We start from the raw sequence: 56,306 nt of genomic DNA on the forward strand, positions 1-56,306 counted from the left end.
TCGACGAGCTGGGCGGGGGAGTACTCCTCGCAGGAGAGGAAGTAGCCGAACCTCACGAAGGACCTCCTGGTGGACGAGCCGGTGGGCGAGCCGTCCTTCGACCCTGTCGCCGTCCCCGGCAGGGGGCAACCCCTCTAGGGGTGTCCGTCTCCGACTGACTGTGGCTTCGGTGTCACCAGGTGGCACCGAAGCCACACCCACCCGGACCCGGGACGCGCCGGGGAATGACGAAGGCCCCGGCTCGAGGAGCCGGGGCCTTGCCTTGGTGAGCTGGTCTGCGCGCCTGTAGGGATTCGAACCCCAAACCTTCTGATCCGTAGTCAGATGCTCTATCCGTTGAGCTACAGGCGCCCGCCGTGCTGCAGAACAGCGCGACCGGATGAGGATAGCGGACCGTCACCACCAACCCGAAATCCCACCCCCCGGGGCCGTCCCGTCCCCGATCTGTCGGACCTTCGAGAAGTGGAGCGTTCCAATCCGCCGACCATCGTTATGGTGTCGGGACGTCGCGCGACGGGGGGCGGTCGAGACGCCCCCGGTCCACCTCACGAGAGGCACGGTCACATGGCAGATGTCGAGGCAGCGCTGGACGCAGCGGGGCTGCGCAACCCCAAGGTGCGCGAGTTCGTGGCGGAGTACGCCGAGCTCACCGGTGCCGAGCGGATCGAGGTCGTCAGCGCCGCTGACGACGCCCGCCTGATCCAGGAGGCCCTGGACGCGGGGGAGCTCCAGCCCGCCGGCGAGGGTCGCTACTACTCGCGCAGCTACTACAAGGACACCGCCCGCTCCGAGGAGCGCACGATCGTCGCGACGCACGACGAGAAGGACAGGGGCGTCTACAACAACTGGCGTCCCGCGTCGGAGATGAAGCCCCTGCTGCACGACCGGATGCGCGGCGCGAGCGCCGGCAGGACGATGTACGTCATCCCCTACCTCATGTCGCCCCACGGCAACGTGCTCGCCGCGTGGGCCGCCGGGGTCGAGCTCACGGACTCGCGTCCGGTCGTGCTGCACATGATCCGCATGTCGCGCGTGGCCGCGCGGTTCCTCGACGAGCTCGAGGACCCCGACCACTTCGTGCGTGCGGTGCACGTCACCGGTGACCTGGAGAACCTCGGCCAGGGCACGGACACGGACCAGCGTTACTTCGTCACCGTCGCCGACGAGCGGACCATCCTGCACTTCGGGTCGTCGTACGGCGGCAACGCGCTGCTCGGCAAGATCGCCCACGGCCTGCGCCAGGGCGCGTACGACGGCTGGGCCAGCAAGAAGTTCCTCGCCGAGCAGTACATGCTCATCGGCATCCACGACAAGGAGACCGGCAAGACCTACCACGTGTGTGGCGGCTTCCCGAGCGCGTCGGGCAAGACCAACCTCGCGATGATGCTGCCTCCCGACGTGCTCGGCGACCGCTACCGCGTGTGGTTCTACGGCGACGACATCGCGTGGCTGTGGGTCGACGAGGAGACCGGCCGGCTGATGGGGATGAACCCCGAGTACGGCGTCTTCGGCGTCGCCAAGGACACCAACGAGCGCACCAACCCGACCGCGCTGCACTCCGTCGACCCCGGGACCAAGGCGATCTTCACCAACGTCGCCTACAACCCGCGGACCGGTGAGGTCTGGTGGGAGGGTCGCACGCCGAGCCCGCCGGAGGACGTGCGCGGCTGGCTCGACTGGACCGGCTCGCCGATTGCGGACCGCAAGGACAGCGACTCCTCGCCGTGGGCGCACCCCAACAGCCGCTTCACCACGACGCTGGACAACGTCCCCAACATCGCGCCGGACTACGACGACGCGCCCGGCGTGCCGATCGACGCGATCATCTTCGGCGGCCGCACCCGCGACCGCGAGCCGCTGATCCGGGCGATCCACGACCTCGCCGAGGGTGTGTACGACGGCCTGACGCTGGGCGCCGAGGCCACGGCCGCGGCCGAGGGCAAGGAGGGCGTGCTCCGCTACGACCCGATGTCCAACCGCCCCTTCATGGCCTACGGCGAGGGCGACTACGCCCAGCACTACCTCGACGTGGTCGGTGCCGCGACGGACCAGCCGATCTTCGCGCACGTCAACTGGTTCCAGCGCGATCCCGAGGACGGGCACTTCCTGTGGCCCGGCTACCGCGACAACCTGCGCCCGCTGCTGTGGCTGCTCCAGCTGCGCAACGGCGAGGTCACCGGTCGGCGGACGCCGGTCGGGATCGTGCCGACGGAGGAGGAGCTCGACCTCAGGGACGTCGACATCGCACCTGCGGACCTCGAGCGGATCCTGACGATCGACAGGGAGCGCTGGCAGCAGGAGATGGCCCACCGCGAGGAGCACCTCGAGCAGTTCGACCGGATGCCCGAGGCGATCTGGGAGGCGCACCGCCGGGTGGCCAAGGCCCTCGAGGAGGACGGCGACTGACGCGTCGTACGACGCACGCACGCTGCGCGCCGGTCCCGGTCCACGCCCGGGGCCGGCGACGGGCCCGGGAGCCGCTCAGCCGTTAGGCTCGGGACCACCATGTCAGTTCTCGGGACCGCGCAGGGTGCGACCACGGGCCGGTTCGACCGGCGTCGCCCGTCGCTGCGTCTCATGCGCCCCTTCGCGGTCGTCTGCGGCATCGGCCTGCTCGTCGCGCTGCTGCCGCCCTACGAGTCGCCCTCGTGGGTGCTCGGCGGGGCCGCGGCCGTCTACGCGGCGATCGTGGCGATGGGCGTGGCATCCCACCGCCGGCCCGAGCGGTCGTGGCTCGACCCCGCGGCTGCCTACCTGGCGTTCCTGTTCGTGGCCCTCGTCCGGGACGCCAGCGGTGGCGCGGCCTCGGGCCTGTCCGCCCTGCTCTTCGTGCCGATCCTGTGGCTGGCGATCACCGGGTCGTCCCGCTCGCTGTACAGCGCCGGCGTCCTGGCCGGCATCACGATCATGGGCCCGGTGCTGCTGATCGGGGGCAGCGACTACCCGGTGGCCGACTGGCGGCGCGCTCTCATCCTCGTGGTCATCGCGGTGGTCCTCGGCCGCGTGGTGCAGCGCATCGTGGTGCGCCTCGAGCGCGAGACGCAGGCCGCTCGGACGGCCACCGAGCAGAGCGAGCGGCTCTTCCTCGACGCCCCGCACGGGGTCGCGGTGCTGGACACCGAAGGACGCATCCGCTTCGTCAACGCCGCGCTGTGCGGGCTCGTCGGCCTCCCGCCCGACGAGCTGGAGGGCACCGACTTCGCCGAGCTGGGACCCCCCGGTGACCTGGCCATCGCCGACCACCTGGCCCGCCTGCGCGAGGACGTCTCGCGCTCGAGCGCGTCGGACTGCGTGCTGCGCGACTACCGCGGCCAGGACATCCACGTGGCCCTGAGCAGCCGCCTGCTCCGACCGGTCCGGGAGGGCGACGAGGACACGGTGCTCGTCAACGTGGCCGACGTGTCCGAGCGGCGGCGCTACGAGGACCGCCTCGCCCACCTCGTCGACCACGACGTGCTGACCGGACTGGCCAACCGTCGCCGGTTCGACGCCGAGCTGCAGCGACACCTCGAGCGCTGCCGCCGCTACGGCCAGAGCGGCGCGGTGCTGCTGCTCGACCTCGACAACTTCAAGCAGGTCAACGACAGCCTCGGCCACAACGCCGGCGACCAGCTGCTGGTCACCATCGGCGGCATCCTGCGCCGCTCCGTGCGGGACACCGACGTGGTCGCCCGGCTCGGCGGCGACGAGTTCGCGGTGCTGCTCACCGACGGGGACGAGGCCGGCGCGGAGCGGGTGGGCCACACCGTCGTCGACCGGGTCCGCGAGCACGCGGCCACGCTGGACGGCGTACGCCGACGGGTCACCGCCAGCGTCGGCGCGGTCACCTTCCAGGCCGCCAGCGAGCACGCCACCGACATCCTCGCCCTGGCCGACATGACGATGTACGACGCCAAGGAGGCCGGCCGCAACCAGGTCGCGATCCTGCGCGAGGGTGACCTGCGGCCGCCCAAGTTCTCGGCGCGCCTCCAGTGGCAGAGCCGGATCGAGGAGGCGCTCGAGCGCGACCGGTTCGAGCTCCACCTCCAGCCGATCATGAACCTCGCCACCGGGCGGATCAGCTCGGCCGAGGTGCTGCTCCGGCTGCGCGACGAGGAGGGGCTCGTGCCTCCCTCGCGCTTCGTCTACATCGCCGAGCGCACGGGTCTGATGCCCCAGGTCGACGCCTGGGTGGTCGACAACAGCCTGGCCACGCTCGCCCGGCTGCGCGAGATCGAGCCGGAGTTCGAGCTCGAGGTCAACCTGTCCGGCCACTCGATCGGCCACCCCGACATCGAGGAGACGATCCGCTCGTCGCTGGCCCGCCACGACGTCGACCCGTCGGCGTTGATCCTGGAGATCACCGAGACGGCCGCGGTGGCCGACGTGGGCCTCGCCCGCGCCTTCGCCGAGCGGATGACCGACCTGGGCTGCGCCTTCGCCCTCGACGACTTCGGGGCCGGCTTCGGCTCGTTCTACTACCTCAAGCACCTGATCTTCGACTACGTGAAGATCGACGGCGAGTTCGTCGCCCACGTGCACGAGTCGCAGGTCGACCGCACGATCATGCGCTCGATCGTCGGCATCGCCCGCGACCTGGGCAAGCGGACGGTCGCCGAGTTCGTCTCGGACCCGGAGATCCTCGAGGTGGTCCGGGCCGAGGGCGTCGACTTCGCCCAGGGGTTCCTCATCGGCCGGCCCGTGCCGTACGACGAGTTCGTCCTCCAGTTCATGTCGCCCGCCACCCACCCCCCCGCCGACCCGGCCGCTCCGAAGGAGCCGACGGGCGTGCACCGGGGCGCGTGAAGGAGGTTCGGACTGATGCAGTGGCTGCAGCGCATGGTCGGCCTGGCCATCGTCGGCACGGCGGCCCTGGGGGCCGCGGTGCTCTGGGTGGCGGTGGCGGCGGGTGCCCCGGAGGGGCGGGAGCAGCCCGCCGAGGGCGTCCTCTTCGGGATCTGGCGGGTCTTCTACGACACCGAGATGCCCTCGCCGCGAGTGCTGCTCGCCGCGGTCGGCGTAGCGCTGCTGCTCGCCGCGGGGGTCGCCGCCCTCGAGCGCCGGCTGACGACGCACGCGCGCCGCAGCGAGGACCCCGAGCGGATGCCGCTCGCGCCCAAGCTGGTGATGGCCGAGACCCGGGGCCGGTACGCCGGACCCGTCACCATCACCGTGCTCATCCCGGCGCACAACGAGGAGGCGTGCATCTCCGACACCCTCGCGTCCCTGCAGTCCCAGTCGGTGCCGCCGGCCCGGATCGTCGTCGTCGCCGACAACTGCACCGACGGCACCGTGCGCCTGGCCCGGGAGGCCGGCGTCGACGTCTTCGAGACCGTCGACAACCGCCACAAGAAGGCCGGCGGCCTCAACCAGGCGCTCCGCGAGGTCCTGCCGGCCCTCGGCGACAACGACTGCGTCATGGTGATGGACGCCGACACCACACTGGACGCCGGGTTCCTCGAGGGCGCCACCCGGAGGCTGACCGACGACCGGGCCCTGATGGCGGTCGGCGGCCTGTTCTACGGCGAGGAGGGGTCCGGCCTCATCGGCCAGTTCCAGCGCAACGAGTACACGCGCTACCAGCGCGACCTCCGCCGGCGGCGGGGCCGCGTCTTCGTGCTGACCGGCACCGCGTCGGTCTTTCGTCCCCGCGCCCTGCGGGCGGTCGCCGAGGAGCGCGGGGCCAACCTGCCCGGCATCCCGGGCGACGTCTACGACACGGTGGCCCTCACCGAGGACAACGAGCTGACCATCGCCCTCAAGTGCCTGGGCGCGCTGATGATCTCCCCGCGCGAGTGCACGGTCGTGACCGAGGTGATGCCTTCGTGGCGTGCCCTGTGGAACCAGCGGCTGCGCTGGCAGCGCGGCGCCCTGGAGAACCTCGGCGCCTACGGCCTGCGCCCGCAGACGTTCCGCTACTGGATGCAGCAGCTCGGGATCGGCTACGGCGTCATCGCGCTCGGCTCCTACCTCGCGCTGATCCTGCTGATGGTGCTCGCGACCTCGACCTGGGTGTGGTTCCCGTTCTGGATCGGGATCGGCCTCGTCTTCACCCTGGAGCGGGTCGTGACGGTCTGGCACGGCGGCTGGACGGCCAGGTTGCTCGGGCTCTCGCTGTTCCCCGAGCTCTTCTACGCGATGTTCCTCAACGTCGTCTACGTCAAGGGCGTCTGGGACCTCTCCCTGGCGCGCCAGGCGACGTGGAAGCACGTGGTCCAGTCCGGGTCCGGCGCCAGGGTGGAGGGCTGAGGTGGCCGGCTGGACCGGGGTCGTGACCCCGATGGGACTGCTCCTCCCCGAGAGCCTGCTGCGCAACGACCTGGTCGCCGTGCTGGCGGCGTTCGTGGCGATCAACACGATCGTCTACGTGACGCTCGCGGTGGCCAAGATCCTGCCGAAGGTCTACGTGCGCGACCTGGTCGACACCCGCAACCGCCGCAGCGAGACCCGCAGCATCGACCCGGACGCGCCGATCTGAGCAGCGACGGGTGGCCGTCCTACCCGGTGGGGGTGTGCCGCATGCGGCACGTGACCTGGCTCTCACTGGTGGATCGATCCAATATGTGCCCCTCCTGAGCGGCGCTAGCCTCGCGGCACCCGCACGGGGCCGGGCAATGGAGCCGGGCTTACCACCGACACCTCCGTCGATACGCTCGACGGCCGGCGACGCCCACCACCACGGGGGCGTACGCCGCGAATGCGCGAGAGGGATCCACCGCATGACCGCCACCACCGACGCCCCCACCTCCACCACCGGCGGGGCCCCCACCACCCACCAGGGCATCCTCGCCTGGGTCACCGAGGTCGCCGCGCTGACGCAGCCCGACTCGATCCACTGGTGCACCGGCTCCGACGAGGAGTGGACCGAGCTGACGGAGGCCCTCGAGGGCACCGGCACGTTCACCCGCCTCGACCCCGCCAAGAAGCCCAACTCCTTCCACGCGGCCTCCGACCCCACCGACGTGGCGCGCGTCGAGGACCGCACCTACATCTGCTCGGTGGAGGAGAAGGACTGCGGGCCCACCAACAACTGGATGGACCCGGAGGAGATGAAGGGCATCATGCGCGGGCTGTACGCCGGCTGCATGAAGGGCCGCACGATGTACGTCATCCCCTTCGTCATGGGCCACCTCGAGGCCGAGAACCCGATGTTCGGCGTGGAGATCACCGACTCGGCGTACGTCACCGTCTCCATGCGCGTCATGGCCCGCATGGGCACCGAGGTGCTCCGCAAGATGGAGGAGATCGGCGAGGACGTGAAGTGGGTCCCCGCGCTGCACTCGGTGGGCATGCCCCTCGAGGAGGGCCAGGCCGACGTCGCGTGGCCGTGCAACGACACCAAGTACATCGTGCAGTTCCCCGAGGAGCGGATGATCTGGAGCTTCGGCTCCGGCTACGGTGGCAACGCGCTGCTCGGCAAGAAGTGCTATGCGCTGCGCATCGCCAGCGTCATCGCCCGCGACGAGGGCTGGATGGCCGAGCACATGCTCATCCTCAAGCTCACCTCCCCGCAGGGCGTCACCAAGTACCTCGCGGCGGCCTTCCCGTCGGCGTGCGGCAAGACCAACCTGGCCATGCTCAAGCCGACCATCTCCGGCTGGAAGGTCGAGGCCATCGGCGACGACATCGCGTGGATGCGCGTCGGCGAGGACGGCCGCCTGTGGGCGGTCAACCCGGAGTACGGCTTCTTCGGCGTCGCCCCGGGTACCAACGAGCACACCAACCCCAACGCGATGGCCACCATCAACAAGGGCAACTCGGTGTTCACCAACGTCGCGCTCACCGAGGACGGCGACGTCTGGTGGGAGGGCCTGGAGAACCCGCCCACGAAGGCGACCTCGTGGAAGGGCGAGCCCTGGACGCCGGAGTCCGACGAGCTCTCGAGCCACCCCAACAGCCGCTACTGCACGCCGATCAAGCAGTGCGACATGCTCGCCCCGGAGTACGACGACCCGCGCGGCGTCCCGATCGACGCCATCCTGTTCGGTGGTCGCCGCAAGACGACCGTCCCGCTGGTGACCGAGGCGCGCGACTGGACCCACGGCACCTTCATGGGCGCGACCCTCTCCTCGGAGACCACCGCCGCAGCGGTGGGCGCGGTCGGCGTGGTCCGCCGGGACCCGATGGCCATGCTGCCGTTCATCGGCTACAACGCCGGCGACTACTTCGGCCACTGGATCAACATGGGCAAGGACAACGACGCAGCCAAGATGCCGCGCATCTTCTACGTCAACTGGTTCCGCCGCGGCGAGGACGGCGACTTCCTGTGGCCCGGCTTCGGCGAGAACAGCCGGGTCCTCAAGTGGGTCATCGAGCGCCTCGACGGCCAGGCCGCCGCGGTCGAGACCCCGATCGGCCACGTCCCGGCGCCGGGCTCGCTCGACGTGGAGGGCCTCGACATGACGCCCGAGGCGATCGAGGCCGCGCTGGCCGTCGACGCCGAGGAGTGGAAGGCCGAGATCCCGCAGATCCAGGAGTGGTTCGAGAAGTTCGGCGACGACCTGCCGTCCGTGCTGTGGACCGAGCTCGACGGTCTCAAGGAGCGCCTCGGCGCGTGAGGCCCGCCCGCGCGCCGCGGGCACGACCACACGGCAGGCCCGTCCGGAGTTTCTCCGGACGGGCCTGCTGCTCGTCCGGGGTGTGGAAGGATCGGCGGAAGCACGGGAAGGCGGTGGGATGACCGATTTCGGCCTGGGGGAGCGCTCGCTCTTCGAGACTGCCGCCACCGCGCTCTACGAGGAGATCGCCACCCAGGGCGGCCTGGCCCGCACGGACCCCCGCATCGCCGACCGGGGCCCCGATCGCGAAGCCTTCGACCTCCTCCAGGAGCTCGGCCTGGTCACCCTCGACGAGCTCGACGAGTCGTGGGTGGCGGTGGACCCGGCGACCGTGCAGTCGCGCGTCGTCGCGCCGATGGGGCAGCAGGGCGCCCAGCTCATCTCCGAGTCGGCCCAGTGGGCGCAGGCGTTCAGCAACCTCTCCCAGACGTGGCGCCAGTCGCCCGGCTCGGTCAAGGGCCCGTTCACCGAGCTGCGGGGCGAGGCGATCGGCCCCTACATCACCTCCTCGGTCGCCGACGCGTCCGAGGAGCTGCTCACCGCCCAGCCGCAGACCGGCCGGGCCATCGACCAGCTCCCCGCCGCCATCGAGCGCGAGGTCGCGGCGCTGCGTCGCGGGGTCACCATGCGGACCCTCTACCAGCACGCCGCCCGGCGGAACGCGGCCACCCACAAGTACGTCGCCGCCGTCGCCGCCGAGGGGGCCCAGGTCCGCACCCTCGACGAGTTCTTCAACCGGCTGATCGTCGTCGACCGCCGCCTGGCCATCGTCCCGACCCGGGAGGGCAACGGCGGCCTGGCCGTGCGCGAGCCCTCGCTGGTGCACTACCTGGTCGACATCTTCGAGCGGTCGTGGGAAAGGGCGCGGCCCTTCACCAACCGCGAGACGCCGTTGATGCGCGACATCGCGGCCGAGCAGCGGGCGATGACCATCCGGATGCTCATCGGCGGCCACGCGGACCCGGTCGGGGCCAAGCGCCTGGGTGTCAGCCCGCGCACCTACGCGGCGTACGTCTCGGACCTCAAGCACGAGTTCGCCGTGGACACGCGGTTCCAGCTCGGCTACGAGATGGGCCGCCAGGGCATCACCGGCAACGACACGGAGACGCACGACGAAGCGGACCGCGACTGAGTCACGGTCCGCTCCGACAGGGGGGCTTTCGTCAGCGGATGATCGAACCCGTCGGCCAGGTCGTGTCCTTGTTGGCCGAGGCGGGGGCGCTGGTGATGCCCACGGCGCCGGCGGTCAGGGCCGCGGCCAGGAGTGCGGCGGCGATGCGACGTGCTGTCATGATCATTCACCCTCTTGTAGTCGGGTCCGGGGGGACCTCACCCGCCCATTGTCATCGATCCGGGCCGGTGCGTCACCATGGTCACGGCTGCAACTGTGTGCATTGCACACTTGTGCAGTGCCGTCACCACCGTGGCACACCCGGTGCTCGGATGCACGGCGGCCCAAATGCACTCTGGCCCCCGTGCAGGAGGCCAGAGGTTGGCGGAGGCGGAGGGATTTGAACCCTCGATGGGGTTGTAGCCCCAAACCCGCTTAGCAGGCGGGCGCCATAGACCGGACTAGGCGACGCCTCCACGCTCGCCGTGGACGAGCGAGCACAGGCTACAAGGCGGCCGCGGGATCTGCCGAATCAGGTGTCGGCTCACAGCGGGCGCAGGCCCTGGCCGTCCTGCAGGTGCTGCTGGAGGTCGCGGACGAACGCCTCGCGGTCGCCGGCGAGGAGGTCGACCGGGATGGTCGTCGTACCGCCGTTGCGCAGGCGCAGGACCACGCACGGCGAGCCGGCGCTGGTGGTCGTGACGGCGTCCTCGACGTCCTTCCACCGCGCGGCGGGGACGCCCACGCCGCGCACCCACTGGACGCGGTAGCCCTCGTCGCTGAGGCGCACGACCCAGCCCCGCCGACCCAGGACCACGGTGGCGACGACCAGCACGACGATGGCGAGCAGCGCCGGCACCAGGAGCACAGCGGTGTGCAGGTCGAGGAACGCCACGGCGGCCGTGGCGGCGAAGACCATCAGGGCGATGAGCACGAGCACACCCCCCAGCAGGCGGGCGGTGACGGCGGGCGCGAGTCGGTAGTCGGACGGCACGGGAGGATTGCACCCCATCCCGCGTCCCGATCGCCAGTTGGGCCTTGTCCCGTGCCCCCGCGAGGGCCACACTCGACCCAACCCCGTGGGCAGGAGGGCGGCCATGTCGAGCGCGTCAGTGGCGATGAGCGCCCTCCACCGAGCCCTGGACGTGCCGCCCGAGCCCGGGATCGCCCTGGGCAACTGGCGCTGGACCGTGCGGCAGCGGATGGCCGACGTCCGCGACGTGCTGATCCGGGAGTCCGAGCACCCCGACGACGCCTGGCTGGCCGCCCGCGGCACCGCCGCGCTGCGCGAGCGCACCGCGCTCATCGCGCGGATGGGCGAGCTCGGGCCGCAGGTCCTCGAGAGCCCCGACGTCACCGAGGTGCGGCAGGCGCTGCTGCGGCTGCTCGGCGACATCGACCGCCACCTCCAGAGGCTCCGGGACCTGGCCTACGACGACGTCGAGATGGAGTTCGGCGGCTCTGAGTAGCCCGGACCCCGCGTCCTCCTAGAATGCTCGCGTGCCCACCCCCGGGTGGACACGAGGAGGGGTGCCGGAGCGGCCGATCGGAACCGCCTTGAAAGCGGTCGTAGGGAGACCTACCGCGGGTTCGAATCCCGCCCCCTCTGCTGGTGCTGTCTGGCCGGCCCCGCCGAGCGGTGCGTGAGCCACGTTCCGCGAGGGCGGGACTGTGGCTGGCTCACCGCTCGCGCGGGTGTCGCCGTACGACGCGCCGACAGCCCGGCCCGTAGGCTCCCGGCGTGCCCTCCTGGTTCGCGAGTCCCGACGACGCCTCCTCCCGCCTCCACGCCACCGGCTACCTCGCCGACGCGGCGACGGCCACCACGGCGTACCTCGCCGGCGCCCTGGAGAAGCCGCTGCTGGTCGAGGGCCCGGCCGGCGTCGGCAAGACCGAGCTGGCCAAGGCCGTCGCGCGCGCGAGCGGCGCAGGGCTGGTGCGCCTCCAGTGCTACGAGGGGCTGGACGAGGCGCGGGCGCTCTACGAGTGGAACTACAAGAAGCAGCTCCTGCGCATCCAGGCCAGCGGCGACGAGGGGTGGGACGAGACCCACGACGACATCTTCACCGACGAGTTCCTGCTGACCCGCCCGCTGCTGACCGCCATCCGCCGCGACGAGCCGACGGTGCTGCTGATCGACGAGGTCGACAAGACCGACGTGGAGGTCGAGGGCCTGCTGCTCGAGGTCCTCTCGGACTTCCAGGTGACCATCCCCGAGCTCGGCACCGTGAGCGCGACGCGCCGGCCTTTCGTGGTGCTGACGTCCAACGCGACGCGCGAGCTGTCGGAGGCCGTCAAGCGGCGCTGCCTGTTCCTCCACCTCGACTACCCCGACGCCGAGCGGGAGCGGGAGATCGTCACCTCCCAGGTGCCCGGCCTGACCGACAAGGTCGCGACCCAGCTCGTCGAGGTCGTCGCCCGCCTGCGCGAGCTCGAGCTCAAGAAGGCACCGTCGATCGCCGAGTCGGTCGACTGGGCGCGCACCCTGATCGCGCTGGAGATCGGGGACCTCGACGAGGAGGCCGTACGCCGCACGCTCGGCGTGGTGCTCAAGCACTCCTCCGACCACGACCGCGCCGTCAAGGAGCTCCGGCTCGCCGCCGCCCGGTGAGGTGAGCCCGGACCAGCCATGACCCTCCTCGACACCCACATCGGCCTCGTCGAGGCGCTGCGCTCGGCGGGCCTGTCGGTCTCGCTGGCCGAGGGCCTCGACGCCATCGCCGCGCTGGAGCGGATCGGGTGGCACGACCGCGAGGTGGTCCGCACGGCGTACGCCGCCACCCTGGTCAAGAAGCAGTCGCAGCGCGTTACCTTCGACGCGATCTTCGACCTCTACTACCCCCGGCTGGTCGGCGAGGGCGTGGCAGGCGACCCGGAGGGCTCCGGCGAGGAGGGCGAGCCCGCCGGCGCCGTGCGCGACAACGCCGCCGCCCTGACGACCTTCCGCGGGGAGCTGGCCGCGGCGCTCGAGGCGGGCGACGACCAGCGCGTGCAGGACCTCGCCGTGGAGGCCATGGCGCGCTTCGGCGCGATGCCGGGCCGCGGGCCGGGCCTGTCGAGCTGGTCGGCCTACACCGCGCTCCAGCGGGTCACACCCCAGCAGCTCGTGGACCAGCTCGTCGCCGGGCTCCTGGGACGCGGAGCCCACCCGGACGACGCCGAGCGGCTGGCCGGCCGTCGGGTGGGCGAGTTCACCCGGCTGGTCGAGGCCGACGCCCGTCGCCGGCTGGCCGAGGAGAAGGGACCCGAGCACGTCGCCGACGTCGTCGTCCGCCCGACGATCGACCGCCTCGACTTCACCTCCGCCCGTCGAGCGGACCTGGAGGAGATGCGGCGCGAGATCTACCCGCTCGCGCGACGGCTCGCCGTACGCCTCACCAAGGAGCAGCACGCGCGGCGTCGCGGCGCCCTGGACTTCCGGCGCACCGTCCGGGCGTCGCTGGCCACCGGGGGCGTGCCGCTGGAGACGCACCACCGGCCCAGGCGGCCGCACCGGACCGAGCTGGTGGTGCTGTGCGACGTCAGCGGGTCGGTGGCCAACTTCGCCCAGTTCACCCTGCTCCTCGTCTACGCGCTGCGCGACCAGTTCCACAAGGTCCGGGCGTTCACCTTCGTCGACCAGGTCCACGAGGTCAGCCACCACTTCACCCCGGGCGGGGACGTGGTGGAGGTGATGGAGAACCTCGCGGCGAGCACCGCGCACGCGGCCCGGTGGGGGCGCACCAACTACGGTCGCGCGTTCACCACCTTCGCCGAGCAGCACGCCGACGCGCTCGGTCCGCGCACCTCCCTGCTGGTGCTGGGCGACGCGCGGTCCAACTACAGCGACCTGGCGGTCGACACCCTGCGCGGGCTGGTCGGGGAGGCCCGCCACGCGTGGTGGCTCAACCCCGAGCACACGCGCCACTGGGGCACGGGCGACAGTGCCGCCCGTGCCTACGGCGAGGTCGTGCCGATGGTGGAGTGCCGCAACCTCACCCAGCTGGGCGAGTTCGTGCACGACATCCTGTGACGCGCCTCTAGCCGGCCAGGAAGCCCAGGTCGTGGATGCGGGCGATCTCGGCCCGGACCTCCGGGTGCTGCGCGGCGTCCGCCGCCCGTCCGCCGACGACGTACGGCGAGGTGCTCGGGTCGTCGGTGCCGGCGGCTGAGCCGTCGTAGACGACCGTCAGCCGGTTGTCCACGTCGGTGTTGATCAACGAGCCGAGCAGCGCGACGGGGTCCGAGCGGTCCTCCAGCGACAGCACCCGCGTCTGCTGCGGGATCGTGGGGACCTGGGCCGAGGGTGCGCCGGTGGTGACCACCTGGTCGACCACGAAGGCCTCCGAGGCGGCCGCCGCCGCGATCTCGGCGGCGGCGGTCCCGCCGTGGCAGGAGCCCACGAGCATGACCCGGGCCCCGGGCTCGCCGTCGACCGCAGCCTCGATGGCGCGCACCACCTGGCGGACGTACGACGCGTTGTCGCCGCCCACGAGCCGCAGCCGGCCGCCCTCGTCGGCCCGGCCGCCGGGCAGGTAGGCGATGTAGCGGCCCGCGCCGATCCGCTGGACGCTGATGCGGCGGTCGGCCCGGGCCAGGTTGGTCATCAGGTCCTCGATGGTGCGCGGCGCGGTGGCGCCGTCGACCCCGGCGTCGGCGACCGTGGCGACCTCGAGCTCCTCGACGAACCCCGCGGCCGAGTCGCGCAGCGCGGCCATCGCGTCGACCGCGAACGGCTCCACGCCGATGGCCCGCAGGCCGCCGCGGGCCGCGGCCGCGCCGCCGGCCCCGGACATCACCCCGGCGGTGAGCAGCGAGCGCATCTGCAGACCGTGGAGCAGGCCGCCGACCCCGGCCATGTGGTCCATCAGCTCGGGGTTGCTCTCGGCGAGCTCGTTGAGGTAGCTCGTCACGCCGTCGCGGTCGAGGGCGTCGGTCTCGATGAGACCGGCGGAGACGATGGCGCCACCGAGGGCCACCTCGGGGGCGAGGTAGCCGATGGCGCGGCCCGCGATGGAGCCGAGCGTCTTGTAGGCGGCGTCCTGGAGCTCGTCGATCCAGCGGTAGGTCAGCACGGTGGCCCGCACCACCAGTGCGTCGGCGTCGAGCTCGACCGAGCGGGTCAGCAGCCCCTGCTTGCCGGTCGTCGCGGCCCGGACGTCCTCCTCGGCCTGCGCCCAGGTCGCGGGGGACAGCTCGCCGGAGGCGGCGACGTCCTCGTCGGCGAGGATCTCGGCGCCGAGCCGCGCCCTGGCGCGCATCTCGGTGCCGGCCTTGTCGAACAGGTCGGCCAGGGCCAGCATCTCGTGGTACTTGTCGGCGTGGACCCGGGCGTCGGTGGTGGTGCCGGGTGTCAGCTCCTGGTCGGTCATGCGATCACCTGCGCGAGGACGGGGGCGAGCTCGGTCGCCAGGTCGTCGGGGTCCACCCGGCGCACGGTCAGCCGCGGCCCGGTGTCCTCCTGGTGGGGGGTGAGGCTGTGCCACCCGTCGGCGAGCAGCACCCACGAGGCGACGCCGGCACCGGTGGTGCCGCGGTCGGTGACCTCGGCGGCGAGCACCCGGAGGCGCCCACGTCCCTCGGTGTGGACGGCCGCGACGGCGGTGGCCGCGTCGGCCGGGGCGATGGGGGCGGCGTCGGTGTCGAGGATGTCCTCGCCGTGGTGCTCCATGAGGACCGGGACCAGGTCGGAGCGGCCCGAGCGGAGGGCCTCGCCGATCGCGTCGACGAGGGGGAACGGCACCTCCATCGTGGCCGGCACCTCGGACTCACGCAGCTCGACGTCGTCGGGGATCGCCGCGACGCGGGAGAGCTCGCCCGCCCAGCGGTCGACGGGGAACCACGCGAGCTCGAAGACGACGCCGTCGCACGTCGCGAGGGTCGCCACGGCGCCGTCGGCCTGGCGGTGCCAGGCCTTGACCTGGCTGCCCGCGGCGGCGACGTCGATGTCCAGCGCCAGGCGGGGCGTGGCCAGCAGGCCGATGGCGCCGGCCAGGCCGGCGTCGAGCCCCGCGTCGGTGAGCAGGCCGCGACGCCGCAGGGTCTCGTCGGGATCGTGCAGGGAGGCCAGCGCCGAGGTGTACGCCGCCTCGTCCGCCGTGCCGCGGGACTGCCCGAGGCGCCCCTCGAGCGCGCCCGGACCGGCGGACTCGGTGAGGTCGAAGGGGAGCGGGGCGTCGCCCGCCGCCCGGGCGGCGAGCCGCAGCTCGGGCAGGGTGATCGCCAGTCGCCGGGGGAGGCCGTCGAGGAACCCGGCGGCCCCGGCCGGTGGGGTCGTGAGGTCGATGGTCACCATGTCAGAGTCCCGGCAGCTCGGCGGTCAGCCAGTCCTTGTGACCGGCCGGCGGGGGAGTGAAGGCGAGCAGGACCTCGTCCTCGCGGCTCGGCGCACTCGTGGGCCCGGCCTGGGCCGCGCGGGTCCGCGCGTCGGCGGTGAGGGCACCGGCCTTGTGGGAGATCGTCTCGATCGCGTCCTTGAGGGCGTCGACCTCGGTCGCGTGGCGGGCCAGCGAGTCTGCGGCCGTGTCGTGGTGACCGGCGGCGGCGCGCAGGTGCGAGGCCCGCTCCTTGATGCGGCTGCGCATCGAGTCGGCGGCGCGGCCGGACCACGGCACGCTCTCGGCCTGGGCCACCAGGCGGTCCGCCATGGCCCGGATGTCTCCACCCTGCTCCCGCAGCTGGGCGACTCGTTTGCGCGATGCGGCGGTGTCGCCGTACATCGATCACGTCCTCTCGTCAGCCCCCGTGCGCTTGCGCACGGTGCCTCCCGCACCGCGCCTGTGCCGCCTTCCCCGCATCCCGGGTCGTCAAACCTCGGATCAGGGGAGCCAGTCGGCCAGCCGCTCGAGCCCGGTCCGCACGTCGCCCTCCGGGCCGGCGAGGCTGAGGCGCACGTGGCGCTGGCCCGCCACGGTGTCGAAGTCGATCCCCGGCGCCAGCGCCACACCCGTGTCGGCGAGCAGCCGCCGGGTCCAGGCCATCGAGTCGTCGGTGAGGTGGCCGATGTCGGCGTAGGCGTAGAAGGCGCCGTCGGCCGGGGCCAGGCGGTCGATGCCCAGCGCGGCCAGGCCGTCGAGGAGCAGCCGGCGGTTGGCGGCGTACCTCGCGACGTGGCCGTCGAGCTCGGTGTACGACGCGTCGGTGAAAGCAGCGATGCTCGCCCACTGCCCGAGGACGGGCGGGCAGATCGTGAAGTTGCCGGTGAGCACCTCGACGGCCCGGCACAGGCGCTGCGGCACCAGCATCCAGCCGATCCGCCACCCGGTCATGGAGAAGTACTTGGAGAACGAGCTGAAGACGATCGCCTCCCGCGAGGTCTCCCAGGCGGAGCGTGACAGCGACGGCTGCCCGTCGAGCGGCGCGAACTCGATCCCGTGGTAGATCTCGTCGGAGACCAGCTGCACGCCGCGGTCCTCGCACCAGGCGGCGAGCGCGGCGAGCTCGGCCGGCAGCAGCATCGTGCCCGTCGGGTTGGCCGGGCTCGCCACGACCAGGCCCCGGACGTCGCCGAGCTCCTCGAGCTGCTCGACGGTCGGCTGGAACCGGTTGCCCGGCCCGGTCTCGACCTCGACCACCTCGCAGCCCAGCGCGGTCAGCACGTTGCGGTAGCAGGGGTAGCCGGGGCGGGCCATCGCCACCCGGTCGCCGGGCTCGAAGGCCGCGAGGAAGGCGAGCAGGAAGCCGCCGCTGGAGCCGGTGGTCACCACGACGTCGTCGGGCGTGACGTCGATGCCGTGCGTACGGCGGTGGTGCCCGGCGATGGCCTCGCGCAGCTCGGGCACGCCCGCGGCGACGGTGTAGCCGAGCGGGTCCCCGCTGCCGAGCAGCCTGATGGCCTCGTCGACGACCGGGCGGGGAGCGCCGGTCGAGGGCTGGCCGGCGACCATGTTGACCAGGTCGCCGTGGGTGCGCTGCCGGTCGGCGGCCGCGGCCAGCAGGTCCATCACGTGGAAGGGCGGCACGTTCGCCCGCTGCGCCACCGCGAACCGATCGCTCATGCCGGTGATCGTGTCACGGCGCGCGTGCGCGTCGGGACCGTCGTCCGCTCGCCGATAGGATCGGGGCTCGACGATGCCGGGGAGCGAGGTGGCGTGACTTTCGATGTGCACCAGCTCGACTCGTTCCTGCTGGTGGGCTCCGTCGTCACGCTGGCCGCGATCCTCGCCGCCCGTGCCTCGGCGCGCGCCGGTCTGCCCAGCCTGCTCGTCTACCTGCTCATGGGCGTGGTGCTCGGCGAGGCTGGCCTCGGGATCCAGTTCGAGGACGCCCAGATGGCCCACGCGATCGGCTTCGGCGCGCTGGCGCTGATCCTGGCCGAGGGTGGCCTGACGACCAGCTGGAGCGAGGTGCGTCCCTCGGTCCCGCTCGGGGTGTCGCTGGCGACCGTGGGGGTCGCCGTCTCGGTCGCGGTGGTCGCGGTCGGCGCCCACTACCTCCTGGGGTTGCCCTGGGAGCTCGCGATCCTGCTCGGCGCGGTGTGCTCACCCACCGATGCCGCGGCGGTCTTCTCGGTGCTGCGCGTCGTACCCCTCCCCAAGCGCCTGACCGGCGTGCTCGAGGCGGAGTCGGGGCTCAACGACGCCCCCACCGTCGTCCTCGTCGGCGTGATCTCCACCGGGGCCGCCGCCAGCGGGGGGCTCCTCGGCGTCGCCGGCACGATCGTCTTCGAGCTCTCCGTCGGCGTCGTGGTCGGACTCGTCGCAGGCATCGCCGGCGGCTGGGTGATGCGCCGCGCGGCCCTGCCCTCCTCGGGCCTCTACCCGCTCGCCGTGCTGTGCCTGGCCCTGGTCGCGTACGGCGCCGCGGCGAGCGCGCACGCGTCGGGGTTCGCCGCGATCTACGTCGCCGCGCTGATCCTCGGCAACTCCGAGCTGCCCCACCGCGCCGCCACCCGGTCCTTCGCCGAGGGCGTCGCCTGGCTGGCCCAGATCGGCCTCTTCGTCATGCTCGGCCTGCTGCTCTCGCCCGACCGCCTCGACCTGGAGATCGTCGGGCTGGCGCTGGCGACCGGCCTCATCCTCACCGTGGTCGCCCGTCCGCTCTCGGTGCTGGTCAGCTCGGTCGTGCGTCCCATGCCGCTGCGCGAGCTGGGGTTCATCTCGTGGGCCGGCCTGCGGGGTGCGGTCCCGATCGTGCTGACCACGATCCCGCTGGCCGAGGGCGTGCGCGACGCCGACCGGCTCTTCGCCATCGTCTTCGTGATGGTGGTCGTCTACACGCTGCTGACCGGACCGACCCTCCCGCTGGCCGCCAGGATCCTGCGGGTCGCGCGGCGCTCCGAGCCCCGGGGCCTCGACGTCGAGGCGGCGCCCCTCGAGCGCGTCGACGCCGACCTGCTGCAGGTGTCGATCAGTCCCGTCTCGCGGATGCACGGCGTCGAGGTGGGCGAGCTCCGGCTGCCGCAGGGGGCGTCGGTGTCCCTGGTCGTCCGTCAGGGCGAGGTGCTGGTCCCCGAGCGCCGCACCGTGCTGCGCCACGGCGACGACCTGGTCGTGGTGACGCCGCGCAAGGCGCGCCTCGCCACCGAGGAACGGCTCCGTCAGGTCTCCGAGGGCGGGCGGCTGGCCCAGTGGGCCCGCGACCGCCGGCCGGGGACCGAGAACGCCTGAACGACGTACGGGGTCAGGAGCCCGGCGGACTGCAGAACGTCGCGTCGGCGCGGGCGGTGACCTTCTCGATCTCCTTCTCACGCAGCGAGGAGTAGGACTGCCCCAGCACGACGACCACGCCGCGACCCAGGGACTCGCCCTCGGGGCCGGGGACGACGGCCGCCTTGCGGAACTGGCGCTTGACGAGGCGCACCGCCGGGTTCCTCGGCTCGTCGGACCAGATCTGCACGCCGCGGATCCGCCGCGGTGCGTTGCCGGTGTCGGCGCCCACGAAGCCGCGCTCCTCGAGCTGCTCCATGGTCGCCCCCGCGAGCCCGGAGCGGGTGCTGCCGTTGAAGACGCTGACCGCCACCTGGTCCCGGAAGACGTCGGTGCCGGCGGCGACGGTGGTGTCGGTGCACAGCGGCGGCGGGGCGTTGTCGGGCAGCGGCTCGGTCAGGGCCTGCCAGCCCCAGGCGCCGGCGCCGACCAGCACCAGGCACAGCACGCCCAGCGTGAGGGCCGACTTGACGCCGTCCCGCATCAGTCGGCCATCTCGTGGACCCGGGCGTGCAGGACGTTGCGCTGGTGCAGCGCGGCGCGCAGGGCGCGGTGCAGACCGTCCTCGAGGTAGAGGTCGCCCTTCCACGACACCACGTGCGCGAACAGGTCGCCGTAGAACGTGGAGTCCTCGTCGAGCAGCGTCGCGAGCTGGAGGGTGTCCTTGGTCGTCACGAGCTGGTCGAGGCGGACCTGCCGCGGCGGGATGGACGCCCAGTCGCGGGAGGTGAGCTCGTGAGCCGGGTAGGGGCGTCCCTGGCCCACGCGCTTGAAGATCACGCGGCGACTATAACGACGCGCTCCTCGGCGACGACGCGGCTGGTTAGGCTCGCGGCATGACCGAGCAGCCCGACGAGGCGACCGCGACCACGCCCGACGCCGCCCCCGGGCCGGACGGGGCGGCGCCCGCAGCGCCGGTCACCGAGGCCGCCCCCGAGCACCCGATCGCCGCCGCGGTGGCGCCCGGCTACGCGTTCGAGGGGACCGCGCTCGAGCTCGGCGGCCTGATGCTCGACGCGACCGAGCTGTCCGACGTACGCATCCGCATCCCCCTCGCCATGCTCAACCGCCACGGCCTCGTCGCGGGGGCGACCGGCACCGGCAAGACGAAGACCCTGCAGCTGCTCGCCGAGCAGCTGTCCGCCCACGGCGTCCCCGTGTTCGCCGCCGACATCAAGGGCGACCTGTCGGGCATCAGCGTGCCGGGCGAGGCGAGCGACAAGCTCACCGCCCGCACCGAGGGCGTCGGCCAGGAGTGGACGGCCACCGGCTTCCCGACGGAGTTCTACGCGATCGGAGGCCAGGGCATCGGCGTCCCGGTCCGTGTCACGATGAGCGCGTTCGGTCCCACCCTGCTGGCCAAGGTGCTCGGCCTCAACGACACCCAGGAGTCCTCGCTCGGGCTCGTCTTCTACTACTGCGACAAGAACGGCCTGCCGCTCCTCGACCTCGCCGACCTGCGCGCGGTGCTGCAGTACCTCACCGGCGACGCGCAGGGGAAGGCCGAGCTCAAGTCGATCGGCGGGCTGTCCGGCCAGACGGTCGGGGTGATCCTGCGTGAGCTGGTGGCCTTCGAGGCGCAGGGGGCCGACGTGTTCTTCGGGGAGCCCGAGTTCGAGACCAAGGACTTCCTGCGCGTCGCCGAGGACGGTCGCGGCATCGTCAGCCTGCTCGAGCTGCCCAACCTCCAGGACCGGCCGGCGCTGTTCTCCACCTTCCTGATGTGGATGCTGGCCGACCTGTTCCACGACCTCCCCGAGGAGGGCGACCTCGACAAGCCCAAGCTGGTCTTCTTCTTCGACGAGGCGCACCTGCTCTTCAACGACGCCTCCGACGCCTTCCTGGACCAGATCGCCCAGACGGTGCGCCTGATCCGGTCCAAGGGGGTGGGCGTCTTCTTCGTGACCCAGAGCCCGACCGACGTGCCCGACGAGGTGCTCGGCCAGCTCGGCTCCCGCATCCAGCACCAGTTGCGCGCGCACACCCCCAACGACGCCAAGGCGCTGAAGGCCACCGTCAACACCTACCCGAGGTCGGCGTACGACGACCTCGGCGAGGTGATCACCAGCCTCGGCATCGGCGAGGCCGTGGTGACGGTGATGGACGAGCGCGGCGCGCCCACCCCGGTCGCGTGGACGCGGCTCCGTGCTCCCGAGTCGCTGATGGACCCCGCCCCGACCGACGAGATGGAGGCCGCCGTCAAGGCGTCGCCGCTCTGGGCCGGGTACGCCGAGCCCGTCGACCGCGAGTCTGCGCGGGAGAGGCTCGCCGCCCGGCTCGAGGAGGGCGCGCGCAAGGCGGCGGAGGACGCCCGCGCCGAGGAGGAGGCCCGTGAGGCGCGAGCCGAGCGCAGCCGGAAGCCCGCGCCGGCCCCGAAGGTCCCGAAGGAGGAGGACGGCGTCATCGAGACGGTGGTGAAGTCACCGGTCTTCAAGGACTTCATGCGCACCGCCGCCCGCGAGATCGCGCGGGGGATGTTCAAGTCCGGTCGCCGCTGAGGCTCCTGCGCGTCCGCCCGGGCGGCGCGATCACATCGTCGGCTCGGTCCAGGCGAGCTGGGTGACCTCGGTACCGCCGTCCCGCGTGACGACCCGCGCCCGACCGGGGGGCGCCGGCTGGGGACGGAGGTTGCCGATGAGCACACCCTCGTCCCGGGGGCCAGAGAGCAGCACGCCGGGCATCGCGAGGTCGCGCATCGACTGGATCACCGGGTCGTAGAGCGCACGCGAGGCGCCACCGACGCGGCGGGCGACCACCACGTGCAGACCGGTGTCCCGCGCCTGCGCCATGAGCGGCTGGAGCGCCTGCACCGGTGAGGACTGCTGGGTGGCGACCAGGTCGTAGTCGTCGACCACCACGAACACCTCCGCGCCGGTCCACCAGGACCGGTTGCGCAGCTGGTCGGGGGTGACGTCCGGGCCCGGGATGCGGCTCTCGAGGTAGCTCGCGATGTCCTTGAGGGTCGGCGTGGCCTGGGTGGCCGAGGTGAGGTAGTTGAGGAGGTACTCGTCGGGCACCTCGCCCAGCAGGGAGCGCCGGTAGTCGACGACGACGATCTGCGCCTCCTTGGGGGTCCGCGTGCGCATGACCTCCTGGAGGTAGTTGCGCAGCAGGGCGCTCTTGCCCGACTGGCCGTCACCGAAGACGAGCATGTGCGGCTCGGCGGACGGGTCGATGCCGACCGGCGCGAGCTCGCGCTCGTTGATGCCGATGAGGAGCTTCTTGGCGGGCAGCTGGCGGCGCTGCGCGTCCTCGCGGATCCGGTCGAGCGTGACCATCTCCGGCAGCAGCCGCAGCTTGGGGCCGGGGTGGCCCTTCCACGCGACCGACGCCCGCTCGATCAGGTCCTCGACCCCGTCGCCGAGGGTGCCGGCGTCGGCGTCCCCGTCGACGCGGGGCAGCGCGGCCAGGAAGTGCAGCTTCCCGGGCGTCAGGCCACGGCCGGGACGGCCCGTCGGGACCAGCGCGGCGACCTTGCGGTCGACCTCGGAGTCGAGGGGGTCGCCGAGCCGCAGCTCGAGCTTGGAGCCGAAGACGTCGCGCATCGCGGCCCGGAAGTCTGCCCAGCGGCCCGACGCGGCGATGATGTGGATGCCGAACGTGAGGCCACGGCCGGCGAGCTGCTGGAGCTCCATCTCGATGTCGTCGAACTCCGCGCGCAGCGTGCTCCACCCGTCGACGACGAGGAAGACGTCGCCCCACCCGTCGTCCGCGCGACCCTGGGCGCGACGGCTGCGGTAGGTCTCGATCGAGTCGATGCCGTTCTCGCGGAAGTAGGCCTCGCGGCGGTCCACCACGCCCTGCACCTCGGCGACGACGCGGCGTACGACGTCGGGCTCGGACCGGGTCGCCACGCCCGCGACGTGCGGGAAGCGGGCCAGCGGGGCGAAGGTGCCGCCGCCGAAGTCGAGCACGAAGAACTGCGACTCCAGAGGCGTGGACACCAGGCTCATGCCGGTCACGATCGTGCGCAGCAGCGTGCTCTTGCCCGACCGGGGGCCGCCGATCACGGCGACGTGGCCGCTGGCGCCGGTGAGGTTGAGCGTCATCGTGTCGCGGCGCTGCTCGCGCGGCCGGTCGACGGTGCCGAGCGGCACCACGAGACCCGGCACGTTGCGCCAGCGCGGCGAGACGAGGCCGAGGTCGGGGTCCTCGACGAGGTCGGGCATGAGGTCGTCGAGGGTGTCGGGCACGTCGAGCGGCGGCAGCCAGACCTGGTGGGCCGGCATGCCCTGGCCGATCATCCGCTGGACCGCGATGTCGAGCAGCGAGGGCTGCTCGCCCTGCTGCAGGCTCACGACGGGAGCCTCCTCGACGTCGGTCTCGAGCGGCTCCAGCGCCTGCACCTCCGAGATCGTGTACGGCAGGATGCCGCGCACGTGGCCGCCCTCGTCGCGGCGTACGCGGGACCGTCCCGACGGTGGTCCGGAGACGTACGCCGCCTTGAACCGCAGCAGCGTCGACTGGTCGGGCTTGAGGTAGCCCAGGCCCGGCACGGCCGGGAGCTCGTAGGCGTCGGGGACGCCGAGCACGGCCCGGGACTCGCCGGCCGAGAAGGTGCGCAGGCCGACGCGGTAGGACAGGTGGGACTCCAGCCCCCGCAGGCGGCCCTCCTCGAGGCGCTGCGAGGCGAGCAGGAGGTGCAGGCCCAGCGAGCGGCCGAGGCGTCCGATGGCGACGAAGAGGTCGATGAACTCGGGCTTGGCCGAGAGCATCTCGGAGAACTCGTCGACCACGATGAACAGCGACGGCATGGGGGCGAGGTCCTCGCCGTTGGCGCGGGCCTTCTCGTAGTCGCGGATCGACGCGTAGTTGCCCGCGTCGCGGAGCAGCTCCTGGCGGCGGGTCATCTCGCCGGACAGGGCGTCCTGCATGCGGTCGACGAGGGTCAGCTCGTTGGCCAGGTTGGTGATGACGGCCGAGACGTGCGGCATGTCGGCCATGCCGGCGAAGGTCGCACCACCCTTGAAGTCGACGAGCACGAGGTTGAGCTGCTCGGACGAGTGGGTCATCGTCAGCCCGAGCACCAGGGTGCGCAGGAACTCCGACTTGCCCGAGCCGGTGGCGCCGATGACCAGGCCGTGCGGGCCCATGCCCTGCTGGGCGGACTCCTTGATGTCGAGGTGCACCAGGCCGCCGCTGTCGCCGATGCCGATCGGCACCCGGAGCCGGTCGCGGGCCGGCCGGGGACGCCAGGCCGTGGCCGTGTCGTAGGTGTGGATGTCGCCGAGGCCGAGCAGCTCCATGTGGTCGGGGGTCGTCGAGGTGATGTCGACGGCCGCACCGCTGGACGCGTCGGCGCTGATGGTCTTGAGCGGGGCCAGGCGGCGGGCGAAGGCCTCTGCCGTGGCGATGTCGCACTGGTCGATCAGCGCCTTGACCGGCTCCTCGCGGACCCGGATCGCCAGGATCGGCATCTTGCCCAGCTGGGGGCGCCCCTCCGCGAGCTGGAGGCGCAGGCGGGTCGAGTCCTCCAGCTCGTCCCACCGGGACGGCAGGTCGAGCAGCGTCACGCCGTGCAGCCCGTCCGGGGGCACGACGTGGTTGCCGGGCGGCAGGTGCCCGCCGTCGATGACGAGCAGGATGTGGGGCGTCGGCGGACGCTCGTCGGCGCCGAACCGGGGCCGGTCGCCCAGGTCGGGCGGCAGCAGGTTGCCCAGGTCGTCGATCGAGGTCGTCACCAGCCGCATCGGGCCGACGGCGTCGACCTCGCGAGCGCTCTGGGCGTGGGGCAGCCACTTGATCCAGTCCCAGTGCGTGAGGTTCTGCTCCGAGCTCAGGACCGCGACGACCAGCTGGTCGGGGTTGTGGAAGGCGGTGGCCGACAGGATCATCGCCCGGGCCGCCGAGCGAGCCTCGTCCTCGGGGCCGCAGACCTCCACGCGGTCGAACGCGCGCAGGTCGATGGACGCCGGCAGGTTGGGCTGCACCCGGTGCACCACCAGCAGGCGGTGCAGCGCCGAGGCGGCGGCCGGGTCGACCTGGTCGACCGGGGCGCTCTCCGGCGGGACCAGCTCGGTGGAGAGCGGCTGGGAGCACAGTCCGTAGCGCACGTGCATGAAGTTGCCGTCACCCGGCCCGTGCTCCCACAGCCGCGTCCGCTCCTCCGCGAGCGCCGGCAGGGCCGACGGCTCGGGGTGGTGCCAGTTGAGCGCGCGACGCTGCTGCTCGGCGGCGTTGCGGGCCACCTTGCGGATGTTGGCGAGGTAGCGGAGGTACTCGGTGCGCGAGCCGGTGACCTGCTGCGCGCGCTGCTTACGCTGCCGGTCGATCTGCACGATGATGAAGCCGAGGGTGGCGAAGAGGAACATGCCGGCGGCCAGGAAGCTGCGCGTCTTGTTGGCGCCGCCGCCCATGGTGGCCACGAGCACGATGGAGCCCAGGCTGCCGAGCATCGGGATGGCGTTCATCAGGACGCCGCTGGCGCCCTCGTTCTCCTGGATCTCCGGCGGCGGCTGGAGGACGATCTGCCCTCCGGGCATCTCCGGCTCGTCGAGCCGGTGCCCCCCACGCAGCGTCGTGCTCACTCGTTCCCCCTAGCCACACCCGGATGGTCGCGTTGATGATAGGTGGGGCGCACACCAGCGACTAGCCTGCACGTCGCCGGTGGGTCCGGCGTCGATGAGATCCTGGGGGAAGTCGTGTCCGACGTGCAGCCGAACGCCGCGCTCGCCTCGACCATCGCGGTCAGCGTGCACGGTCCGGCCGGGGTGCTCGACCTGGTCGTGCCCGAGGGCGCCACGTCGGTGGACGTTGCCCGGGAGTACGCCGCCCAGACGGGGCAGGCGGGCATCCCGCTGCTCCAGACCTCCCTGGGCGAGCTCCTGACGGCCGACCGCACGCTGGCCAGTGCCGGTGTGGAGTCCGGCTCGGTGCTGGTCGCCACCGGCGGCGTGCACCGCACCCGCGCCGGCGGTGGCGGGGAGGACGCGTTGGCGTCGCAGCCCGACAACCCCGGGGTGGCGGCCCTGGCGATGGGGCTGGCGGCCGGTGCCGCGGCCCTCGCCGCGTGGTACGCCGCCCGCGCCGCGGACGATGGGTCGCGGACCCTCACCGTCGGCCTCCTCATGCTGTGCGCCCTGGCCGCGACCCTGCCGCTGGGCCGGCACGCCACCCAGCGCGCGGCCGCCGCCCCCGCATTCGGCGCCGCGGCGGCCTTCGCCGCCGTCCACGAGCCGGGCGTCCACCTCCTGCCCGCCGTCGTGGCCGTCAGCGCCGTCTCCGCGGGCGTGATCGCCGCCGTGGCCCGCGCGATGCGGTCCGACCGCGACGAGGCCCTGGTCGTGTGGATCGTGTCGGGCCTGGTCGTCTTCCTCGTGTGCGGCACCACCCTGCTGCTGGAGTGGGACGGTCGGGTCGCCTGGGCCGTGCTGCTGCTCCTCGCGATGCTGGCCACACGCTTCGTGCCGACCCTGGCGATCGACGTGCCCGACGAGACCCTGATCGACCTGGACCGGCTGGCCGTGACCGCCTGGTCGGCCCGCGACAGGGGCCGCGCCGGCCGTGGCCGCATCGTGGTCTCCGCCGCGGCGATGCGCGAGCTCGTCGCCGGCGCCACCCGCACGGTCACCGCCGCGTGCGCGGCGATCCTGGTCGTGGTGGCGGTGGCCACCCCCCTGCTGCTCGCGACGGCGACGATCGACCTGGACCGCATCGGCGCCCGGACCCTCGCCTTCTTCGCCGGTGCCAGCATCCTGCTCGCGGCCCGCTCCTACCGGCACACGGCCGCCCGACGCCTCCTCCGCGCGGCCGGGCTCTCGTGCTGGCTGTGGCTCGTCGGCTTCGCGCTGGGCGACCTGTCGTCGACGACCGTGACGGCCGGGCTCGTCGCGGTCCTGCTGCTCGGCGCCGTCTCCCTCGCTGCCGCCGTCGCCACCGGGCGGGGGTGGCGCTCGGTGTGGTGGTCACGCCGGGCCGAGCTCGCGGAGGGGCTGTGCGGCTCCTTCGCCCTCGCCGCGACGGTCGTCGCGTCCGGCTTCTTCCGCAGCCTGTGGGAAATCACGTCCTGATGTTTAGGCCCGGAACGCCCGGGTACATCGATGTCGGCGCGGGGGGCCGGGACGTCTCCCCGATCCAGCCACAGGATCCACAACAACATCACGGTGCCATCCACACCGGGCACCACCAACCAGTGAACTCGGGGGTCAAGCCGCCGAGGGGGAAGGATTGACATGACCAACCTCAGCCAGACAGAGAAGGCGCTCTCCCAGGCGGCGGAGTACGTCAACACCGCTCGCGGCGACGTCAAGGGCAAGTGCAACATCCTCGGCGACCGGGTCGCCGAGATGATGGGCGGCTGGGGTGGCCAGGGCGCCTCGGCGTTCCAGAACCTCATGCTCGCGTGGCAGGAGAAGCAGGAGACGATCCTCAAGGCCCTCGACCAGCTCTCCATGTCGATGCAGGAGACGGAGAAGGACAACATGAAGACCGACGAGTCGCAGTCGCAGACCCACATGAACCTCCAGAACCGCCTCGGCTGACCACACCCTTCACAGACCTCAGGAGAGAACTGCAATGACCGGTTTCGACGGAATCAATGTTCAGCACGGCAAGCTCGACGCTGGCTCCCAGGACGTCATGACGGCGGCCAAGGACATCCAGAGCCGGCTCGACCAGCTCGAGGGCGACCTCAAGCCGCTCGCCTCGGACTGGACCGGTGCCGCCAAGCAGGCCTACAGCGAGGCCAAGGCCAAGTGGGACCAGGCGATCGCCGACATGATCGTCCTGCTCCAGCAGGCCAGCGCCAACGTGTCGACCTCCAACGAGGAGTACAAGGCCGCTGACGCGCGAGGCGCCAACCGCTTCTGATCGCCCACGATCCACCTGCACCGAGGCCGGTCGCCCTTCCGGGGCGACCGGCCTCGGTCGGCTTCGTACGGAGATCCGGCTATGTAGGCTGCTCCCCGACCGGGGAGCTCACGACTCGGAAGTGACGCATGACGACCCACCCACCGGGCGGGTCCGCATGCACGGACCACGGGGGTAGGACGGCATGAGTCAGGCGGCATCTGTCGCATCGGGACTGGTCCGCGTGACGGTGGCCTCGGGGTCACGACGGGTCGACCTCGTCCTCCCCGGCGCCGTGCCGGTGGCCGAGCTGGTCCCCGAGCTCGCGCGCAGCGTCGGCATCCTGGACGCCTCCACCGTCTACGGCGGCTACCGGCTCATCACCCAGGACGGGCGCCAGCTCGCCGGGGACGCCGGCCTCACCATCCAGGGCGTCGAGGACGGCGGCCTGCTGACGGTCACCGCCGGAATCGACGACGAGGCTCCTCGCGTCTACGACGACATCGTCGAGGCGATGGCCGACGTGGTCGAGCAGGAGCTCCACCCCTGGGAGCCCGCCGCGGGGCGTCGTACCGCACTCAGCGCCGGCGCCCTGCTCCTCGGTCTCGGTGCCTTCGCGCTCCTCCTCCAGGGCGAGAGCCTGCTGGGCGGTCTCGCCGCCGGGGTCCTCGCCGGACTCCTGGTGGTGGGCGGGATCGTGCTGGCCCACAGCCAGCAGGAGCCCGAGGCGGGGGTGGCCGTCTCCCTCATCGCCGTCCTGTACGCCGCGGTGGCCGGCCTCCTGCTCGCCCCCGGCGAGCTGACCGGCTGGACCTGGCCGTTGCCCGCGGAGTTCTTCGAGCTCCCGCTCGCGTGCGCCGGCGGGGCGATGCTGGTGACCGGCGTCGTCGCCGTCGTCGGCCTCCGCGAGGGCCGTGCCCTGGTGATCCCGGGCGTGGTCGTCGGCGCCATCCTCGGCGTGAGCGGGCTGCTCCTCGAGGTGACCGACTGGGAGGCGAGCGTCCTCTTCACCGTGGTGATGACGCTGGTGGTCCTGGCCGGGAGCATCTTCCCCTGGCTCGCGCTGGGCGTCACCGGCACCAAGGTCGACCAGATCTACTCCCTGCACGACATCACCGCCGACCCCGACGAGATCGACCCGACGCAGGTGGGCGCGGACGCCCGCGTGGCGCACGAGATCCTGCTGGCCGTCTCCGCGACCGTGGGCACGCTGCTGGTGCTCTTCGCCCCGCTGGCCGTGGGCCGCGGCGTCTTCGGGACGATCCTGGCCGCGGTGTGCTGCCTGGCCGTGATGTTCCGGACCCGCCAGTACCGCGCCGGCTCGGAGGTGCTGACCGGGTTGGTCTCCGGCATCGCCGGCTTCGTCTCCATCGCCCTGGCGATGGTCCTCATCCACGACACCTGGCGGGCCGAGGCGGCCATCGCCCTCGCCGTCGTGGGCGCCGTCCTGCTGGTCACCACGCTCGTCCCCTCGTCGGGCTCGGTCCGCCGGGGCCGCATCGGCGACGTCGTCGAGACCGCGACGCTGATCTCCCTCCTGCCGCTGATGGTGGTGGCCGCCGGCTTCTTCGACATGGTCAAGGGCTGATCGGGTGGCCACCAAGAAGGACCTCGTCGAGGCGCACGCCTTCAGCAAGCGTCGGCTCGTCACGGCCTTCGTCAGCGGTGCCCCGGGGGGCCGCGAGGTCGAGCCCGTGCGTCCCGGCCGCGTCCTGATCGGCGGCATAGCGCTGTCGGTGCTGCTGCTGGCCGGCGCCGCGATCGCGGGCTTCCTCATCGGCCGCCCCAACTCGGCGTGGCTCGAGGAGGGCAGCTTCGTGATCTCCAAGGAGACCGGAGAGCGGTACGTCGTGCTGCGCGGAGGCGACGACCCGCTGCTCCAGCGGGTCCCCAACTACCTCTCCGCCCAGCTGCTCCTCGGAGAGTCCGAGCTGAACGCCAACCGCGTGGCCGACCACTACATCCGCGAGGTCGCCCTCGGCCCCGACCTCGGCATCGACGGTGCACCGACCCTGCCCGCGGCGGGCGACCTCATCGACGACGGCTGGACCGCCTGCACCGCCGCCGACACCGGCATCAAGCTCACGTTGACCGACGAGCCCGACATCGCCGAGCTGCGCCAGTCGGCGTTCCTGGTCACCAGTGGCGGCTCTGCCTGGCTGATCGCCCCGAGCCCCACCGGCAGCGGTCACCGCCTCGAGCTGCCGTCGGACGCGACCACCGCCGACGTGATCGCCAGCCGCCTGGGCTTCGGGGCCACCTCGACCGCACCGCGGGTCCCCGAGGAGTGGCTCAACCTCTTCCCGGTCGCCCCGCCCCTGAGCGCCGACTCGTTCGGCCTCACCGACGAGGGTCAGCCGGCCGACTATCCCGGAGCCGAGACCGACCTCTCGCGCTTCCGCATCGGCGACCTGGTCAGCACGCCGAGTCGCGACTACCTGCTCGGCCCCGACGGACCCGTCCCGCTGAGCGAGTTCGCGGCGCTGGTCTACGACTCCGTCGGCGGGGCCGCCCAGGAGCTCGACGAGGACCTGCGCGCCGAGCTGGCCGCCACCTCCTACCCGTCCGAGTGGCCCTCGGACAACCCGGCCTCCGACCAGAGCGTCGACATGTGCGCCGTCTTGCACCCGGGGGAGGAGGGCCAGGCCGCGGAGGTCCGGCTCGCCGGCACCCCGCGCGGCGAGGTGGCGGCCACCGGCATCGGTCGCAACAGCCACGAGGTCGACGTCGCCCCGTCGGGCGGTGCCTACGTCCGGTCCGGCGCCGACGAGGCCGCCACCGACGGGACGCCGTACGTCATCGACACCAAGGCGCAGAAGTACGCGCTGATCGGTCCCGACGTCGCGCCCTCCATCGGCTACGGGGACAGCGCTGCCCCGGTGGTGCCCAACACGTGGCTGGAGTTCTTCACCGAGGGTGTGCCCCTGTCGGTCAACGCCGCCCGGCGTGTCCCCGAGGACGCCCCGGCGAGCGCGGGCGCCGACGCCTCATGAGCGGTCGGGTGGGACGCACGTCCAGGCTCGGGCTCGCCGCGGCACTGGCGACGGCGCCGCTCTGCCTCGGCGCGGCCGTCCCGTCGTACGCGGCCGACGGCGAGGAGTGCGACGTGAGCGCACTCGCGGAGTCCGAGCGGCTGGCCGACACGAAGGTGCGCGCCAGCGCGCCGATGGCGCGGATGCACGTGCCCGAGGCGCACGAGATCACCGACGGCACGGGGGTCACGGTGGCCGTGGTCGACTCCGGCGTCGAGCCCGGCCTGCCGATCGACACGGCCGCCCGGGTGGCTCTCCCCGGCCTCTCCCCGGTGCGGCTGTCCGGCCACGGCAGCATCGTCGCCGGCCTGGTGGCCGGGCCGGAGGGTGTCGCGCCCGGTGCCCGGGTCATTGACGTGCGGGTGCTCGACACCGAGGTCCCCGACCAGTCGCAGGGCCAGCGGGGCGTCACCTCCGAGGGGCTGGCCGCGGGGATCCGGCAGCTCGTCGCGCTGCGCCGCACGACCGAGTTCCAGGTCGCCAACATCTCGCTCTCCGTCGGCCAGGACGACCCCCGCCTGCGTGCTGCCGTCAAGGAGCTCGTGGCCCTCGACGTCGTGGTCGTGGCCTCCGCCGGCAACGCCGACCCGGAGGCGTCCGACTCCTTCCGGGGCACGCCGCGCAACGACGAGGATGTCTACCCCGCCGACTACCCGGGGGTCCTCGCCGTCAGCGCGGTGGCGCCCGACAACGACGACGTGCGCGGCTTCGTCGTCCCCAACAAGGACACCGACGTCGCGGCGCCGACCTACGAGGGCCTGTCCTACAACATCACCGGCCAGAAGTGCCTGGTCACCGAGGTGGCCACCTCGTGGGCCGCGGCCGAGGTCAGCGGGGTGGTGGCCCTGCTGCGCGCCGCCTACCCGCGCGACAACGCCAAGCAGGTCGTGGCCCGGCTCGAGGCGACCGCCGAGGGCTCCGACGAGGTCCCCAACCCCTGGACCGGTGCCGGCGTGGTCCAGGCGCACGACGCCCTCACCCGGACCCTCACGGTGGGCCGCAACGGCAGGGTCGACCGGACGGTGCGTGAGGTCTCCGAGGACGCGATGGCGCCGCCGGCCCCCGAGCGCCTCGACCTCTTCGGGTCGTCACGGACCCTGCTGCTGTGGGGCGGCCTGGTCGCCGGCGCCCTGATGGCTCTCGCGTTCATCCTGCGCCCGCTCGCGCGGCGCCTGACCTGAGGCCCCCCGCGGCGGCCGCGCGGACCGTCGTACGACGTCGGGTAGCGGCAGTCGTCAGTCCGCGGGCACGAGGTAGGTCACGCCCAGCAGGTAGAGCACCACGAGAAGGGCGATCACCCCGAGCGTGATGAGCAGCGGCCCGGCCAGCGGCCGACGGCGCCCGTGCAGGGGCTGGTCGGTCGTGGGCCGGTCCCGGCCGTCGTGCTCGGTGACCGGGTCGTGCCCCTTGCTGGCCTGGTGATCGGTGCCTGACTCGTGCTCGTGGGACATCGCGCACTCCTCGCGTCGGGTCCCGTCGACGCTAGCCGGGGAGCGGCGAGCCTCCCAGACCTCTGGGGGTGGGGCGCGACGTGCGCCAAATGCGACACGGCGCCGGGAGCCGGCGCCGTGTCGATGGCGGAGGATAGGGGATTCGAACCCCTGAGGGCTGTTAACCCAACCCGCTTTCCAAGCGAGCGCCATAGGCCACTAGGCGAATCCTCCGCGGAGGAGCGTACCCGTCGCTCGACCGGGCGGTGAAATCGCCTCCGCCGGGGTCGCCTTGGGCCCTGCGAGGACCCTCACCTAGACTCTCCGGCAACCCCCCACGTGGCGACATCTTGCCCAACTCCCCCAGGGCCGGAAGGCAGCAAGGGTAAGCGAGCTCTGTCGGGTGCGTGGGGGGCCTTCTCGTCCGTACGGTCCCGTCGCGCGCCTCGCCCGGTGGTCGCTGTCGGACCCGGTCGTTAGGGTTCAGGCGTGGAGTCACCGCTCGCCCTCTATCGCCGCTACCGGCCCGAGACGTTCGCCGAGGTCATCGGCCAGGACCACGTCACGGAGCCGCTGCGAGTCGCGCTCGCGAACGACCGGGTCAACCACGCCTACCTCTTCTCCGGACCGCGCGGCTGCGGCAAGACGACCTCCGCCCGGATCCTCGCCCGCGCGCTCAACTGCGCGCAGGCCCCCGTCGCCGACCCCTGTGGTGAGTGCGACTCCTGCCGCGAGCTCGCGCGGGGCGGCTCGGGCTCCATCGACGTCATCGAGATCGACGCGGCCTCCCACGGCGGCGTCGACGACGCCCGCGACCTGCGGGAGAAGGCGTTCTTCGCGCCGGTCCGCGACCGCTACAAGATCTACATCATCGACGAGGCCCACATGGTCTCGCCGCAGGGCTTCAACGCGCTCCTCAAGCTGGTCGAGGAGCCGCCGCCCCACCTCCGGTTCATCTTCGCCACCACCGAGCCCGAGAAGGTGCTGCCGACGATCCGTTCGCGCACCCACCACTACCCGTTCCGGCTGATCCCGCCACGACTGCTCTCCGACTACCTCTCCCAGCTGTGCGGCGAGGAGGGCGTGGACATCGAGCCCGCGGCGCTGCCCCTGGTGGTGCGTGCCGGCGGCGGCTCGGCGCGGGACACGCTCTCGGTCCTCGACCAGCTGCTCGGTGGTGCCGGGCCGGCGGGCGTCACCCACGCGCTCGCCACGGCACTGCTCGGCTTCACGCCCGACGCGCTCCTCGACGAGGTCGTCGACGCGTTCGCGGCGGGCGACGGGGCGGCCGTGTTCGGGGTGGTCGACAAGGTGGTCGAGACGGGACAGGACCCCCGCCGCTTCACCGAGGACCTGCTGCGGCGCCTCCGGGACCTGGTGATCGTGGCCGCCGTCCCCGAGGCCCCGGCCAGCGGGCTGCTCGACGTCCCGGAGGACGCCGCGGAGCGCTTGGTCGCCCAGGCGGCGCACTTCGGCGCGATCGAGCTCAGCCGGGCCGCCGACATCGTCGCCGCCGGCCTCACCGAGATGCGGGGCGCCACGGCGCCGCGCCTGCTGCTCGAGCTGATCTGTGCCCGGGTGCTGCTGCCCGGCGCCGACCACACGAGCGACGGCGTGATGGCCCGCCTCGACCGGCTCGAGCGACGGCTCGACGTGACCGGCGCGGTGAGCGCCGGCGACCACGCGGTCGCCCGCCCGCCCGCGCCGCGCCCGGCCGCCGCGCGTCCCGAGCCGACCCGGCCCGCGCCGACCCCCCAGCCCGCCGCCCAGCCCGCGGCCGCGAGCGCGCCTGTCGCCCCGGCCCCGGCCCCGGCCGGCGTGCCGGCACCTCCGGCTACCGCCGCTGCCCAGCAGATGGCCCCCGGCGAGGTGCCCCCGCCCGACGCCCCGGGCGCCGACGCCGGGTCCGACCGGGCGCCGGCCGCGCGCGCGGGCGGTCCGCAGGCGGGCACGAGCGCCGAGGCCTGGCCCGAGGTCTCCGCGCCGGGCCGTGACGACTTCCCGCCCGTGCACCCGCCGGCTCCCGGCGATGACGACAGCGGCCGGGGCAGCCAGGACAGCAGTGCGGGCAGTGCTCAGGCCGGCGGCCAGGGCGATGCCCGGGCCGGCAGCCCGACCGCGGTGCCCGACGCCCCTGCGCCCGCTGCTCCGGCAACCCAGGCCGCCTCCGCGTCGCAGGACGACGCCGCCGGGCCGCTCAGCATGGTCGAGGTGCGCCGGCTGTGGCCGGACATCGTCGAGGCCACCAAGATGCGCCGACGCCTGGCCTGGATGATCCTCATCCAGAACGCCCAGGTCGTCGGGGTGGACGCCAGGACGCTCACGGTCGGGTTCGCGAGCCACGGGGCCCGGGAGTCCTTCGTCGGTGGCGGGTGCGACGAGATCCTCCGCCAGGCGGCCATCGACGTGGTCGGTGTCGACTGGCGCATCGACGCGATCGTCGACCCGAGCGCCCAGGGCGGGAGTGGTCAACCCGTCGCGACCCGTCCGTCGGTGCCCCCGGCGTCGCCGCCGGCAGCGCCGGAGCCGCCCGTGGCGGAGCGCCCGGCCGTCGACGCACCACCCGACTGGGTCACCGGTGGGGCGGCCGGTCCGGCCGCCCCGGCACAGGCCGAGGTGGACCCGGGCCCGCCCAGCCCGCCGCAGGACTCCGCCGGCCTCATGGCGGCGCGGGAGGCCCTCGAGCGCTCTCGGACCGCCCCCGCCTCCGACGCACCCAAGGTCGACCACAGGGCGCTGGCCGACGAGGCGGCCGACCCCGATGATCCCGACGCCGACACGCAGGGTCTCGACAGCACCGCGCTGCTGCAGCAGACCCTCGGCGCCAAGGTGATCGACGAGATCCCGCACAACTGACACCCGATCCCCACCACCCCACGACGTCAGGAGAGACGATGAGCCAGAACCCCTTCGAGGGACTCGGCGGCGGAGGCTTCGACATGGGCGCGCTGCTCCAGCAGGCCCAGCAGATGCAGGAGCAGCTGGCCTCGGCGCAGGAGCGCCTGGCCGAGCAGACGGTCGACGGCACGGTCGCCGGCGGCGCGGTGACCGTGACGGTCAACGGCGTCGGCGAGCTGGTGGGGCTGACCATCACGGCCGGCGAGTTCGACGGCACGGACGTCGACGACCTCTCGGACCTGTCCGACATGATCGTGGCCGCCTACCGGGAGGCCAAGGGCAAGGCCGACGCACTGGCCAGTGACGCCCTCGGTCCGCTGGCCGGCGGGCTCGGTGGAGCAGACGAGCAGGGCGGGGCGCCCGGCGGCCCGCTCGGTTTCTAGGACGTCCCTTGTACGAAGGCATCGTCCAGGACCTCATCGACGAGCTCGGCAGGCTGCCCGGCGTCGGTCCCAAGAGCGCGCAGCGCATCGCCTTCCACCTGCTGCAGGCCGAGCCGGCCGACGTACGCCGCCTCGCCGACGTCCTCATCGAGGTCAAGGCCAGGGTGAAGTTCTGCACGGTGTGCTTCAACGTGTCCCAGGACGAGCAGTGCCGGATCTGCCGTGACCCGCGTCGCGACCCCGCGGTGCTGTGCGTGGTCGAGGAGTACAAGGACGTCGTCGCCATCGAGCGCACCCGCGAGTTCCGCGGCCGCTACCACGTCCTCGGCGGCGCCATCTCGCCCATCGACGGCATCGGCCCCGACCAGCTGCGCATCCGGGAGCTGATGACCCGGCTGGCCGACGGCACCATCACCGAGTGCATCCTGGCCACCGACCCCAACCTCGAGGGCGAGGCGACCGCGACCTATCTCACGCGGATGCTCAAGCCGATGGGGTTGCGCGTGACGCGGCTGGCGAGTGGACTGCCGGTGGGTGGTGACCTCGAGTACGCCGACGAGGTCACCCTCGGCCGGGCGTTCGCAGGGAGGCGATCAGCAGATGACTGACCACACCAAGACCGACGTGACGGGCGGCGTGATCGACGAGGCGGAGTTCGCCGCCCAGATCGCTGCGCAGATCGAGTCCTTCCTGATCGCGCTCCGCGAGATCGCGCGCGAGGGCAACGGGTCGCAGGCCGTCTCGCTGCTGCTGCTCGAGATCAGCCAGGTGCTCCTGGCCGGGGCCCGGCTCGGGGCGCAGATGGACTTCCAGCCCCGCGAGGAGTACCAGCCCGACGTGGGGCCGGAGGCCGACATCGACGAGCTGCGGCTGCGGCTCGCGCAGATGCTCGACAGCATCGACACCTACAGCTTCGTGTTCGACCCCTACGTGCCCGAGGTCGTGGTCAGCCAGCTCTCCGACGACCTCGCTTCCATCGCCACCGACCTCGACAACGGGCTGCGCCACTACAAGCGCGGGGACATCGCCGAGGCGCTGTGGTGGTGGCAGTTCTCCTACGTCAACAGCTGGGGCAACCTCGCCGGGGCCGCACTCAACGCCCTGCTGACGGTGGTGGCGCACGACCGCTTCGACACCGACTTCGAGGCCGACGCCGAGCAGGTCGCGGTGGCCAACGAGATCCTCGGCGAGACCGGCACCCAGGCCTGACGCTCGTCGTGCGCCACGACCGGGGGTCGCGGGCGCGGCCGTGAGATGCGCGCCGGGGCCCCGGCCGTGCCCGCGTAGACTGAGGCCCGCTCGAGCCACCGACCATTGCAGGGGATCAACCGTGGGCATTGTCGTGCAGAAGTACGGCGGCTCCTCGCTCGCCGACGCCGACGCCATCAAGCGGGTCGCGCGGCGCATCGTGGAGAACAAGAAGGCCGGCCACGACGTCGTGGTGGCCGTCTCGGCGATGGGTGACACCACCGACGAGCTGCTCGACCTCGCGGGGCAGGTGAGCCCGCTCCCGCCCGCGCGCGAGATGGACATGCTGCTGACCGCCGGTGAGCGGATCTCGATGGCGCTGGTCGCGATGGCGATCTCGGACCTCGGCTACACCGCGCGCTCCTACACCGGCTCCCAGGCCGGCGTGATCACCGACGGCGTGCACGGCAGGGCCAAGATCATCGACGTGACGCCGGGGCGCATCACCAGCGCGCTGCAGGAGGGCCACATCGTCATCGTGGCCGGCTTCCAGGGCGTCAGCGCCGACACCAAGGAGATCACCACCCTCGGGCGCGGCGGCACCGACACCACCGCGGTCGCGCTGGCCGCGGCGCTGGAGGCTGACGCCTGCGAGATCTACACCGACGTCGACGGCGTCTTCACCGCCGACCCGCGCATCGTGCCGGCGGCCCGCAAGCTCGACCGGGTGTCCTACGAGGAGATGCTCGAGCTCGCCGCCTGCGGCGCCAAGATCCTGCACCTGCGCTGCGTGGAGTACGGCCGGCGCTACAACATCCCGATCCACGTCCGCTCGTCGTTCAGCCAGCTGCAAGGCACCTGGGTCGTCGAGGACCCGACCGATGGAGGCACCATGGAACAGGCGATCATCTCCGGCGTCGCGCACGACCGGAGCGAGGCCAAGGTCACCGTCGTCGGGGTCCCCGACAAGGTCGGTGAGGCCGCACGCATCTTCGAGGCGCTCTCCGAGGCGCAGATCAACCTCGACATGATCGTGCAGAACGTCTCGGCCGCCGCGACGAGCCTGACCGACATCTCGTTCACCCTGCCCCGCACCGACGGGCAGACCGCGATGAACGCACTGGCCAAGATCCAGGCCGAGGTCGGCTACGACAAGCTGCTCTACGACGACAAGATCGGGAAGGTCTCGCTGATCGGCGCCGGGATGCGCTCGCACCCGGGGATCACCGCGAAGTTCTTCGCGTCCCTCGCCGCCGCCGGGGTCAACATCGAGATGATCTCCACCTCCGAGATCCGCATCTCCGTCGTCGTCGACGAGGTCGACGTCGACCAGGCGGTCCAGGCGACGCACACCGCGTTCGACCTCGACGCCGACGAGGTCGAGGCGGTCGTCTACGGCGGGACGGGTCGCTGACATGGCGGGCATCAGGCTCGGCATCGTCGGCGCCACCGGGCAGGTGGGCGTCGCGGTCCGCGAGATCCTGCTCGAGCAGGCCCACGTCGACAGGCTCGGCCCGATCGAGGAGGTCCGCTTCTTCGCCTCGGCCCGCTCGGCCGGCAAGGTGCTGCCCTTCGGCGACCGCGAGGTCACCGTGGAGGACGCCGCCACCGCCGACCCGACCGGCCTGGACATCGCGATCTTCTCGGCCGGCGCCACGACCTCACGCGCCCTGGCGCCGAAGTTCGTCGACGCCGGGGTGATCGTGATCGACAACAGCTCGGCGCACCGCTTGGACCCCGACATCCCGTTGGTCGTCAGCGAGGTCAACCCGTCGGCCATCGACGCCGTGGTCGCCGCCGGGCGCGGCATCATCGCCAACCCCAACTGCACGACGATGGCCGCGATGCCGGTCCTCAAGCCCCTCCACGACGAGGCCGGACTGCAGCGGCTCATCGTGTCGTCGTACCAGGCCGTCTCGGGCTCCGGTGTCGCCGGCGTCGACGAGCTGGCCGCCGGCATCGCCGCCGCGGGGGACAAGAGCCGGGAGCTCGCCTACGACGGCGAGGCGGTGACCTTCCCGGAGCCGGTCAAGTACGTCGACACCATCGCCTACAACGTGATCCCGCTGGCGGGCTCGATCGTGCACGACGGCCTCGACGAGACCGACGAGGAGCAGAAGCTCCGCAACGAGTCGCGCAAGATCCTCGACCTGCCCGAGCTGCGCGTCTCCGGCCTGTGCGTGCGGGTGCCGGTCTTCACCGGTCACTCGCTGGCGGTCAACGCCGAGTTCGAGCGGCCGATGACGCCCGAGCGCGCCCGCGAGCTGCTCGCGGACGCCCCGGGGGTGGAGCTGCGCGACGTGCCGACGCCGCTGCACGCCGCCGGCAAGGACCCGTCGTACGTCGGCCGGCTGCGCCGCGACCCAGGTGTCGACGGCGACCGCGGGCTGGCGCTGTTCATCAGCAACGACAACCTGCGCAAGGGCGCGGCCCTCAACACCGTGCAGATCGCCGAGCTGGTGGCCGCCGCGCGCTGACCTGCGCGTCTCAGTCCTGGTCGGCGTTCGCCTCGACCAGGACAGCGGTGACCCGCCAGGACAGGGCGTAGGCGAGCACGGCCACCGCCGGGACGGCGACGACGCCCGACCGCTCGTCGAGCGAGTCGAGCAGGAAGAGCATCGCCACCAGGGTGACGAGCCCGACCGCCAGGAAGCTGGTGCTGCCCGCGTCGTCGATCCCGAACCCGCGCAGCAGCCAGCCGCCGAGGTAGGTGAGCGTGATGACGATGGCGAGCAGCATCAGCAGGCCCGGCCCGCCGCCGCACGACGCGGTGCCCGTCGCGGCGTCGCACAGGCGCAGCGAGCCGTAGGTCAGCAGCACCGCAGCGAGGCCGACCACCAGGCCCACCAGCAGGACGGCAGGGAGCGGCGGCAGGGACGGGAACCGGAGCTCGCGGGGAGTCCGCGGCCCGTCGGCCTCGTCGGGCCGGACGGACGCGTGCGTCGCCAGGGTGGCCGGCTGCGTTGCCACGGACGTCCCCGCGCGCTGCGAGGACGCCCCGCGCGTCGCGTCGGAGCCTCCGTCCGGCGGCGGCGCGACCGGGTCGGGGTCGAAGGGGCCGGGCCGCGTCTCGGGTTCGGGGTCAGGCTCGGGCTCGGGCCCCGGGAGGGGCGCCGGAGCGGGCTCGGGATCCGCCTCGGGTGCCGGGGGCTCCGACCACGGCCCGGGTTCCTCCTCGGGGCGCGTCGGGATGAGTGGGTCGATCTCGGGCCCGGCGGGCGGAGGAGGTGGTCCGCCCGGGAGCAGCGGGTCGATCTCGGGCTCCTGCGGGAGCGGGGAGGGTCGCTCGGGGCCTCCGGGGTCGATCTCCGGCTCGCTGGGCGGCTCGCCGCCGGGTCCGGGCCCTGGACGAGGCGCGGGCACGTCGGGCTCCGTCCCCGGCGTGACCTCGGGGCCGGGGTCGGGTTGCGCGGGCACCTCGGGACCGGGGTCCGGGGACGCGGGGACCTCGGGAGCGGGGCCCGACGGGACCTCGGGGCCCGGATCGGGCGAGGCCGGCACCTCGGGCGGGGTGGAGCCCCGGGGCTCCTTGCGCCTCCTGCGGCCGAGGCCGAGGCCGAAGGACGGGAGCTCGAGGGAGGGGCCGTCGTCCTCGCGGTCCGTCCCGCCCGTGCCGTCAGCCATGCCGCGCAGTGTGCCACGCGCGCGGCTCGGCAACGACGAAGGCCCGGGCCCACTCGCGTGGACCCGGGCCTTCGATGTCGGGAGACATCACATGGTCGGGCTGACAGGATTTGAACCTGCGGCCTCCTCGTCCCGAACGAGGCGCGCTACCAAGCTGCGCCACAGCCCGATCCGCTCCCTGACCGTGTCCGGTCGCGGAGCACGGCGAGCATACCCGAGCGGTCAGGCCGCCCGAAATCGGGCTCGACGGGCGAGCGGGCGACGTACGACTCAGGCGCTCGCGGGCCGCGGGACCAGCGTCAGCAGGGTCGCCTCGGGGCGGCACGCCACCCGGAAGCGGACGTAGGGGTTGGTGCCGAGACCGGCCGACACGTGCAGCCAGGCCGACCCCGGGTCGCCGTCGCGGGAGTTGGCCGGGTGGCGGTGAAGACCCCTGGCCCGGGCCGGCTCGATGTCGCAGTTGGTGGTGAGCGCACGGCCCCCGGGCAGGCACACCTGGCCGCCGTGGGTGTGCCCGGCGATGACGGCGTCGTACCCGTCGGCGACGTAGCGGTCCAGGACCCGGAGGTACGGCGCGTGGGTGATGCCCAGCCGCACGTCGGCAGTGGGGTCGGCCGGTCCCCGGACGGCGTCGAGGTCGTCGTACTCCAGGTGGGGGTCGTCCACTCCGGCGAGCGCGAAGGTCGTGTCGCCCACGGTGATCGAGCCGAGCTCGTTGCTCAGGTGCAGCCACCCGGCGTCGACGATGCGCTGCCGCAGCTCGCGCCAGGGCAGCTGGGGGGTGTGGGTGTTGCGGTGCCCGTCGTCGGGGAGGAGGTAGCGCGCCGGGTTGCGGAAGCCCGGCGCGTAGTAGTCGTTGGACCCGAACACCGAGATGCCGGGCCGGTCGAGGAGCTCGCCGAGGGCGTCGAGCACGACGGGGACCGACCGCATGTGCGCGAGGTTGTCGCCGGTGTCGATGACGAGGTCGGGCTCGAGCCGGGCGAGCCCGCGCAGCCACTCCTGCTTGGCGCGCTGGTCGGGGGCCATGTGGATGTCGCTGAGGTGCAGCACGCGCAGCGGGCGGTGTCCGGCGGGGAGCAGCGGGACGCTGACCTCGCGCAGCGTGTACTGGCGGGCCTCCCACGCGGCGTACGACGCCAGGGCAGTGCCGGCGACGAGGCCGGTGCCGAGGCCGGCTCCGGCCACGCGGCCGAGAAGGGGGAGGAGGGGCATCCCGCAAGGCTGCCACAATGGCCTCCATGAGCTCCCTCAAGGACCGTCTCCGAGCTGACCTGACCACCGCCATGAAGGCGCGCGACGAGGTGCGCTCGTCCACGCTGCGCATGGTGCTGACGGCGATCACCAACGCCGAGGTGGCCGGCAAGGAGCAGCGCGAGCTCACCGACGACGACATCATCGGGGTGCTCTCCACCGAGGCCAAGAAGCGCCGCGAGGCCGCGGTCGCGTTCGAGGAGGGCAACCGCCCGGAGATGGCCGCCAAGGAGGCGGCCGAGGGCGAGGTGATCGCCGACTACCTGCCGGCCCAGCTCACCGAGACCGAGATCGCCGACCTGGTCACCTCGGCCATCGCCCAGACGGGCGCCGCCGAGGAGGGCATGCGCGCCATGGGCAAGGTGATGGGTGTCGTCAGCCCGCAGGTCAAGGGCCGCGCCGACGGCGGTGCCGTCGCCGCGGAGGTACGCCGTCAGCTCGGCTGACCGGGCCCGTCAGGGCCGGACGAGCCGGCCGACGCTCAGCGGTTGCCGCCGCCGTTGCCGTTGCCGTTCCCGTTGCCGTTGTTGCCCGGGCCGGAGTTGCCGCCACCGCCACCACCGCCGCCGCGGTTGGGCTTCGGGGCCGGCGGGGGCGGCGGCACGTAGCCGGTGGACGGGTAGATGACGACCGTGTCGCCGCTGCTGAGCGACGTGCCGCCCGACGGCGAGGTGTAGGCGACGTTGTCGGCAGGCACCTCGGAGTTGACCGCACCGCCGACGCTGACCACGAAGCCCGCGGCCTCGAGGGCCTGGGTGGCGGCCGGCTGGGTCATGCCGCTCACGTCGGGCACGCCGGTGAGCACGCCCGCGATCTGGTCCCCGGAGGGGGCGGTGAAGTCGGTGTAGTCGAGCTTGGGCGAGACGGCGGCCATGGCGTCGCCCCAGATCGGGCCGGCCACCGTGGAGCCGAAGGCGCTGGAGATGTAGGAGCCGCCCACGGACTGGCCGTTGAGGGTCACCCAGTTGCCCAGCGGGTCGGCACCCGCGACCATCGCGGCTGCCGCGATCTCGGGGGTGTAGCCGGCGAACCACACCGACATGTTGTCGTTGTTGGTGCCGGTCTTGCCCGCCGAGGGCTTGTCGATGGCGATGTTCTGCCCGAAGCCGCCGGGCTCCATCACGCCGCGCAGCACGTCGTTGACCGCGTCGGCGGTCGCTCCGGGCATCACCTGCTCGCAGGTCTCGGGGTAGTCCTTGACCGGGTTGCCGTTGGCGTCGGCGATGGAGGTGACCGGGCGGGAGTCGCAGTGGATGCCGCGAGCACCGAAGGTCGCGTAGGCCTCGGCCATGGTCAGCGGGTTGGAGTCGGAGACGCCCAGGATCCACGAGGGGACCTTCTGGCTGTCCGGGAGCTCGATGCCCATCTGCTCGGCGAGCTCGAGCGGCTCGCACATCCCGGTGCGCTGCTCGAGCTGGGCGAAGAAGGTGTTCACCGACTCCTGGGTGCCGGTGTAGAGGTTGTAGGTGCCCTCACCGGTGGAGTTGGCCACCGGCCACGAGCCGCTGCCGGCATAGGGGCCGTTGCAGGTCTCGAAGCTGGAGTCGGGCAGCTCCATCTCCTGCGGCGACGGGATGGAGGTGCTCAGCGGGATGCCCTGGTTGATCGCCGAGGCGAGCACGAACACCTTGAACGTCGAGCCGGCCTGGAAGCCGTTGGCGTCGCCGTACTTCTTGGGCACGACGTAGTTGAGGTAGGTCTGGCCGGCCTTCTTGTCGCGGCCCATGGGGCGGGACTGGGCGAGCGCCTTGACGTTGCCGGTGCCCGGCTCGACCATCGCCAGCCCGCCGATGGCGCGGTCGGTCGGGTAGACGTGGCTGGAGACGGCCTGGTCGGCGGCCTTCTGGTAGTCGAGGTCGAGCGTCGTCTGGATGGTGAGGCCACCGGACTGCAGCAGGCGCTTGCGGTCCTTGGCGGTCTCGCCGAGCGACTTGTCCTTCATCAGGTAGTTGACGGCGTAGTCGCAGAAGAACGGCGCCTGCGACTGCTGGCAGCCGTTGGGGGAGCGCTCGATCTTGAGCCCGAGCTTGCGCTCCTTGAGCTTCTCGGCCTTGGCCTCCTCGATCACCCCGAGCTGGGCCATCCGGTCCAGCACCACGTTGCGGCGGTTGATGGCCCGCTCCGGGGAGTTGGTCGGGTCGTAGCCGGTGGGGTTCTTGACCAGTCCGGCGAGCAGGGCCGACTGCACGTGGTTGAGGTTCTTGGCGTTCTTGGAGAAGTAGTGGCGGGCGGCGGCCTGGACGCCGTACGCACCGTCGCCGAAGTAGGCGATGTTGAGGTAGCGCTCCAGGATCCAGTCCTTGGAGTAGTTCTTCTCGAAGGCGATCGCGTAACGCAGCTCGCGCAGCTTGCGGGCGTAGGTGTCGTCGGTGGCGGCGGCCGCCTCCTGCTTGGTCTCCGCCTGGTTGAGCAGGGTCTGCTTGACCATCTGCTGGGTGATCGACGAGCCGCCCTGCACCGAGCCGCTGGCCTGGTTGGTGACGAACGCGCGCAGCGTGCCGCGGATGTCCATGGCGCCGTGGTCGTAGAAGCGGTAGTCCTCGATGCCCACGATGGCCTGCACCATCTTGCGCGAGATTTGGCTCAGCGGGACGTTGATGCGGTTCTGGTCGTAGAGCGAGGCGATGAGGTTGCCGTTGACGTCGTAGATGCGCGTCTTCTGGGCGAGCTCCTTGGCCTCGAGCTCCGCGGGGAGGTTGACCATGCCCTTGCTGACGTCCTTGGCGGCCACGCCCATGACCCCGGCGAACGGGATGGCGAGGCCGGCGACCAGGACGCCGAGGATCGCGGAGACGACGGTCATCACGGCCAGGTGCGAGGCCACCCTGCTGGCGGTGGAGCGGCCGGACTCACGTCGGGGGGAGGGCGTGGGCATGCGCCCCAATGTACGGGAGGGGCTAGCACACCCCCACTTCGCGCGAACGCGGAGTAGTCACAAAGGACCATGTGATTTGAGCCAAGTGGTGCCTATCTCAACCTCTCACTGGTACATACCTTTGACCCCGGGTCGTGAATGGTCGCTATGGGGGCGACCATCGGGCACCCGATGAATGTGGGGATTCACCATGTGGGTTGAGGACTGGGCGCCGCGAGCGGCTTGCAAGCAGGACCAGCCGGACGCGCTCTTCGTGCGAGGGGCCGAGCAGAACAAGGCCAAGCAGGTCTGCGCCGGGTGCCCCGTGCGCACCGAGTGCCTCGCCGAGGCGCTGGACAACCAGATCGAGTGGGGCGTCTGGGGTGGCATGACCGAGCGTGAGCGCCGCGCCCTCCTGCGCCGTCGTCCCGCCGCCTCCTGGCGCACCGTGCTGGAGACCGCGCGTCTCGAGCACACCAAGGTCGCCGCCAACGCCTGAGGCCCCGCCTCACCGGATGAACCCGGTCGGCCGCCTCGGGTGAGGCTCAGCCGGCGGACTCGCCGGCCAGCAGCGAGCCGATGCGGCGCAGGCCCTCGAGGTCGTGCACGTCGGTCGCGAGGGCGGGTACGACGGTCGTGGCGACGTCCGGGTGGGCGGTCGCCCAGCGCTCGCGCAGCCGCGCCTCGCGCTGGAGGATCCGCATCCGGTCGGCGTGCAGCCGGAGCAGTCCGGAGGTCGTGGACCCAGGGCTGGTGCGCGCGAGGCGGTCCGCCGCCGCGATCGCCTCGTCGGCGGACAGGTCGGTGCGGGCGGCCGGGCTGGCGCGGTTGACGACGAGGCCGGCCAGCGGCATCTCGTCCTCGGTGAGCCGCTCCACGAAGTACGCCGCCTCGCGCAGCGCGTCGGGCTCGGGCGCGGCGATCACCAGGAACGCCGTACCCGGCGCCTGCAGCAGCGAGAACGTGCGCTGCGCCCGCTGGCGGAAGCCGCCGAAGAGGGTGTCGAAGGCCGCGACGAAGGTCTGCATGTCACGCAGCACCTGCGCGCCCAGGATCTTGGTGAGCGCGGTGGTGACCAGCCCCAGCCCCGCCGTCATGAACCTCGCGGGCCCCTTGGCCGGGGCCAGCAGCAGTCGGATGAACCGGCCGTCGAGGAAGCTCGAGAGCCGCTCCGGCGCGTCCAGGAAGTCCAGGGCCGACCGGCTCGGCGGGGTGTCGACGACGATGAGGTCGTAGGTGCCCTCGGCCTGCGCCTGGCGGTGGATCTGCCCGAGCTTCTCCATCGCCATGTACTCCTGCGTGCCGGAGAAGGAGCTCGACAGGGCGATGTAGAAGGGGTTGTCGAGGATCGCCCGGGCCTTGTCCGGGCTGGCCTGGCTGAGCACCACCTCGTCGAAGGTGCGCTTCATGTCGAGCATCATGGCGTCGAGCGAGCCGGGTCCCACGCCGGCCACGGGGCGCGGGGTGTTGTCGAGGTCCTCGATGCCCAGCGACTGGGCGAGCCGGCGGGCAGGGTCGATGGTCAGCACGACGACCCGGCGTCCTCGCTCGGCGGCCCGCAGGGCGAGGGCGGCGCTGGTGGTGGTCTTGCCGACGCCACCGGAGCCGCAGCACACGACGATGCCGGTGCCGGGGTCGTCGAGCAGGGCGTCGACGTCGAGGCGCGACGCGCGCTCGGTGGTGGCGGCCAGGGGGCCGACGCGGGGACGGTCGTGGGTCATGCCAGTCCCTGCTCCCTCATCCGCGCCGCGAGCTCGTAGAGGCCGCCGAGGTCGATGCCGTCCGGCAGCCGGGGCAGCTCGTACGACGGGACGCCCAGCGCCTCGACCACCGTGCGTTGCGAGTCCTCCAGGGCCCGGCGCTCGGCGTGGTCCCGGGCCTCCTCCAGCAGCGAGTCGACGAGCTCGTGGGTGACCTCGACCCCGGCCCGGGAGAGGTCGGAGGCCAGCGCCTCGCGGTCCAGCGTGCCGGTCCGGGCCGCCTCGAGGTCGGCCGGGCCGAGGTCGCGCGGACGCACCATGTTGACGACGACACCCCCGACGGGGAGCCGGGCCTCGCGCAGGTGCGCGATCCCGTCGACGGTCTCCTGCACCGGCATCTCCTCCAGCACGGTGACCAGGTGGACCACGGTCCGCGGCGAGCGGAAGAGCGTCATCACCGTGTCGGCCTGGGACTTGATCGGACCGACCTTCGCCAGTCCGGCGAGCTCGTCGTTGACGTTGAGGAACTGGGTGATCCGGCCGGTGGGCGGCGCGTCCAGCACGACCGCGTCGTACACCATCGCCGACTTGTTGCGGGCGTTGCGCTGGACGGCCTCGTAGACCTTGCCCGTAAGCAGGACGTCGCGGACGCCGGGGGCGATCGTGGTGGCGAAGTCGATGACCCCGAAGCGGTCGAGCGCCCTCCCCGCGCGGCCGAGCTTGTAGTACATCGCGAGGTACTCCAGCAGCGCGGACTCGGCGTCGACGTGCAGGGCGTGCACGGCGCCGGGGGCGACGTGGCCCAGGGGGAGGCCACGCGCGATCCGTCGCTCCTCGTAGGGCAGCGGCTCGACGTCGAACATCCGGGCGATGCCCTGGCGGCCCTCGACCTCGCAGAGCAGGACGTTCTGCCCGGTGCTGGCCAGCGCCAGGGCGAGGGCTGCCGCGACCGTCGACTTGCCGGTGCCGCCCTTGCCGCTCACCACGTGCAGGTCGACCTCGGGCCAGTCGCCGCGCCCTCCGGCGTGTGCTGCACCGTGGCCGGCACCGTGGTTGGGGGACACGTGGGCGAGCCTAGTGTGTGGGTGGCAGCCATCGGTGGGCTCCGTGGGAGTGACTAGCATCTCAGCGAGCCCGGCACTGATCGTCGGGCCGGGAGAGGAGAGGGCGATGGACAAGGTCGTCGAGAGCGCCGCGGCAGCGGTGGCGGACATCCCCGACGGCGCGACGTTGTCGGTCGGCGGGTTCGGGTTGTGCGGGATCCCGTCGGTGCTGATCACGGCGCTGCTGGAGGCCGGTACGACGGACCTGGAGGCGGTGTCCAACAACTGCGGCGTGGACGACTGGGGCCTCGGGCTGCTGCTCATGGACCGTCGGCTGCGGCGCATGGTGGCGTCGTACGTGGGCGAGAACAAGGAGTTCGCGCGCCAGTACCTCTCCGGCGAGCTGGAGGTCGAGCTGACCCCGCAGGGCACGCTGGCCGAGCGGATGCGGGCCGGCGGGTCCGGCATCCCGGCGTTCTTCACCGCCACCGGTGTCGGCACCCAGGTCGCCGAGGGCGGCCTGCCCTGGAAGTACGACGCCGACGGCAACGTCGAGGTGGCCTCGCCGCCGAAGCAGACGCAGGTCTTCTCCACGCCCGAGGGCGACAAGGAGTACGTCCTCGAGCGGGCGATCGTGGCCGACTTCGGGCTGGTGCGGGCCTGGAAGGGCGACCGGCACGGCAACCTCGTCTACCGGGACTCCGCGCGCAACTTCAACCCGCTGGCCGCGATGTGCGGGCGGACCACGATCGCGGAGGTCGAGCACCTCGTCGAGCCCGGCGAGCTGGACCCCAACGACGTGCACACGCCGGGGGTCTACGTGCAGCGCGTGGTCGCGCTGACACCCGAGCAGGCCGCGGACAAGCGGATCGAGAAGCGCACCGTTCAGCCGGCCTCGGAGGCCGTGCAAGAGCAGAACCCGGGAGGCTGACGACCATGGCATGGACTCGTGAGGAGATGGCCGCACGCGCGGCCTCGGAGCTGGTCGACGGCTCCTACGTCAACCTCGGGATCGGGCTGCCGACGCTGGTGCCCAACTACGTCGCCGACGACGTGGAGCTGGTGCTGCAGTCGGAGAACGGCATTCTCGGCGTGGGTGCCTACCCGGTCGAGGGTCAGGAGGACCCGGACCTGATCAACGCGGGCAAGGAGACGGTGACGCTGCGGCGCGGGGCGTCGTTCTTCGACTCCGCGACGTCGTTCGGGATGATCCGTGGCGGCAAGATCGACGCCGCCATCCTGGGCGCGATGCAGGTCTCGGCCGTGGGGGACATCGCCAACTGGATGATCCCCGGCAAGATGGTCAAGGGCATGGGTGGCGCGATGGACCTGGTCCACGGCGCCAAGCGGGTGATCGTGCTGATGGAGCACACCGCCAAGGACGGGTCGCTCAAGATCCTCAACGAGTGCGACCTGCCCTACACCGGCAAGCGCGTCGTGCAGCGGATCATCACCGACCTCGCCGTCATCGACGTGATCGACCCGACCACCGGCGAGGTCGCCCCCTCGGGCACCCTGGGCGAGCGGGTCCTCAAGCTCGTCGAGCTCGCCCCGGGCGTCACCGAGGACGAGGTCCGCGAGAAGACCGAGCCCGAGCTGGTGTGACGTGACCCCCGCGGCGCCGCGCGAGCAGCCCTGGTCGGACGCTCCGTCCGAGGACCCGGCTGCTGCCGGGCGCGTGGTCGTGCTGAGCCGCAACCCCGTCGCCGACGCGATCGTGGTGATCGCGTCGGCGGTGGGCCGCGAGGTCGTGGTCGTCGGGGACGACGAGGACGGACGCGGCCTCGAGCAGGTCGCCGCGATCGGGCTGCGGGCGGGGGACGCGGTCGTGCTCTGCGACCACGACGCCCCCGACGCGCCCGCCGTGCTGCGCGCCGCGCTGGCCTCGCCGGCGTCGTACGTCGCGATGCTGGCCAGCCGGCGTCGGTCCGAGGGCCTGCTCGCCGACCTGGCCGGGGAAGGAGTGCCCGGGCTCGACCGGCTGCACGTGCCGGCCGGCCTCGACACCGGCGGCAAGGGGCCGGGCGAGATCGCCCTCTCGGTGGTGGCCGAGGTCGTCGCCGAGAGTCACGGACGCTCCGGCGGGCCGCTGCGCGGTCGCTAGGCGCCGGCGTCCGGCGCCCGGGTGCGGACAGCCGCGGCGACGCCCAGCACGGCGATGGTCCCGCCGAGGACGAAGACCGCCAGGAACGGGTCCCGGTCCGCCCGCTCCGCCGCGGCGAAGACCACCCCGGACACCGACAGGGCGAGCGCGGCGCCGAGGGAATCGGCGATGGACAGCGCGGAGGAGTTGAAGCCCCGGTCGCGGTCGGTGGAGACCGCCAGCATCGCCACGCTCGTGCGCGGGTAGCCGAAGCCCATGCCCGCACCCGCCAGCACGTACGACGCCCCGGTGAGCAGCGCGGGCGCGTGCAGCTCGACGCACGCGACCAGCCCGGCGGTGCCGGCCAGCACCAGGGCGGTGCCGACCCGCATCGCGGTGACGTCGGAGACCCGGTCGCCGAGCCGGGCCTGGACCTGGCTGGCCGCCGCCCAGGTGATGCCGACGAAGGTCAGCGCGATGCCGGCCCGTCCCGGGGAGAGTCCCCACTGCTCCTGGAGGACGTAGACGATGTAGGCCTCGGCGCAGAAGAACGAGGCGCTGAGCAGGCCCCGGGTGGCGATCACCGAGGGCAGGCCGCGGCGCCCGACCAGGGTGCCGGCCGGCAGCAGGCGCCGCAGCGAGACCACCACGACGACGAGCGCCAGGCCGGCGCCCAGCGCCGTACCGGGGTCGGAGCCGAGGAGCTCGAGGGCGAGCACGGCGACGGCGGCGAGCCCCGCCCAGGCCAGGCTGCGGCGACCGGCGGAGGTGCCCTCGTCGTCGCCGGGCTCGACCGGCCGGTCGCCGGCTGAGCGCAGCGCGGGCGCGATGAGCAGCGCCGCGCCGGCCACGAGCAGGACGGCGCCACCGAATACCCACCGCCAGCCCAGGGCGTGCGCCACGAGGGCCGCGAGGGCGGGGCCGAACAGCGACGGGAGCACCCAGGCGGCGGCGAAGCTGGCGAACACGGCGGGCCGCAGGGCGGCGGGGAAGACCAGGCCGACCAGGACGTAGAGGCCGACGGTGAGCGCGCCGCCGCCGAGTCCCTGGAGCACCCGGCCGACGAGCAGCACCTCCATGGTGGGCGCGGCGGCGCAGACCAGCAGGCCGGCCGAGAAGAGCACCATCGCGACGACCAGCGGCCGGGCGGGCCCCCGGCGGTCGCTCCACCGCCCGGCGGCGACGGTGCCGAGCACCCCGCAGGCCAGCGGGGCCGCGAAGGTGAGGGCGTAGAGCGCCTCGCCCTCCAGGGCACGCGCCACCGTGGGCATCACCGTCGTGACCGCCATCGCCTCGAACGCCACGAAGGCGATCAGCGCGAACATGCCGATCGTCGTCGCCGCGTAGGCGGGCCCCAGCAGCCGCTCCCGCGGCGGGCTTCCCGCGGGCGTCCTCCCCGTCACCGTCGTCACGGTCCCAGACGCTAGGACCTCATGTGCACTCGAGCTCAAGTCGCGATGGTCGAGGGTCGACGTGACCGGCGCGACGGAATAGCCAGCGGTGGGCGACGTTGCCCAGAGGTGACCTTCCCAGCGCTCTCCGTCCTCGACCTCGTGCCCGTCCGCAGCGACCAGGCGACCGGCGACGCCCTCGCCGCCTCCCGCTCGCTGGCCCGCACCGCCGACGCGGTGGGCTACACGCGCTACTGGGTGGCCGAGCACCACAACATGCCGGCCGTCGCGGCCACCAACCCTCCGGTGCTGATCGCGATGCTGGCCTCGGCCACCGAGCGCATCCGGGTCGGCTCGGGCGGGGTGATGCTCCCCAACCACGAGCCGCTGGTGGTCGCCGAGCAGTTCGCCCTGCTGGAGGCGGCCTTCCCGGGCCGGATCGACCTCGGCATCGGACGGGCGCCGGGCACCGACCCGCTGACCCGCTACGTCCTGCGCGGCGGGTCGTCGGCCGCCGCCGACGACGCGGTCGCACGTTTCCCGGAGTACGTCGACGACATCATCACCCTGATGCACCCCGACGGCGTGGAGATGTCGGTCGGCGGCCGCCGCCAGCCGCTGCGCGCGACCCCGCGTTCGGCCTCCGTGCCCACGGTGTGGCTGCTCGGCTCCTCGGACTACTCCGCCCGGCTCGCGGCGTCGCGCGGCCTGCCCTACGTCTTCGCCCACCACTTCGCCGGGCAGGGTACGGCGGAGGCCATCGAGCTGTACCGCTCGTCGTACCAGCCCTCGGAGGAGCACCCGGAGCCGCGCACCTTCCTCACGGTCAACGCCGCAGTCGCGGCCACCGCGGAGGAGGCCCGCCGGCTCGCGCTGCCACAGGCGCAGCAGATGGTGGCGCTGCGCACCGGCGCCCCGCTCACCGCCCAGCGGCTGGTCGAGGAGGCGGAGGCGAGCCCGGTGGCCGAGGCGCACCAGGGGCTGGTCGAGGCGATGCTGCGGAGCTGGGTCGTGGACGAGCCGTCCTCCGCCCGTCGTCGTGTCGAGGAGCTCGCGACCGGGTTCGGCGTCGACGAGGTCATGGTCCACCCGGTGACGGGTGCGTTCGCCGGGACGGACGCCGCCTGCTCGCCGGCCCGGGAGGAGACGCTCCGCCTGCTGGCCGGGTGACGACTGCCCGCTCGCTCGTCGAGCGGACCTCTCAGTGGCGCTCCTCCAGCCCGACGGCGTCGCGGAGCCTGTCCGCGGCCTCGCGCAGGTCGGGGTCGTCCGCGGCGCGCGAGTCCATCAGCGCGGCGAGGGCCTCGGCAAGCACGTTGAGCTTCTCCTGCATGGCCTCGGTGTTGCGTCGACCGGCGTTCTCCAGCAGCACCAGCAGCAGCAGCGAGAGGACGGCGCCGAAGGTGTGGATCGCCAGCTCCCACTTCGTGGTGCTCTTCCAGAACGGGTAGCTCGCCGCCCAGATGACGACCACGGCCACGACGACGGCGAAGAACGGCGCCCGGCTGATCACCTTCGTCGACAGCTCGACGAACCGCTCGAAGGGGTCGAGCCCCTCCTTCTCCTCGCGGCTCCTCGCCGCATCCGTGCGCCTCATGCCCGGAATGTAGCCGCGTCGGGGGCGGTCGTCGCCCCCGACGCGGCCACCGGTGCCGTGCGTCAGTCCAGCGCCAGCCCGGCGGCGGGGGTCACCCGCGCCGCCCGTCGGGCCGGTACGACGCACGCCGCCAGGCCGGCGAGGGCGGAGACGGCCGCGACGGCGGCGACCTGGAACGCCGGGACGGTGATCCCGGCCCCGTCGACGACCTCGGCGACCATGACCTGGACCCCGACCCAGGCGAAGGCCAGCCCGAGCGCCGTGCCCAGGACGGTCGCCACCGCGGAGAGCAGCAGGCCCTCCACGGCCATCGCCCGCCGCAGCTGGGGCCGGGTCAGGCCCATCGCCCGCAGCAGGGCGTTCTCCCGGGCGCGCTCGAGGACCGAGAGCCCCAGGGTGTTGGCGATCCCGACCAGGGCGATCACCACCGAGATGGCCAGCAACCCCACGACCGCGCCGGTGAGCACGTCGACCTGCAGGTCCACCCACTCGCGGTCGGCGTAGCCGCCGTCCAGCCCGGCACCCGTCGCGCCGGCCAGCGCGGCCAGGTCGCCGGCCAGGTCCTCGGCGTCGGCTCCCGGGACGGCCCGCACCCACAGGGCCAGGGCACGCGGCGTCGGCTCCATCGACGCCAGCGTCGCGTCGGAGACGATCCCGGCCCGGCCCCAGCCGCTGCCCATCTCGACCTCCAGGGTGCGCTCGCGGCCGTCGACCACCACGGTCAGCTCGCGGTCCTCCCACACCCGCGTGGCGAGACGGCCGGGCAGCGCCTCCACCACGTCGTACGGCAGCACCACGACGCCGTCGCGGGGTGCCAGTCCGTGGGGGCCGCGCACCACGTCGGGTCGCGACCCGACGCCGAGGAGGGGGAGCCGCTCCCCGCCCACGGTGGCGAAGGTGCCCCGCAGCGCGGCGACGTCCGCCACTCCCTCGGTCGTGGCCACCCGGTCGGAGGTCTCCCGGTCGAGGGGTCGGTCGACCGCGGTGACGGTGGCGTCGAGCGGGTGGGACGCGTCCATCTCCGCCTCCAGCGCCGTCCTCGAGGAGGCCAGGCCGGTGAGGACGGCGACGGTCAGGGTGACCCCCACCAGCAGGGAGGCGACGGTGGTCGCCGTACGCCGCGGGTTGCGCACCGCGTTGCCCGTGGCGAGCCGGCGGACGGGTCCCGCACCGTGCAGGGCGCCGAGCAACCGGACCATGGCCGGGACGAGGACCGGCCCCAGGAGCAGCACGCCCAGGAACGCCAGGGTGCCGCCGGCGAGCATCGCCGGCAGGGCGTGGTGCGAGACGGCGGCGGCCAGCAGCATCGCTCCGCCCGCGAGCGACAGGCCGGCGAGGCCGAGCCGCCACCGGCCGGCCGCCGAGCGCACGTCGACGCCGGTGGCCGGGCGAAGGGCAGCGAGCGGGGCGACCCTGGTGGCGGACCTCGTCGGGAGCCAGGCCGCGGCGACCGTGACCAGCACGCCGACGACGAAGGCGCTGCCCACCCACGCGGGGTCGAGCGAGGCGGCGCCCATGTCGGCGAACCACCGGCGCACCAGCACCACGAGGCCCGCGCCGGTGGCCGCCCCGAGCAGCAGGCCGACGGCAGAGGCGGCCACACCGAGGACGAGCGCCTCGAGGCGCACCGCCCGGCGCAGCTGGCGCCGGGTGACGCCGACGCAGCGGAGCAGCGCGAAGTCGCGCGACCGCTGGGCGAAGAGGATGGCGAACGTGTTGGCGATGACCATCACGGCCACGAACAGCGCGATGGCCACGAAGAGCAGGGCCATGACCGCGATGACGTCCACGCCACGGGAGATCTCCGCCTGGCGGGCGGCCACCCAGGCCCGGGCGTCCTCGACCGCGGCGTGCCGGTCCAGGCTCCTCGCCAGCTCCGGCGTGCCGCCCCAGGCCAGGGTGTCCACCCAGAGGGTGTCCTCGAACCCGCGCAGCGTCTGCCAGGGCACGTAGAGCGAGGCACCCATGGCGACGGGGCTGTCGACGAGCCCGACGACCTCGACGTCGGTGGCCGCGGCCCCGGCCCCGACCTGCACCACGTCGCCCAGCTCGATCCCGGTCCCCTTGACGTCGTTGACGTCGGCCAGCGCCTCGTCGGACGACACGGGGAACCGCCCGTCCTCCAGCACCTGCCACCGCAGGGCAGGGTCGAGGGCGACCTCCGCGACGTCGACGGACGCGGCGAGCTGGACGCCGTCGCGCAGGACCGGTTCCGTCGCGTAGCCGAGCGCCAGTGCCGGGACGCCCCGCCGGTCGGCCTGGTCGCGCAGCCGCAGCGTCCGGTCGGGGGCGTCGGTGACCACGTGGTCGACGCCCGCGACGGGCGCGCCCACGTCGGCGGTCAGGCCGTCGCGCATCGCACCGGTGAGCACGCCGGTGGCCACCACGAAGGCCACACCGATGACGACCGCGACGGACGCGGCGACGTACCGGCGCGTGTGGTGCCGCAGCGACGCGAGCAGGACGCCCCGCATCAGGCGTTCCGCCCGCGCAGCGCCGGGACGAGCTCGTCCTGCGCGGGCTCGGTCAGGTGGGCGGTCACGAGGCCGTCGTGGATGACCACGACGTCGTCGGCGTACGCCGCGGCGTCGAGCTCGTGGGTCACCATCACCACGGTCATCCCGAGCTCGCGGACCGAACGCCGCAGGTGGCCCAGGACCTCGGCGCTGGCCTCGCTGTCCAGGTTGCCGGTCGGCTCGTCGGCGAACACGATGTCGGGCCGGGTGACCAGGGCACGGGCGATGGCGACCCGCTGCTGCTGTCCCCCCGAGAGCTGGCTGGGCAGGTGGCCGAGGCGGTTCGCCAGCCCCAGCACGCCGACCACCTCGTCGTAGCGGGCCCGGTCGACGGCCCGGCCGGCGAGCTCGAGCGGCAGCAGGATGTTCTGTCCGGCGGTCAGCATCGGCAGCAGGTTGAAGGCCTGGAAGACGAAGCCGACGTGCTCGCGGCGGAAGAGGGTCAGCGCCGTGTCGTCGAGACCGGCCAGGTCGAGACCGGCGACAGTGACCGAGCCGCCGGTGGCGGCGTCCAGCCCGGCGAGGCAGTGCATCAGCGTGGACTTGCCCGAGCCGGAGGGACCCATGATCGCGGTGAACCGGCCGGCGGGCAGGTCGAGGTCGATCCCGCGCAGGGCGTGGACCGCGCCGTCGCCCTCGCCGTAGGTGCGGGTGAGGCCGCGGGCGCTGGCGGCGGTGCCGGTGTGCGGGCTCGTGGTGGTGTCGAGGAGTGTCGTCGTCATGGCGCCAACGCTCGTCGCTGGCGACGCGCGGATCGTCGGCCCGGGGGACGGACCTCCCGTACGCCGCGGGTGCCACGCCGGCGGGCGGCGTACGACCTGGGGAGGAGGCGGCTCAGGTGGAGACGAGACCGGACTCGTAGCCGAGCACGACGAGCTGCACGCGGTCACGGGAGCCGGTCTTGGCCAGGATCCGGCCGACGTGGGTCTTGACCGTCGTCTCGGCGACCACGAGGTCGGTGGCGATCTCGGAGTTGCTGCGGCCGCGGGCCACGAGCGTGAGGACCTCGCGCTCGCGCTCGGTCAGCAGGTCCAGCCGGCCGTCGACGCCTGGCCGGGCTGCCGGGTCGGGGAGCGCGGCGAAGTGGTCGAGCAGACGGCGCGTGGTGCTGGGCGCCACGACGGAATCGCCCGCGTGCACGGAGCGGATCGCGCCCAGCAGGTCGGGCGGTGCGGCGTCCTTGAGCAGGAAGGCGGAGGCGCCGGCGCGGATGGCGGCGAAGGCGTACTCGTCGAGGTCGAACGTCGTCAGC

Annotated in this window: 50 protein-coding genes, 5 tRNA genes and 1 other RNA gene (2 of these 56 running past the window's edge); 31 read left to right on the top strand and 25 right to left on the bottom strand. The window is 72.8% G+C overall.

The window, feature by feature from the left end:
- A protein-coding gene (locus DAI17_RS11760; protein ID WP_107773112.1) for a TIGR03557 family F420-dependent LLM class oxidoreductase crosses the window boundary here: on the bottom strand, positions 1-56 show its beginning. The gene continues 907 nt to the left of window position 1, outside the view; 56 of the gene's 963 nt are visible here — the first part of the coding sequence; it begins with the start codon at positions 54-56; the stop codon falls past the left edge of the window.
- A 222-nt stretch (positions 57-278) separates the two neighbouring features.
- Positions 279-351 (bottom strand) — tRNA-Arg (locus tag DAI17_RS11765).
- Positions 352-564: 213 nt separating this feature from the next.
- Here DAI17_RS11765 and DAI17_RS11770 point away from each other — a divergent pair.
- The 6 genes from DAI17_RS11770 to DAI17_RS11795 all read left to right on the top strand — a co-directional run bounded on the left by DAI17_RS11770 (position 565) and on the right by DAI17_RS11795 (position 9,669).
- Positions 565-2,406, top strand: a complete 1,842-nt coding sequence (locus tag DAI17_RS11770; protein ID WP_159081495.1) for a phosphoenolpyruvate carboxykinase (GTP) — start codon at positions 565-567, stop codon at positions 2,404-2,406.
- A 99-nt stretch (positions 2,407-2,505) separates the two neighbouring features.
- Positions 2,506-4,785 carry a putative bifunctional diguanylate cyclase/phosphodiesterase gene (locus tag DAI17_RS11775; RefSeq protein ID WP_159081496.1) on the top strand — a complete coding sequence of 760 codons (2,280 nt, stop codon included), beginning with the start codon at positions 2,506-2,508 and terminating at the stop codon, positions 4,783-4,785.
- A gap of 15 nt (positions 4,786-4,800) precedes the next feature.
- On the top strand, positions 4,801-6,228 hold the full coding sequence (locus tag DAI17_RS11780; RefSeq protein ID WP_107773119.1) for a glycosyltransferase: 1,428 nt from the start codon (positions 4,801-4,803) through the stop codon (positions 6,226-6,228).
- Between the two features lies 1 nt (position 6,229).
- Complete coding sequence (locus DAI17_RS11785) at positions 6,230-6,457, top strand: hypothetical protein (RefSeq protein WP_199905083.1); 228 nt, start codon at positions 6,230-6,232, stop codon at positions 6,455-6,457.
- 241 nt (positions 6,458-6,698) lie between these two features.
- Complete coding sequence (locus tag DAI17_RS11790) at positions 6,699-8,537, top strand: phosphoenolpyruvate carboxykinase (GTP) (RefSeq protein WP_107773121.1); 1,839 nt, start codon at positions 6,699-6,701, stop codon at positions 8,535-8,537.
- A 118-nt stretch (positions 8,538-8,655) separates the two neighbouring features.
- Entirely contained in the window at positions 8,656-9,669 is a 1,014-nt protein-coding gene (locus DAI17_RS11795) for a TrmB family transcriptional regulator (protein ID WP_107773123.1), read from the top strand.
- A gap of 31 nt (positions 9,670-9,700) precedes the next feature.
- Here DAI17_RS11795 and DAI17_RS21665 read toward each other — a convergent pair whose 3' ends face one another.
- From DAI17_RS21665 to DAI17_RS11805, 3 genes are all read right to left on the bottom strand, one after another.
- Entirely contained in the window at positions 9,701-9,829 is a 129-nt protein-coding gene (locus DAI17_RS21665; protein ID WP_267894724.1) for a hypothetical protein, read from the bottom strand.
- 201 nt (positions 9,830-10,030) lie between these two features.
- A tRNA-Ser gene (locus DAI17_RS11800) sits at positions 10,031-10,124 on the bottom strand.
- A gap of 68 nt (positions 10,125-10,192) precedes the next feature.
- Positions 10,193-10,642 (bottom strand): hypothetical protein, encoded by a 450-nt coding sequence (locus DAI17_RS11805; protein ID WP_234412463.1) that lies wholly within the window; start codon positions 10,640-10,642, stop codon positions 10,193-10,195.
- Between the two features lie 103 nt (positions 10,643-10,745).
- On the opposite strand from DAI17_RS11805, the gene DAI17_RS11810 reads away from it, so the two are divergent.
- The 4 genes from DAI17_RS11810 to DAI17_RS11825 all read left to right on the top strand — a co-directional run bounded on the left by DAI17_RS11810 (position 10,746) and on the right by DAI17_RS11825 (position 13,660).
- Positions 10,746-11,117 carry a hypothetical protein gene (locus DAI17_RS11810; protein WP_107773127.1) on the top strand — a complete coding sequence of 124 codons (372 nt, stop codon included), beginning with the start codon at positions 10,746-10,748 and terminating at the stop codon, positions 11,115-11,117.
- Between the two features lie 55 nt (positions 11,118-11,172).
- A tRNA-Ser gene (locus DAI17_RS11815) sits at positions 11,173-11,257 on the top strand.
- Positions 11,258-11,389: 132 nt separating this feature from the next.
- The gene (locus DAI17_RS11820) at positions 11,390-12,259 is read left to right on the top strand and encodes an AAA family ATPase (protein ID WP_107773129.1); all 870 of its coding nucleotides are present in this window, start codon (positions 11,390-11,392) and stop codon (positions 12,257-12,259) included.
- Between the two features lie 18 nt (positions 12,260-12,277).
- A complete protein-coding gene (locus tag DAI17_RS11825) occupies positions 12,278-13,660 on the top strand; it encodes a vWA domain-containing protein (RefSeq protein WP_107773131.1) in 1,383 nt (460 codons plus the stop codon).
- A gap of 7 nt (positions 13,661-13,667) precedes the next feature.
- Here the strand turns inward: DAI17_RS11825 and DAI17_RS20980 are convergent, their stop codons facing one another.
- From DAI17_RS20980 to DAI17_RS11845, 4 genes are all read right to left on the bottom strand, one after another.
- Positions 13,668-14,999: a hypothetical protein gene (locus DAI17_RS20980; RefSeq protein ID WP_159081497.1), complete on the bottom strand. Its 1,332-nt coding sequence runs from the start codon at positions 14,997-14,999 to the stop codon at positions 13,668-13,670.
- Positions 14,996-15,919 carry a hypothetical protein gene (locus DAI17_RS11835; protein ID WP_159081498.1) on the bottom strand — a complete coding sequence of 308 codons (924 nt, stop codon included), beginning with the start codon at positions 15,917-15,919 and terminating at the stop codon, positions 14,996-14,998. The genes DAI17_RS20980 and DAI17_RS11835 overlap by 4 nt, the downstream gene beginning before the upstream one ends.
- Before the next feature lie 4 nt (positions 15,920-15,923).
- Positions 15,924-16,346 carry a hypothetical protein gene (locus DAI17_RS11840; RefSeq protein WP_107773135.1) on the bottom strand — a complete coding sequence of 141 codons (423 nt, stop codon included), beginning with the start codon at positions 16,344-16,346 and terminating at the stop codon, positions 15,924-15,926.
- A gap of 99 nt (positions 16,347-16,445) precedes the next feature.
- On the bottom strand, positions 16,446-17,624 hold the full coding sequence (locus tag DAI17_RS11845; protein ID WP_107773349.1) for a pyridoxal phosphate-dependent aminotransferase: 1,179 nt from the start codon (positions 17,622-17,624) through the stop codon (positions 16,446-16,448).
- A 93-nt stretch (positions 17,625-17,717) separates the two neighbouring features.
- Here DAI17_RS11845 and DAI17_RS11850 point away from each other — a divergent pair, with 93 nt between their 5' ends.
- Positions 17,718-19,235: a potassium/proton antiporter gene (locus tag DAI17_RS11850; RefSeq protein WP_107773137.1), complete on the top strand. Its 1,518-nt coding sequence runs from the start codon at positions 17,718-17,720 to the stop codon at positions 19,233-19,235.
- Positions 19,236-19,248: 13 nt separating this feature from the next.
- Here the strand turns inward: DAI17_RS11850 and DAI17_RS11855 are convergent, their stop codons facing one another.
- Together DAI17_RS11855 and DAI17_RS11860 are read right to left on the bottom strand one after the other, a co-directional pair.
- The gene (locus DAI17_RS11855) at positions 19,249-19,758 is read right to left on the bottom strand and encodes a LytR C-terminal domain-containing protein (RefSeq protein ID WP_107773139.1); all 510 of its coding nucleotides are present in this window, start codon (positions 19,756-19,758) and stop codon (positions 19,249-19,251) included.
- Positions 19,758-20,054, bottom strand: coding sequence for a type II toxin-antitoxin system VapB family antitoxin (locus tag DAI17_RS11860; RefSeq protein WP_107773141.1), 297 nt, complete (start codon positions 20,052-20,054; stop codon positions 19,758-19,760). The genes DAI17_RS11855 and DAI17_RS11860 overlap by 1 nt, the downstream gene beginning before the upstream one ends.
- Before the next feature lie 56 nt (positions 20,055-20,110).
- Here DAI17_RS11860 and DAI17_RS11865 point away from each other — a divergent pair, with 56 nt between their 5' ends.
- Positions 20,111-21,772, top strand: a complete 1,662-nt coding sequence (locus DAI17_RS11865) for a helicase HerA-like domain-containing protein (RefSeq protein ID WP_107773143.1) — start codon at positions 20,111-20,113, stop codon at positions 21,770-21,772.
- A 30-nt stretch (positions 21,773-21,802) separates the two neighbouring features.
- Here the strand turns inward: DAI17_RS11865 and eccCa are convergent, their stop codons facing one another.
- The gene (gene eccCa, locus DAI17_RS11870) at positions 21,803-25,801 is read right to left on the bottom strand and encodes a type VII secretion protein EccCa (RefSeq protein WP_234412464.1); all 3,999 of its coding nucleotides are present in this window, start codon (positions 25,799-25,801) and stop codon (positions 21,803-21,805) included.
- 114 nt (positions 25,802-25,915) lie between these two features.
- Between eccCa and DAI17_RS11875 the strand changes: the two genes are divergently transcribed.
- The 6 genes from DAI17_RS11875 to DAI17_RS21550 all read left to right on the top strand — a co-directional run bounded on the left by DAI17_RS11875 (position 25,916) and on the right by DAI17_RS21550 (position 32,274).
- Complete coding sequence (locus DAI17_RS11875; protein ID WP_107773145.1) at positions 25,916-27,283, top strand: hypothetical protein; 1,368 nt, start codon at positions 25,916-25,918, stop codon at positions 27,281-27,283.
- A 162-nt stretch (positions 27,284-27,445) separates the two neighbouring features.
- On the top strand, positions 27,446-27,754 hold the full coding sequence (locus tag DAI17_RS11880) for a WXG100 family type VII secretion target (RefSeq protein WP_107773147.1): 309 nt from the start codon (positions 27,446-27,448) through the stop codon (positions 27,752-27,754).
- Between the two features lie 34 nt (positions 27,755-27,788).
- A complete protein-coding gene (locus DAI17_RS11885) occupies positions 27,789-28,082 on the top strand; it encodes a WXG100 family type VII secretion target (RefSeq protein WP_107773149.1) in 294 nt (97 codons plus the stop codon).
- 184 nt (positions 28,083-28,266) lie between these two features.
- Complete coding sequence (gene eccD, locus DAI17_RS11890; RefSeq protein WP_107773151.1) at positions 28,267-29,649, top strand: type VII secretion integral membrane protein EccD; 1,383 nt, start codon at positions 28,267-28,269, stop codon at positions 29,647-29,649.
- A gap of 4 nt (positions 29,650-29,653) precedes the next feature.
- A complete protein-coding gene (locus DAI17_RS11895; protein WP_107773153.1) occupies positions 29,654-31,054 on the top strand; it encodes a type VII secretion protein EccB in 1,401 nt (466 codons plus the stop codon).
- Between the two features lie 8 nt (positions 31,055-31,062).
- Entirely contained in the window at positions 31,063-32,274 is a 1,212-nt protein-coding gene (locus DAI17_RS21550; RefSeq protein ID WP_159081499.1) for a S8 family peptidase, read from the top strand.
- Positions 32,275-32,328: 54 nt separating this feature from the next.
- On the opposite strand, the gene DAI17_RS11905 is transcribed toward DAI17_RS21550, so the two are convergent.
- The gene (locus DAI17_RS11905) at positions 32,329-32,544 is read right to left on the bottom strand and encodes a hypothetical protein (protein ID WP_107773155.1); all 216 of its coding nucleotides are present in this window, start codon (positions 32,542-32,544) and stop codon (positions 32,329-32,331) included.
- A gap of 124 nt (positions 32,545-32,668) precedes the next feature.
- A tRNA-Ser gene (locus tag DAI17_RS11910) sits at positions 32,669-32,757 on the bottom strand.
- 95 nt (positions 32,758-32,852) lie between these two features.
- Here DAI17_RS11910 and ffs point away from each other — a divergent pair.
- The 7 genes from ffs to DAI17_RS11945 all read left to right on the top strand — a co-directional run bounded on the left by ffs (position 32,853) and on the right by DAI17_RS11945 (position 39,469).
- An RNA gene (gene ffs, locus DAI17_RS11915) (signal recognition particle sRNA small type) lies at positions 32,853-32,943 on the top strand.
- 69 nt (positions 32,944-33,012) lie between these two features.
- Positions 33,013-35,379, top strand: a complete 2,367-nt coding sequence (locus DAI17_RS21555) for a DNA polymerase III subunit gamma and tau (RefSeq protein WP_107773158.1) — start codon at positions 33,013-33,015, stop codon at positions 35,377-35,379.
- Positions 35,380-35,417: 38 nt separating this feature from the next.
- Positions 35,418-35,804 carry a YbaB/EbfC family nucleoid-associated protein gene (locus DAI17_RS11925; RefSeq protein WP_107773160.1) on the top strand — a complete coding sequence of 129 codons (387 nt, stop codon included), beginning with the start codon at positions 35,418-35,420 and terminating at the stop codon, positions 35,802-35,804.
- A gap of 8 nt (positions 35,805-35,812) precedes the next feature.
- A complete protein-coding gene (gene recR / locus DAI17_RS11930) occupies positions 35,813-36,412 on the top strand; it encodes a recombination mediator RecR (RefSeq protein WP_107773162.1) in 600 nt (199 codons plus the stop codon).
- Positions 36,405-37,013, top strand: coding sequence for a DUF5063 domain-containing protein (locus DAI17_RS11935; protein WP_107773164.1), 609 nt, complete (start codon positions 36,405-36,407; stop codon positions 37,011-37,013). Before recR ends, DAI17_RS11935 begins: the two co-directional genes overlap by 8 nt.
- A 121-nt stretch (positions 37,014-37,134) precedes the next feature.
- On the top strand, positions 37,135-38,406 hold the full coding sequence (locus DAI17_RS11940) for an aspartate kinase (RefSeq protein ID WP_107773166.1): 1,272 nt from the start codon (positions 37,135-37,137) through the stop codon (positions 38,404-38,406).
- 1 nt (position 38,407) lies between these two features.
- Positions 38,408-39,469 (top strand): aspartate-semialdehyde dehydrogenase, encoded by a 1,062-nt coding sequence (locus DAI17_RS11945; protein WP_107773168.1) that lies wholly within the window; start codon positions 38,408-38,410, stop codon positions 39,467-39,469.
- A 10-nt stretch (positions 39,470-39,479) separates the two neighbouring features.
- Here DAI17_RS11945 and DAI17_RS11950 read toward each other — a convergent pair whose 3' ends face one another.
- The 3 genes from DAI17_RS11950 to DAI17_RS11960 form a co-directional block, all read right to left on the bottom strand.
- A complete protein-coding gene (locus DAI17_RS11950; protein ID WP_107773170.1) occupies positions 39,480-40,616 on the bottom strand; it encodes a hypothetical protein in 1,137 nt (378 codons plus the stop codon).
- Between the two features lie 92 nt (positions 40,617-40,708).
- Positions 40,709-40,785, bottom strand: a tRNA-Pro gene (locus DAI17_RS11955).
- Positions 40,786-40,886: 101 nt separating this feature from the next.
- The gene (locus tag DAI17_RS11960; protein WP_107773172.1) at positions 40,887-41,831 is read right to left on the bottom strand and encodes a metallophosphoesterase; all 945 of its coding nucleotides are present in this window, start codon (positions 41,829-41,831) and stop codon (positions 40,887-40,889) included.
- A gap of 26 nt (positions 41,832-41,857) precedes the next feature.
- Between DAI17_RS11960 and DAI17_RS11965 the strand changes: the two genes are divergently transcribed.
- On the top strand, positions 41,858-42,316 hold the full coding sequence (locus DAI17_RS11965) for a GatB/YqeY domain-containing protein (RefSeq protein ID WP_107773355.1): 459 nt from the start codon (positions 41,858-41,860) through the stop codon (positions 42,314-42,316).
- 35 nt (positions 42,317-42,351) lie between these two features.
- On the opposite strand, the gene DAI17_RS11970 is transcribed toward DAI17_RS11965, so the two are convergent.
- Positions 42,352-44,745, bottom strand: a complete 2,394-nt coding sequence (locus tag DAI17_RS11970) for a penicillin-binding protein (RefSeq protein WP_159081500.1) — start codon at positions 44,743-44,745, stop codon at positions 42,352-42,354.
- A 190-nt stretch (positions 44,746-44,935) separates the two neighbouring features.
- On the opposite strand from DAI17_RS11970, the gene DAI17_RS11975 reads away from it, so the two are divergent.
- On the top strand, positions 44,936-45,223 hold the full coding sequence (locus DAI17_RS11975) for a WhiB family transcriptional regulator (RefSeq protein ID WP_107773359.1): 288 nt from the start codon (positions 44,936-44,938) through the stop codon (positions 45,221-45,223).
- 46 nt (positions 45,224-45,269) lie between these two features.
- Here DAI17_RS11975 and DAI17_RS11980 read toward each other — a convergent pair whose 3' ends face one another.
- Positions 45,270-46,445 carry an ArsA family ATPase gene (locus DAI17_RS11980; RefSeq protein WP_107773173.1) on the bottom strand — a complete coding sequence of 392 codons (1,176 nt, stop codon included), beginning with the start codon at positions 46,443-46,445 and terminating at the stop codon, positions 45,270-45,272.
- On the bottom strand, positions 46,442-47,488 hold the full coding sequence (locus DAI17_RS11985; RefSeq protein ID WP_456093752.1) for an ArsA-related P-loop ATPase: 1,047 nt from the start codon (positions 47,486-47,488) through the stop codon (positions 46,442-46,444). Before DAI17_RS11985 ends, DAI17_RS11980 begins: the two co-directional genes overlap by 4 nt.
- A 106-nt stretch (positions 47,489-47,594) precedes the next feature.
- On the opposite strand from DAI17_RS11985, the gene DAI17_RS11990 reads away from it, so the two are divergent.
- From DAI17_RS11990 to DAI17_RS12000, 3 genes are read left to right on the top strand one after another with little or no spacing between them, the layout of a single operon-like run.
- Positions 47,595-48,398, top strand: a complete 804-nt coding sequence (locus tag DAI17_RS11990; RefSeq protein ID WP_107773177.1) for a CoA transferase subunit A — start codon at positions 47,595-47,597, stop codon at positions 48,396-48,398.
- A 5-nt stretch (positions 48,399-48,403) separates the two neighbouring features.
- A complete protein-coding gene (locus DAI17_RS11995) occupies positions 48,404-49,072 on the top strand; it encodes a 3-oxoacid CoA-transferase subunit B (RefSeq protein ID WP_107773178.1) in 669 nt (222 codons plus the stop codon).
- Position 49,073: 1 nt separating this feature from the next.
- Positions 49,074-49,571: an XdhC family protein gene (locus DAI17_RS12000; RefSeq protein WP_107773180.1), complete on the top strand. Its 498-nt coding sequence runs from the start codon at positions 49,074-49,076 to the stop codon at positions 49,569-49,571.
- Here the strand turns inward: DAI17_RS12000 and DAI17_RS12005 are convergent.
- The gene (locus tag DAI17_RS12005) at positions 49,568-50,962 is read right to left on the bottom strand and encodes an MFS transporter (protein ID WP_159081501.1); all 1,395 of its coding nucleotides are present in this window, start codon (positions 50,960-50,962) and stop codon (positions 49,568-49,570) included. The genes DAI17_RS12000 and DAI17_RS12005 overlap by 4 nt on opposite strands.
- A 108-nt stretch (positions 50,963-51,070) precedes the next feature.
- Between DAI17_RS12005 and DAI17_RS12010 the strand changes: the two genes are divergently transcribed.
- Positions 51,071-52,111: an LLM class flavin-dependent oxidoreductase gene (locus tag DAI17_RS12010; RefSeq protein WP_234412465.1), complete on the top strand. Its 1,041-nt coding sequence runs from the start codon at positions 51,071-51,073 to the stop codon at positions 52,109-52,111.
- Between the two features lie 31 nt (positions 52,112-52,142).
- Here DAI17_RS12010 and DAI17_RS12015 read toward each other — a convergent pair whose 3' ends face one another.
- From DAI17_RS12015 to DAI17_RS12030, 4 genes are all read right to left on the bottom strand, one after another.
- Positions 52,143-52,538, bottom strand: coding sequence for a low affinity iron permease family protein (locus tag DAI17_RS12015; RefSeq protein ID WP_107773185.1), 396 nt, complete (start codon positions 52,536-52,538; stop codon positions 52,143-52,145).
- A 62-nt stretch (positions 52,539-52,600) separates the two neighbouring features.
- Positions 52,601-55,012 carry an ABC transporter permease gene (locus tag DAI17_RS12020; protein ID WP_107773187.1) on the bottom strand — a complete coding sequence of 804 codons (2,412 nt, stop codon included), beginning with the start codon at positions 55,010-55,012 and terminating at the stop codon, positions 52,601-52,603.
- Positions 55,012-55,776 carry an ABC transporter ATP-binding protein gene (locus tag DAI17_RS12025; protein WP_107773189.1) on the bottom strand — a complete coding sequence of 255 codons (765 nt, stop codon included), beginning with the start codon at positions 55,774-55,776 and terminating at the stop codon, positions 55,012-55,014. Before DAI17_RS12025 ends, DAI17_RS12020 begins: the two co-directional genes overlap by 1 nt.
- A 112-nt stretch (positions 55,777-55,888) precedes the next feature.
- Positions 55,889-56,306, bottom strand: partial view of a response regulator gene (locus tag DAI17_RS12030; protein WP_107773192.1) — the 3' portion only. 260 nt of this gene lie beyond the right edge of the window; the window shows 418 of its 678 coding nt (coding positions 261-678); its start codon lies off the right edge, out of view — the gene reads right to left on this strand; its stop codon occupies positions 55,889-55,891.

Origin of the sequence: Nocardioides sediminis (assembly GCF_003047295.1) — a bacterium.
Classification (GTDB): Bacteria; Actinomycetota; Actinomycetes; order Propionibacteriales; family Nocardioidaceae; genus Nocardioides; species Nocardioides sediminis.

What these genes read in the sequence shown, in the direction of transcription:
- DAI17_RS12025 (WP_107773189.1), bottom strand. Translation starts at nt 55,776, where the DNA reads ATGACGACGACACTCCTCGACACCACCACGAGCCCGCACACCGGCACC.
- DAI17_RS11905 (WP_107773155.1), bottom strand. Translation starts at nt 32,544, where the DNA reads ATGTCCCACGAGCACGAGTCAGGCACCGATCACCAGGCCAGCAAGGGG.
- DAI17_RS11990 (WP_107773177.1), top strand. Translation starts at nt 47,595, where the DNA reads ATGGACAAGGTCGTCGAGAGCGCCGCGGCAGCGGTGGCGGACATCCCC.
- DAI17_RS11840 (WP_107773135.1), bottom strand. Translation starts at nt 16,346, where the DNA reads ATGTACGGCGACACCGCCGCATCGCGCAAACGAGTCGCCCAGCTGCGG.
- DAI17_RS11795 (WP_107773123.1), top strand. Translation starts at nt 8,656, where the DNA reads ATGACCGATTTCGGCCTGGGGGAGCGCTCGCTCTTCGAGACTGCCGCC.
- DAI17_RS11950 (WP_107773170.1), bottom strand. Translation starts at nt 40,616, where the DNA reads ATGGCTGACGGCACGGGCGGGACGGACCGCGAGGACGACGGCCCCTCC.
- DAI17_RS11935 (WP_107773164.1), top strand. Translation starts at nt 36,405, where the DNA reads ATGACTGACCACACCAAGACCGACGTGACGGGCGGCGTGATCGACGAG.
- DAI17_RS11980 (WP_107773173.1), bottom strand. Translation starts at nt 46,445, where the DNA reads ATGACCCACGACCGTCCCCGCGTCGGCCCCCTGGCCGCCACCACCGAG.
- DAI17_RS20980 (WP_159081497.1), bottom strand. Translation starts at nt 14,999, where the DNA reads ATGACCGACCAGGAGCTGACACCCGGCACCACCACCGACGCCCGGGTC.
- DAI17_RS11845 (WP_107773349.1), bottom strand. Translation starts at nt 17,624, where the DNA reads ATGAGCGATCGGTTCGCGGTGGCGCAGCGGGCGAACGTGCCGCCCTTC.
- DAI17_RS11880 (WP_107773147.1), top strand. Translation starts at nt 27,446, where the DNA reads ATGACCAACCTCAGCCAGACAGAGAAGGCGCTCTCCCAGGCGGCGGAG.
- DAI17_RS12020 (WP_107773187.1), bottom strand. Translation starts at nt 55,012, where the DNA reads ATGCGGGGCGTCCTGCTCGCGTCGCTGCGGCACCACACGCGCCGGTAC.
- DAI17_RS11855 (WP_107773139.1), bottom strand. Translation starts at nt 19,758, where the DNA reads ATGCGGGACGGCGTCAAGTCGGCCCTCACGCTGGGCGTGCTGTGCCTG.
- DAI17_RS11970 (WP_159081500.1), bottom strand. Translation starts at nt 44,745, where the DNA reads ATGCCCACGCCCTCCCCCCGACGTGAGTCCGGCCGCTCCACCGCCAGC.
- DAI17_RS11810 (WP_107773127.1), top strand. Translation starts at nt 10,746, where the DNA reads ATGTCGAGCGCGTCAGTGGCGATGAGCGCCCTCCACCGAGCCCTGGAC.
- DAI17_RS11775 (WP_159081496.1), top strand. Translation starts at nt 2,506, where the DNA reads ATGTCAGTTCTCGGGACCGCGCAGGGTGCGACCACGGGCCGGTTCGAC.
- DAI17_RS11965 (WP_107773355.1), top strand. Translation starts at nt 41,858, where the DNA reads ATGAGCTCCCTCAAGGACCGTCTCCGAGCTGACCTGACCACCGCCATG.
- DAI17_RS11825 (WP_107773131.1), top strand. Translation starts at nt 12,278, where the DNA reads ATGACCCTCCTCGACACCCACATCGGCCTCGTCGAGGCGCTGCGCTCG.
- DAI17_RS11885 (WP_107773149.1), top strand. Translation starts at nt 27,789, where the DNA reads ATGACCGGTTTCGACGGAATCAATGTTCAGCACGGCAAGCTCGACGCT.
- DAI17_RS11945 (WP_107773168.1), top strand. Translation starts at nt 38,408, where the DNA reads ATGGCGGGCATCAGGCTCGGCATCGTCGGCGCCACCGGGCAGGTGGGC.
- DAI17_RS11770 (WP_159081495.1), top strand. Translation starts at nt 565, where the DNA reads ATGGCAGATGTCGAGGCAGCGCTGGACGCAGCGGGGCTGCGCAACCCC.
- DAI17_RS11960 (WP_107773172.1), bottom strand. Translation starts at nt 41,831, where the DNA reads ATGCCCCTCCTCCCCCTTCTCGGCCGCGTGGCCGGAGCCGGCCTCGGC.
- DAI17_RS11995 (WP_107773178.1), top strand. Translation starts at nt 48,404, where the DNA reads ATGGCATGGACTCGTGAGGAGATGGCCGCACGCGCGGCCTCGGAGCTG.
- DAI17_RS11975 (WP_107773359.1), top strand. Translation starts at nt 44,936, where the DNA reads ATGTGGGTTGAGGACTGGGCGCCGCGAGCGGCTTGCAAGCAGGACCAG.
- DAI17_RS21665 (WP_267894724.1), bottom strand. Translation starts at nt 9,829, where the DNA reads ATGACAGCACGTCGCATCGCCGCCGCACTCCTGGCCGCGGCCCTGACC.
- DAI17_RS11925 (WP_107773160.1), top strand. Translation starts at nt 35,418, where the DNA reads ATGAGCCAGAACCCCTTCGAGGGACTCGGCGGCGGAGGCTTCGACATG.
- DAI17_RS12015 (WP_107773185.1), bottom strand. Translation starts at nt 52,538, where the DNA reads ATGAGGCGCACGGATGCGGCGAGGAGCCGCGAGGAGAAGGAGGGGCTC.
- eccD (WP_107773151.1), top strand. Translation starts at nt 28,267, where the DNA reads ATGAGTCAGGCGGCATCTGTCGCATCGGGACTGGTCCGCGTGACGGTG.
- DAI17_RS11865 (WP_107773143.1), top strand. Translation starts at nt 20,111, where the DNA reads ATGACCGAGCAGCCCGACGAGGCGACCGCGACCACGCCCGACGCCGCC.
- DAI17_RS11790 (WP_107773121.1), top strand. Translation starts at nt 6,699, where the DNA reads ATGACCGCCACCACCGACGCCCCCACCTCCACCACCGGCGGGGCCCCC.
- DAI17_RS11780 (WP_107773119.1), top strand. Translation starts at nt 4,801, where the DNA reads ATGCAGTGGCTGCAGCGCATGGTCGGCCTGGCCATCGTCGGCACGGCG.